Raw genomic sequence first — 57,138 nt, 5'->3', positions numbered from 1 at the left:
CTCGTGGTGCTGGGGCTGGGGTGCGAGGTCAACGCGGTGAGCGGGCTGATGCGCGACCTGGGCCTGGACGAGGCGCTGCCGCACGAGTCGTTCACCATCCAGGACGCGGGTGGCACCGCTGCCGCGATCGCCCAGGGGGAGAAGCTGGTCCGTGGGATGGCCGCTGACCTGCGCGGGACCCGGCGTGAGGAGGTGGGCGTCGAGCACCTCGTCCTCGGCCTCCAGTGCGGCGGCTCCGACGCCTGGTCGGGGCTGACCGCGAACCCGGCGCTCGGCGTCGCCAGCGACCTGATCGTCGCGGCCGGCGGGACGAGCGTGCTGGGGGAGACCCCGGAGGTCTACGGGGCCGAGCAGATGCTGGCCGAGCGTGCCGTCCGGCCCGAGGTGGGCCAGGCGCTCCTCGACCGGATCGCGTGGTGGGAGGACTACACCGCGTCGCAGGGCACGACGCTCGACGGCAACCCCTCGCCTGGCAACAAGGAGGGCGGCATCACCACCATCCTCGAGAAGTCGCTCGGTGCGGTGGCCAAGGGCGGCCACAGCCCGCTCCACGCGGTGTGCGGGTACGCCGAGCCGATCCCCACCCCCGGGTTCGTGTTCATGGACACCCCCGGCTACGACCCCGTCTCGGTGACCGGCATGGTCGCCGGCGGCGCCAACCTCATCTGCTTCACCACCGGGCGTGGCTCCGTGTTCGGCAGCAGGCCGGTGCCCACCGTCAAGCTCGCCACCAACTCCAGCCTGGCGATGCGGATGGCCGGCGACATCGACCTGGACTGCTCTGCCGTGGTCGAGCAGGGCGTCTCCCTCGAGCAGATGGGCCGGCAGGTCTACGACCTGCTCCTCGACACCGCCTCCGGGCGGCGCTCCTTCAGCGAGGAGCTGGCGCTGGGCGGCGAGGAGTTCGTGCCGTGGCAGCTCGGGGCGGTGTTGTGAGCCGCCTGTCGCGGGCCTCGCTGCCACAGGTGCCCTCCGGCCCCCGGGTGGCGGGGCCGCCGCCCTCCGGCCTCGCAGAACGCGTCGGCATCCTGCACCTGGGGATCGGCGCCTTCCACCGGGCGCACCAGGCGGTGTTCACCGAGGACGCTGCCCTGGCCGCCGACGAGCCGGGCTGGGGCATCTGCGGCGTCACGCAGCGTTCCGCGTCGGTCGTCGAGCAGCTTCGGCCGCAGGACTGTCTGTATGCCGTGCTGGAGCGGGGGAGTGGGGAGCCGACCGCGCGCATCGTGGGGCAGGTGTCCGACGTGCTCTTCGCGGCCGAGGAGGGGGACCGGCTCACCCAGCGGTTCACCGACCCCGCGGTCCGCGTCGTGACGTTGACGGTCACCGAGAAGGGCTACCGGCGCGCGGCCACCGGACGGCTCGACCTCGACGACCCGGTCGTGCAGTCCGATCTCGCCGGTGGTGCCCGCAGCACGGTGGGCCAGATCGTCCGTGGCCTTCAGGCGCGGGCCGAGGCCGACGCGGGCGGCATCTCGGTCCTCTCGTGCGACAACCTCATCGACAACGGTCGCGTGCTGCACCGTCTCGTCATGGACTTCTGTGCCGCCCTGCCCTCAGCGGAGGGCGGCGCCATCGGCGCGTGGGTCGAGCAGCACGTTTCCTTTCCGAGCTCCATGGTGGACCGGATCGTGCCCGCCACGACGGAGGCCGACCGGGCGGACGCCGCCGCCCTGCTCGGGTGCATCGACGAGGCGCTCGTCGTCGCAGAGCCGTTCCGCCAGTGGGTGATCGAGGACGCGTTCTCCGCCGGTCGTCCCGCGTGGGAGCGCGCTGGCGCCGACCTCGTCGCGGACGTGGCGCCCTTCGAGCAGCTGAAGCTGCGCATGCTCAACGGCACGCACTCCCTGCTCGCCTACCTCGGAGCCCTGCGCGGCTACGACACCATCGCGCAGGCCGTCTCGGACGACGAGCTGGCAGACGCAGCACGGAACCTCATGCGCCAGGACGTCATCCCGACCCTCGTGCAGCCTCAGGGGCTGGACGTCGCGGCCTACGGGGAGCAGGTGCTCGAGCGGTTCGCGAACCCCGCTCTGCGGCACCGCACCACCCAGGTGGCGATGGACGGTTCACAGAAGCTGCCCCTCCGGCTGCTCGGCACGGTCCGCGACCGGCTGGCCGCGGGGGAGACGCCTGAGTGGGCCGCGCTCGCCGTGGCGGCCTGGATGGCGTATGTCGCCACCGCGCGGGATCGGCGTGGCCAGGAGCTCCCGCTGGACGACCCGCTGGCCCAGCGACTGCGCCAGGCCGCCGGCACGGGCGGTGACGCCACAGCGGTCGTGAACGGCCTCCTCTGCGTGCGGGAGGTGTTCGGAGAGGACCTGCCTGAGTCGGCGGCCTTCAAGGACTGCCTGACCGGCCACCTGAAGGGGCTGCTGTGAAGATCGTCGCCGCCGAGGTCATCGTCACGAGCCCCGACCGCAACTTCGTCACCCTGAAGATCACGACCGAGGACGGCATCGTCGGCCTCGGGGACGGCACACTCAACGGGCGCGAGCTCTCCGTGGCGTCGTACCTGGCCGACCACGTCGTCCCGCTCCTCCTCGGCCGCGACGCGCACCAGATCGAGGACACCTGGCAGTTCCTCTACCGCTCCGCCTACTGGCGCCGCGGTCCGGTCACGATGACGGCGATCGCGGCAGTGGACGTGGCCCTGTGGGATATCAAGGCCAAAGCCGCCGGTATGCCGCTCTACCAGCTGCTCGGCGGCGCTTCCCGCACCGGCGTGATGGCGTACGGGCACGCCTCCGGCCGCGACACCGAGGAGCTCTTCGACTCCGTCCGCCACCACCTCGAGGAGGGGTTCCGCTCCATCCGCGTGCAGACCTCGGTGCCCGGCATCGACGCGGTGTACGGCGTGCCGGCCACCCGGTCCGCCGGACGGGCGCACCACTACGAGCCCGCGCAGCGCGCCCCCCTGCCGGCTGAGGAGGACTGGGACACCGGGGCCTACCTCAGGCACGTCCCGACCGTGTTCGAGGCGGTACGCGGCGAGTTCGGCGCCGACCTGCCCCTGCTACACGACGCGCACCACCGGCTGACCCCCATCCAGGCCGCGCGGCTCGGCCGGGATCTCGAGCCCTACGACCTGTTCTGGCTCGAGGACTGCACGCCGGCGGAGAACCAGGACGCCCTGCGGCTGGTCCGCCAGCACACGACCACCCCGCTGGCCATCGGCGAGGTGCTGAACACGGTGTGGGACTACCAGACGCTGGTCCGCGAGCAGCTCATCGACTACGTGCGCTCCTCCGTCACGCACACCGGCGGCGTCACGGCGCTGCGCAGGCTGCTCGACTTCGCCGCCCAGTACCAGGTCAAGTCGGGGATCCACGGACCCACGGACATCTCGCCCGTCGGCTTCGCCGCGGGGCTCCACCTCGACCTGGCGATCCACAACTTCGGCATCCAGGAGTACATGCCGCACGGAGCACTCACCAACGAGGTGTTCCGACAGACGTTCACGTTCGGGGACGGCTACCTACACCCGGGGACCGCACCCGGTCTCGGGGTCGAGCTCGACGAGGAGGCGGCCGGCCGGTTCCCGTACCAGCCGGCATACCTGCCCTTCAACCGGCTCAAGGACGGCACGGTCCACGACTGGTGAGCGCTCACGGGCCCCGACCCGTGGGCAGAGGCTGCGGCTGAGCGCCGCCGCTTCCATGACAAGAAGTTGTTGCCATCAAAGGAGATTGCAGTGGTTCAGCGGCATACACGACGGGACTTCCTGAGGTTCACGGCCATCGGCGCCGGCACCGTCGGGTTCGCCCTCGGCGCGCAGGGGACGGCCCTTGCGGCTGGGAACGGTGAAGGCCCGGGCCCGTTCCCGCCGGGGAACCCATGGGGGCGGGCCGAGTACATCAAGGCGACGGTGCGCGCACCGCACTTCCCCGACCGGTACTTCGACATCACCGACCACGGGGCAGTCGCCGGGGGCACCGTCGACTGCACGGAGGCCTTCAGGGACGCGATCGCGACCTGCCACGCCGCAGGAGGTGGACACGTCGTCGTCCCGGCGGGCGACTACCTGACTGGACCGATCCACCTGAAGAGCAACGTGGACCTCCACGTCACCGAGAACGCGCGCATCCGGTTCAGCCAGAACCCCGCCGACTACCTGCCCGCGGTGCTGACGCGGTTCGAGGGCATCGAGCTCTACAACTACTCCCCGCTGATCTACGCGTTCGAGCAGGAGAACATCGCGGTCACGGGCTCGGGCACGCTCGACGGCCAGGCGGACAACGCGCACTGGTGGCCTTGGAAGGGGAAGACCGACTTCGGCTGGAAGAAGGGCGACCCGTGGCAGGGCCCGGCGCGCGACCGGCTGAGCGCCATGGCGGATGCCGGTGTGCCCGTAGAGCAGCGGCAGTTCGGCGAGGGCGACTACCTGCGCTCGGCGTTCATCGAGCCGTACCGCTGCAGCAACGTCCTCATCGGGGGCGTCACGATCGTGAACTCGCCGATGTGGGAGATCCACCCGACCCTCTCGGACCACGTGCTCGTGCAGAACGTCACTGTCAGCTCGCACGGACCGAACAACGACGGCTGCGACCCCGAGTCGAGCCGGATGGTCGTCATCAGCGACTGCCTCTTCGACACCGGTGACGACTGCATCGCCATCAAGTCGGGGAAGAACACCGACGGGCGGCGGGTCGACGTCCCCAGCCAGGACATCCTCGTCGAGGGATGCCAGATGCGCGACGGGCACGGCGGCGTGACGATCGGCAGCGAGATGTCCGGGGGAGTGCGGAACGTCTTCGTGCGTGACTGCCAGATGTCGAGCCCGAACCTCGACATCGCCCTGCGGTTCAAGACCAACTCCCTGCGTGGTGGGTTCATCACGGGCTTCCACGCCCGCGACATCACCGTCGGGCAGGTCGGTCAGGCCGTCATCGACATCAACTTCTACTACGAGGACGGGCCTGGCCAGGGCTTCAACCCCCTGGTGTCCGACATCAACGTCGAGAGGATGACGGTCCAGTCCGCCAAGCAGTCGCTGAACCTGCGCGGCTACAGCGACGACCACATCCGCGGGGTGCGCCTCACCGATGTCGACTTCGGCACCACGTCCAAGGCCCCGACCGTGGAGTACGTCGACAACCTGGTGCTGAGCAACGTCACCGAGAACGGCAAGCCGCTGGTCGTGGCCGGGGCCACCGCGGCCTGACGACCTGGTCACGGCGGTGCCGGGTCCGGTGCGACGAACAGCTCCACGAGCGTTCCGGCACCTGGCCCGGCACCGGTGTGCGGCTCGCGCCGCAGGAGTGGGCGCCGGCCCGCGCAGTCAGCGAGCGGCCCGGCGGCCGTCCCGTCGGCCAGCCCCGGACTGCAGGCGCTTCGGGTGCGGAGCTGTCGACTGGCGGACCACCAGTGCCGAGGGGAGCCACTGCTCCGACGCCACCTCACCGTCCTGCATCTGCTGTCGCAGCATGGCCCACGCTGCGCGGCCCAGGTCCTCCTTCGGCACGCTGACCGTCGTGAGCGGCGGGCCGAGGAACGCGGCGACCGGGATGTCGTCGAAGCCGACCACCGACAGGTCGCCCGGGACAGCCACCTCGAGCTCTCGCAGCCGGGCAAGCGCTCCCACGGCGACGAGGTCGTTGAACGCGAGCACCCCCGTCACGCCTTCGCGCAGCAGGTCGGGCAGACGGGTGAACCCGGCGTCGCTCGCCGAACCCGCCACGGTGACGGAGACCTCCATGCCGCAGGCCGCTGCGGCGGAGGTGAGGCCCTCCCGGCGGCGCGCGTCCGACCACGACGACTGCGGGCCGGCGAGATAGCCGACGTGACGGTGGCCCAGCTCGTAGAGGTGGGTCACCGCCTGCGCCATACCGACGGCCGAGTCGACACCGATCGTGCCGAGGGGAAGGCCTGCGACGGAACGGTTGGTGCAGATCACGGGGATGTCGAGTCCGGCGACCGCCTGAAGGTGCGCGCGGGACATGCGCGGCGAGCACAGCACCATGCCGTCACAGCGTTCGGCCAGCTGCTCCACGAGCTGGATCTCCTCCTCCGGGTCCTCCCCGGAGTCGACCACCAGCAGCCGGTGCTCACCGGCGCGCACGTCGTTGGCCAGGCCCTTGAGCACATGGGTGAAGAACGGGTTTGCAAGGTCCGGGACGACCACGCCGATGCTGGTCGTGCGTCCGCGCCGGAAGTCCCGCGCCACCGCGTTCGGCCGGTACCCCAGCTCGTCGGCCGCCGCGCGGACGCGCACCACCAGCTCCTGGTCGGCCACGGGCCGCTCGTTGAGCACTCGCGACACGGTCGAGATCGACACTCGCGCCTGACGAGCCACGTCGATGATGGTGGCTCGCTTTGCTGCCCCGCTCACATTCCTCCCCACGACGTCGGTCCACCCCGAGGCTACAGGCGCCCCGGGACCTGCCTCGCATGGCTCGACCTTGGACCCTCGGAAAGTCTTGACAGCGGCCCACCGCTCGGTTCAGGCTGTCAGATAACGTTTTCTGAGCGGAAATCCAGACTACAACCATTGGGGCGTTGCTCGTGTTCACACCGTTCTCCTCACCTCATCCCGTCCGCAGCGCCCGAAGCCGAGATCGCCGTCGGGCCGTCCGCAGCCTGCTGGCCGCCGGCGCCGTCTCGGCGCTGGCCCTGTCGGCCTACGCCGCGCCCAGCTTCGCCAGCGACGGCTCCCAGCCCGTCGCCGGAGCCACCGGCGCCGATGGCACTGGCGCCGATGGCACTGGCGCGGGTGCCTCCGTGCGGCTCGACCCCCGCCACGAGGAGGGTGGCGCAGTCCCGCAGAACTTCGTGGGCCTGAGCCTCGAGTGGTCGCTGGTCGAGCGCTACATGGGACCGAACGCCCGTCCTGCTTTCGCCAACCTGCTGAAGAACCTCGGCACAGGCGTGCTTCGCATCGGCGGCTCGTCGCAGGACCTCATGCCGTTCGTGCCCGACGCGACGAACACGAACGAGGTCGTCACCCCGGACGACCTCGCCCTCATCCGCTCCACCCTGGACGCGACCAACGCCGGGGACGCCGACACCGCGCGCCCCGCGTGGGGGGTCGTCCTGGGGACGGCGATGTCACCGCCCAGTGACCGCAGACCGTTCGTCAGCCCGGACCACGCCCACACCTTCGTGACCCAGGGAGTGGCCCCTGCCTTCTCGGGCAAGGCCGCCCGGTACGTCGCCGGCATCGAGCTGGGCAACGAGACGGACCTGTCCTACGGAGCGAGCCGGTATGGCGCCTACCTGGACGACCTGCGTACGTACTCCGCGCGCGGAGTAACGGGCCCCTTCCCGGTCATCGCACCGAACACCAGCGAGGACATCCTGCCGTGGCAGACCATCGCCGCAGGGCCGACCCGGTACTTCTGGAACTGGCCGCAGATCCTCGACGTCTTCGCGCCTGGGGCCAAGACTCGGGCGGGAGCGTTCGGCGCCTACGCCAGCGACCACTTCTACCCGCTCGCCCGGACCTGCAACGGGAAGCCATACCGCTGCGCGACGATTCCCGCCCTGCTCTCCGACGAGCATATGCAGAGCCTCGACTACCAGGTCTACGAGCACGCTGAGGAGGCTGCCCGCCACGGCCTCGGCTACCGCCTCGAGGAGACGAACACCGCGGCGGGACGCGGCGCGGACGGCGTGAGCAACGTCGCCGCGAGCGCGACGTACGCCCTCGACATGATGTTCAACGCAGCCTGCCCGCAGCCACCACAGGCCCCGTCGGCGAACACCGCGTGCGGCACCGGCGCGATCGGCGTCAACCTGCACAACGCCGAGGTCCGCGCGTTCTTCTCCCCTGAGGAGGGGAACGGCTACTACAACGCCGTCGACTATGACCCGTCGCCGGCGATGGGAGCCCCGACAGCGGCCCCGGAGTACTACGCCCTGTTGCTGTTCTCCAAGTTCGCGCAGGGCACGTCGGGCCTGCGGCCGGTGGCTGTCTCGACCGACGACCCCACCGCCGGCAACCAGGTCAAGGCCTGGCGGGTGGAGGGCAGCGCCGCGGAGCGCCGGCTGTTCCTGATCAACAAGTCCGACCGCCCGGTGACCCTGACCGTCGACGCGCCCGGCTCGTCCGCTCTCGTGGACCGCATGACGCCCTACGACCCCACCGGCGCCGGCAAGACCCTGGACGCCGCGCAGGTGCGCATCGACGGCCGCCAGGTGGCGGCCGACGGCACGTGGCCGGGCTTCGACGCAACCCAGGAGCAGATCAAGGGCGACCGGCTGACGATGACCCTGGGAGCAGGGGAGGCGTCGGTCATCGCGATCCACCAGCACGACGACTGACGAGCTGTGCAGCCGCCCGCCGGGGCGCGACAACCACCATGACAAAGGAGTCAGTCAGATGAGCGACACGTCCACGACGGTGACCCGTCGAGGGAGAAGCCGGCGAGGCCTCCGACGGTCGGTGCTGGCAACAGCAGCGGTCGCCGGGATCGCCCTCGCCGCAGGGACCGGTGCCGTCGGTAGCACAACCACTGGCGCAGGCGCGAGCACGGCCTTCACGCTGACCGCGACCAAGAACGACCAGAACCCCCGGATCACCGGGGACAACCAGGGCTTCTCCGTCGAGTCCGCCGACTTCGCCCACGGCTTTCTCACCAAGGCCCTGCTGTCCCAGCGGTTGAAGACCTTGGGACGCCACGGCGTGGTTCGGCTGGGTGGGTACTCGATGGACCTGGTGTGGCCGGCGTTCGGACGGTACAGCAGCACAGCCGCTCCGCCGGAGGCAATCGGAGGCACCGTCGACCAGGCCGACCTGGACGGCCTGAAGGCACTTCTGGACGACTCCGGGTGGAAGGTCACGCTCGGCGTCCCGCTGAAGAAGCTCCTCGACCCCTCACAGGTGAAGAGCCCCACCAAGGACCCGTCGCCGGCCGTGACGATCGACCAGGTCGTCGCGGAGGTCAAGGCCGCACACGACACGCTCGGCGACGACCTGCTGTCCGTCGAGCTGGGCAACGAGTTCGACAACGTCAGCACCCTCACCGGTGCCGAGTACTACACCAAGCTCAAGGAGGTCGCTGCGGAGCTCCGCGCCGGGGTCCCCGGAGTCGACCTGAAGCTGACGGGCCCCTCCGCCAACACCTCGACAGCCAACACCAGACTCGACCAGTTCGTCACCGCGGTGGCGGCCGACACCTCCAGCGACCCCCGACGGCTGCTGTCCGAGATCACGTCCCACTGGTACCCCGGAAGCCACTGCGGCTCCTCGAACGTCAGCATCCCGACGCTCATGTCGGCCAGCACGTGGACCAAGACCCAGACGAAGCTGGACGGCGTCATGGCGCTCCAGGACCGGCTGTCCCACCCGGTCCCGATGGTCGTGAACGAGTCGAACAGCGCCTCGTGCAGCGGCCAGCCGGGGGTCAGTGACAGCTATGCCACCTCCCTGTGGTCGCTCGACTACCTGCTCCAGGCGGCCAAGGCGGGCATCGGCCGGGTTGCCCTGCATACGAACACCAAGGCGATCTGCGGCGACTTCAAGGAGCGGAGCTCGGCCGACTACCCGGTCTCCTACCGGTACTACGGCGCCTTCTGCGCCAAGGACCAGGCTGAGCTTGACCAGGACAAGGTGTCCCCGACACCGCTGTACTACGGCCTCTGGGCCTTCCGTCAGGTTCCGGAAGGCGGCCGGTTCCTCGACCTCGACCTTCCTACGAGCGCCCTGCCCCAGCTGCGCGCGTACGCGGTGGAGGGTCCGCAAGGCACAGTGACCGCGGTGCTGGTCAACGTCCAAGACCCCACTTCACTCACGAGCACCGCTGACGCCGTCACCCTCACCCTGCCCTCGACCTTCCAGAAGGCCGAGCAGGTCACCTTGAAGAGCGACGCTCCGGGCGGGCTGAGCTCGACCGACGCCTCGGCCATCAGCCTGGGAGGACGGCAGGTGCTGGCCAACGGTGCGGCCGACGGTGTGCCGACCTCGGTCCCGGCCGACGTGCAGCAGAAGTCCGCGACGGTCACGGTCCCGGCCGGCACTGCGTCGATCGTGACGTTCTCCCACGACGAGTGACCATGGCCCTGCCCACCCGTCACCCGGTCGGGACGGTGCCGAGGGCTGTCAGGCTGGGGTTGGGCTCCCGGGTGGAACAACGCCCGGCACGATGCCCGCCGCTGCGGCCGCCACAGCGGCCTCGTCCAGTACCTGCCGTACGGGAAGCGCGCAGGCACGCGCCGCACTCAGCGCGTCCTCGAACTCCGGGGTGGCGTGCAGGACCTCGCCCTGGACATCCGTCGAGATCTTGACCCGCACGGTGTGCCCCCGAACGGACACCGGGCGCCAGTCCCTGCGCAGCGTGGTCCGTGCGACCGGATGCTCACGGATGCCGAACGTCGTCGTCTGCCTGAACACCAGCTCCCGCAGACCTTCTCGGCTCCCGGCGTGGCACAGCACCGACAAGGTGTGCGCGGGGCGACCCTTCTTCATCAGGATGGGCGTCAACCACGCGTCGGCGGCACCGGCGTCCAGGAGCAGCGCCAGGACCTCCGGCCACACACGCGGGTCGAGGTCGTCGACGTTGGCCTCCAGCACCAACAGCCGCTCCTGGTCCAGCCCGGAGCCGTGCCCCGCGGCCGCGACACCGGCTGGTGCACCGGTCCGCGCACCAGCCGGCTCCGCCACGGCCAGCGGGCCGCGCACCACCCGCACGACGTTGGGCCGCCCGGGGGTGTCCTTGCTGCCGGCACCGACCCCGACGGCGTCGACCTGCAGAGGCGGTAGGTCGCCGCTGGCTGACGCCAGGCCGCGAACGAGGGCCATGCCCGTGGGTGTCGCCAGCTCGCCCTCGCCACCGGAGAGCACCGGCCACCCTGTGCTCAGCTGAAGCGTCGCGGGTGCCGGGACCGGTACGTCACCGTGCGCTGTACGCGTCCGGCCGGATCCCAGGGCCACCGCGCTCGCCGTGACATCCGTGACGCCGAGCAGGTCCACGGCGGCGACGACGCCCAGGACGTCCGCGATCGAGTCCCACGCCCCGACCTCGTGGAAGTGGACCTCGTCGACCTGCACCCCGTGCACGCGCGCCTCCGCCTCGGCGAGTAGACCGAAGACTGTGAGGGAGGCCTGCCGTACCTGCTCCGGCAGGGCTGCCTCGGTCAGCAGCGACCTGATCTCGCGCCACGTCCGATGAGGCTGGTCCTCGACCAGCAGCCGCACGTCGACCTTGAGGGCCCGCAGCCCCGCGCGGGTGACGGTGGCCGTCTCGAGCAGAACAGTGCCGGGCAGGACCGTGTCGACGGCAGCTTGGACCCCGGCCAGGTCGGCGCCCGCGTCGACGAGTGCGCCGAGCAGCATGTCTCCGGCGACGCCGGCACTGGCGTCGACCCACAGGTGGTGAGCCGGACCGGGGTCCGGTGACGTGGTCATGGAGCTCATGGAGAAGCACGGTAGCCGGGCAGCCCCGTTCCGTTGGCAGGGAACCGGCGACGCAGGTGCTCCGGGGCGTGTCCGGCCTCAACCGACGCCCACGTCACCTCGCCTCGGTCCAGCGACGGCGCAGCGCGAACGCGGCGGACTTCGGGCGGCGGTCGCGCGTGAACACGCCCTTCTTGTTGCCGTCGACCCGCACGATGCCGGACGTCGTCGCGAAGTCGGCGAAGTTCCAGACCTGCTCTCCGACGACGGCCTCGACGGAGTCGAACACCCGATGGTTCATCTCCAGGTACTCGACCTGGTACTCCTCGCTCCAGGGCTGCGGGATGAGGGAGTGGTTGCCGCTGAGCGTGTCGGCGCCGTACTCGGTGATGACGATCGGCTTGCCGTCCGATGCCCAGCTCTGCAGCTCGCGGCGCCACGCGTCCTCCGCGGCAGCCAGGTCACCGGTGTGCACGTACCAGCCGTAGTAGCGGTTGAGCATGAGCACGTCGGCGAACTGCGACACGCGGCACTCACCGTGCGGGGCCAGCATGACGTTGACGAAGCCCACGGGCCGGGTGGGGTCCGCCTGTCGCGCCACGTCGAACAGCGGCCGGAAGTAGCTCTCGGCGGCCTCCGTCTGTGACTCCGGCTCGTTGGCGACCGACCAGAGCACCACGCTGGGATGGTTCTTGTCGCGGGCGACGAGCTCGCGGATCGCCTGCGCATGGACCTCTCGCGTGGTGTCGTTGATGGTCTCGGGGGAGAAGGTGGTGTAGCCCTGGCCGCCGAGGATCCCGCCGCCGAGGCCCATGTTGAGCCCGACCGCCGCGGTCTCGTCGATCACGACGATCCCATGCCTGTCCGCGTAGTCGAGCACGTCCTCGCTGTACGGGTAGTGCGACGTGCGGAACGAGTTCGCGCCGATCCAGTGCAGCAGCTCGAAGTCGTGGACGAGGTGCGCGTTGTTGTGTCCCTTGCCGAGCACCGCGTGGTCCTCATGCATGCCGAACCCCCTGAAGTAGAAGGGCTCTCCGTTGACGAGGAACTCAGTGCCGCGGACCTCGACGGTGCGGACGCCGACGTGCTGGTGGATGGAGTCGCGGACCGTCCCACCGTGGTCGACGAGCTGGACCTCGAGGTCGTACAGGTAGGGGCTCCCCGGAGCCCACAGCCTGACGTCGGGCACCTCGAGTGAGCCGTACTCGCCGATGCCGGTGGCGACCTCGTCGCCCTGTGCGTTCCTGAGCACCACGTGTACCTCGAGCTCCTCGCGGTCGACGGCCTGGACGGTCCAGCCCACCGAGCCGGTGCTCCCGAGGAAACCTGTCGTGACGGTGAGGTCCTCGATGCGAGCCCCTGGCGTGGCGGACAGCCACACCGAGCGGTGCAGTCCTGCGTAGTTGAAGAAGTCGTGCCAGTACCTCTGACGGGGGCCGGCCGCAGTCTGCTCCACGACTCCGGGAGGGATGGACTGGAAGCTCAGCGAGGTGTTCACCAGGGCGGTGACCCGGATCACTTCGCCCGGCGTGACGAGGTCGGTGATGTCGGCCTCGAACGGGGTGTAGCCACCCTCATGGCGGACGACCTCGAGGTCGTCGACCCAGACGGTGGCGCGGTGCGTGGCCGACTCGAAGTGCAGGACCACCCTGTGTCCGTCCCAGCCCCGGGGCACCCGCACGGTCCGCTGGTACCAGGCGTCGCCGACGTGGTCGCGAACCGCCGCGTCAGCCGTGAGGTCGTTGAAGCTTGCCGGCACCGCCATGTCGCGCGCCTCGGTGAGCGAGCCGGCATACCAGCGGTTCTGCACGCCCACCGCGTCGGCATCCAGCCGGAACGCCCAGATGCCGTCCAGCGTCTTCCGCTCGCGGGTGGAGGTGTCCTGGGGGCGCAGCATGATGGGCCTCTCGCATTCGCAGTGTCTATCGGGTGGTTGCCAGGTCGGGGTGGTTGTCACCATTGACCCAGGAGTTGGGCAGGAGGTCCAAGCGGTTGCCGGCAATTGCCACGGACGCCCGGGAGATCACGGTGCAGCCACCGCCGTGATCGCGTACGACGACGGCTCAACGCAGCCGGAAGAGGACCTCGCCCGCATTGGGCACCACGAAGGTCTCGCCGTCGGCCTCGGCTGCCGCAAGATCGATCGAGGCGAGGTCGACGTAGCCCAGGTTCGCCTGCCGGCACTGCTCCTCTGGGATGCGGGTGGCAAGGGTGACCTTGACCCGAAGCCGCTCCTGCCCGGTCTCCGGGTCGTACGTGCCGGCCCCCCGCAGGTGGGTGGAGTGAGCCAGGGTGCCCCAGTGGATGTGCTTGAAGCGGTCCCACTGCTTCACGAAGTAGTCGCGGCAGTGGTAGCCGATCTCGAGGATCTCCGGGTGGCTCGTGGAGATCGAGGTGATGTGGGGCGCGTAGAGGATCACCTCACCTCCGTCGGCGACCACGGGCTCGAGCTTGTAGAAGCCCTTGGCGCCGGTCCAGATGTCCTCGTACATCGGTGGGATCACCGAGATGACCCGCGCGACGGGGGCGTCGAGGTAGTGGACGTGAGTGGCTGCGCAGACCTCTGCCGCGCTCGCCCAGGACGCGATGGTGTCGCCGAACGAGATGGAGTGCAGGTCGGTGGTCCCGGCCTCGCCGACGACGCAGAAGGCCAGCTTCTCGGCGGGGACGAGGGCGGCGCCCTCGTTGATGAGGGCCCGGACCGGAGTGACGGACGTCGTGCCGATGATCTCGGCGGACGTGATCAGCGCCCCGATCCAGTGCGAGACGTCGATGATGTCCTGGCCCGCGACACCGGGGAAGAAGTACTTGTTGCCGCCGGAGATGCCGACGACCTCATGCGGCAGCACCGGCCCCACCACGAGGGCGATGTCGTGCTCCACCACCGCCTTGTTGAGCAGCACCGGGACGTCCATCGTGAGCCGACCCTCCGAGAGCTCTGCGAGGCGTGACGCGGGGATGGTGCCGAGGTCAGCGAACGTGTCCGGGTCCCACCACTCGTGGTTGACGACCGTCATCCCCGGATACGTCTCCTCGAGCCGGCCGGGCTCGTACCCCAGGTGCCGCGCCAGCGCCTGCTCACTCATCGGCTGGTGCGTGCCGAGCGCGATCAGGGTGGTCATCCGCGTCGCGCGACCGTGCAGCGCAGCGTGGACCGCCCCGACCAGCAGGGGTAGGGGACAGGTGCGGGTCCCGTCGGGGACGACGATGCAGACGCTCTTGCCGTCGACGTCGGTCGCCGCGAGCTGTTCGGCGATGAAGCCCTTCACCTGCTCGGCGGTGAGTACGCCGTGCTCGTCGCCAAGGCGTGCGGCGCGCCCGGCCGCCTGCGCGGGGCTCTCCTCGGTGGTCGTCGTCATGGCCTCACTCTTGCCTCGGGTCCGGGGTCTGGCAAGACGCCCGGACAGCTGGTGGCAACCTGTGGACGCCGGTGCCCGCGGGTGCCCAACATGGCGCGCTGCGCATGCAGAGGACACAGGTGAGAAGGTGAGGAGCATGCACCACGACGTCACGTTCGGCTCGGACCAGCAGGCTGTCGACCACGTCCTCGAAAGCCTCTCCGGCTATCGACGCGTCGGCGTCGCGTACTCGGGCGGGGTCGACTCCGCCACGCTGCTCGCCCTCGCCGTTCGCGCGCTCGGGCCCCAGCGGGTCGTCGCGGTCCTGGGGGTGTCTGCGAGCCTCGCCCGTGACGAGCGCTCGGGCGCCCACGAGGTGGCCTCCTTCATCGGCGCCCCCGTCGTCGAGGTCCCCACCCATGAAGCTGACAACCCGGCATACCAGCGCAATGGTCCCGACCGGTGCTTCCACTGCAAGGACGAGCTGTTCACCCGCATCGCCGACTCCGTCGTCGAGCAGTACGGGCTCGATGCCGTCGCCTACGGCGAGAACGCCGACGACGCCCGCCGCCTCGACCGCCCGGGATCACGCGCCGCGACCGACCACCACGTGCTGCGGCCGCTGGCCGACGCCGGTCTGGACAAGGCGGCCGTACGCCGCATCGCCCGGGCGCTGGAGCTGCCCTGTGCCGACAAGCCGGCCGCCCCCTGCCTCGCCTCACGGATCCCACACTTCGAGGAGGTGTCGCCCGAGAAGCTCGCCCAGGTGGAGGCTGCGGAGGCGGGCCTGCGCTCCCTGGGGTTCGTCGACTGCCGCGTGCGGCACCACGGAGAGGTCGCCCGCGTCGAGCTGCCGACTGAGGACCTGACGAGGGCCCTAGAGCCTGCGATGCGTGACCGGGTGAGAGCGGCCGTCAGAACGGCCGGCTTCCGTTTCGTCACAGTGGATCTCGCGGGTCTCCAGTCAGGCGCGTTCACCCTTCCGCTGGTGGCGGTCGGACGTGGCTGACCCGGCGTGGCAGCCGGGGGACCAGCTGCGGGGCATTGCCGAGCTGGACCTCGACCGCGCCGCTCGACGGGGTTATCCCGAAGCCGTCTACTGCGAAGGCAAGACGGCCGTGCACGTGGGTGCGATCGCTGCGGAGGTCGGGCGCCGCGGGGCCCGCACGCTGTTCACGCGGGCACAGCCGCAGCATGCCGCGGCGGTGCTGGCGCGGCTGCCGGATGCCGCGTACGACGAGACGGCGAGGCTGCTCGCCTGGCCGGCGGAGCCTCCTGTCCCGACCGGTGGACCCGTGCTCGTGGTCGCCGCTGGAACGTCGGATCTCCCGGTGGCCGCCGAGGCGCTGCTCACAGCTCGACACCTGGGCAGGTCCGCCGAGCTCGTGGTGGACGTGGGTGTGGCAGGCCTGCATCGGGTGCTGGGGCGGCTCGAGCAGCTCCGGTCCGCGCGCTGCATCGTCGTGGTGGCAGGGATGGACGGTGCCCTGCCGACCGTCGTGGCGGGGTTGGTCTCGGCTCCGGTCGTGGCAGTGCCGACGTCCGTGGGGTACGGGGCTGCCTTCGAGGGGCTGGCTCCCCTCCTGACGATGCTCAACAGCTGTGCGCCCGGGGTGGCGGTGGTCAACATCGACAACGGGTACGGCGCAGGGCACTTCGCAGCCCAGGTCGCCGCGTCGGTACCGCAGGCGGATGGCTCCTGACTGCCGGATGGCTCCTGACCGCCGGTCCTGACCGCTGGCACGCCAACCGTTCGCACTGGGCGCGGGCTGTGGTCGTACCTAGCCTGTTCGGCCCAACATTCTCCGAGTATCGCCCACGGCCTTGACCAATCCTTGAAGGGATCTTTACCTCCCCTTTACTATCGGCTCACAGCGCACGTCCGTCTTGAGAGTGAAGGCCGATGACAGTGACCACCCGGTTGTCCCGCGGGCACTTCCGCATCTTCGACGAGCTTGGCGCGGCGCTGGGCAACGTCGACGGTGACTTCGGCGTGGGTTTCGAGGCGCGTGACCTCGCAGGGCGGCTGCAGGGCCGGTTCGAGACTTTGGAGGAAGCCGTCAAGTCGCTGCAGCCGGAGTACCTGGACACGGCATCCCAGGCGACCTGACCGACGAAGCACGCGCCGTGCGCCGGCGAGCGCCCGACCTGGGCTCCGAGGCGGCATTCTGGGTGCATGAGTGACCGTGAAGAGTTCCTGGCGTGGGTCAGGACCACGCTGTACCAGGCAGAGCTCGCCCTCCATAACGGCGACCCGGCACCCCGACGGGCCCTGTGGTCCCGCCATGAACCAGTCAGTGTCCTGGGGGCCTGGCGCAACGCCCAAGGCCAGCGCGAGCTCGACGAGCTGTTCGGCGCTCTGGGGCACAGCTTCTCCGACTGCATCTCGTACCGCTGTGAGGTCCTGGCGTACGACGTCGTGGGCGACCTGGCGTACACCGCGGGCCTCGAGCACACCTCGGCGTCCGTGGACGGTCAGCCGCGCTCCTACACGTTGCGGGCCACTCAGGTGTACCGCCGCGAGGGTGGTGAATGGCGCGTGGCCCATCGCCATGCCGACACGATCACTGAGTGACGGTGCGGCTCGGCGGTGTTCGAGAGGTACCACGCTGCCGGGAACGAGTCAGGGAAGGGGGCGGCTCTGGTCGGCCGCGACCTCGGCGGCGCTCAGCGCACGGTTGTAGACCCGGACCTCGTCGATGGCTCCGCTGAACCACTCGCCGGCGATGGTGTTGCCGCCGATGCGCAAAGGCTTGGCCGACGTGCCGATCTTGCCGCTGCGGGGAACCGCCGCGACCTGCAGCCCGTTGACGTACAACCGGTGCGTCACACCGTCATACGTGCTGGCAACATGGGACCAGGTGCCGACGGGCAACACCGCCGGACCCGCGACGGCCACGTCGGACTTGAGCCGTAGGACGGACGACGGGTGGCTGCTGGCGTCACTCGAGTACAACGAGTAGGCCCTGCCGCCGGGGCGCTCCTTGACGAGCACGGAGCGCCAGCCGCTGGTGGTGGTGGGGCGCACCCAAGCCTCCAGGGTCATCCCCGAGGTCAGCCCCAGGCTCGTGCTGTCGGCGATATCGACCCGGTCGTTGACTCCGTCGAAGACCAGTGCGCCACCCAGGCGGCCGCTGGAGGTCCACGACGGCCCGTTCAGAGTGCCGGTGTTGCCCTGGCCGGAAGAGTCAGTAGCCGTGGTGCCGGAGCCCGCGTCGAAGGACCAGGCCCCCACCAGGCCGGGCGGCGGTGGTGTCGCATTCGACACTGTCACCGTGACGGCCGTGGAGGAGCCCACATTGCCCGCGGCGTCCGTCGCCGTGGCGCTGACCGTGTGGAAGCCGTTGGTGCTCGAGGTGGTGTTCCAGATGGCCTGGTAGGGAGGCGACGTGTCCGGGCCTCCCAGTGGGGTCCCGTCCAGGCGCAGCTGCACCGAGGAGACCCCCGTGTCGTCACCCGCCGTTGCCGTGACCGAAACGGTGCCGGAGACGGAGGAGCCGGCCGTTGGGGAGGTGACGGAGACCGTGGGCGCCGTCGTGTCAGCCGTCACGAGAGCCGTTGCCTCCTGTGAGGGTGCGCTCGTGTTGCCCGCCAGGTCGTGGGCGGTGACCTGGTAGTAGTACCGGCCGGCCGCAAGAGGGCTGTCGGTGTACGACGTCCCGGTCACCGTTGCCACCAGAGTCTGGGAAGTGGGGGTGAACCCGGAGGCTGTGCCGCGGTGTACGGCATACCCGGTGACTCCCACATCGTCCGAGGATGCACTCCAGGAGAGTTCCGTGCGGCTCAGGCCGCCTGTCGCGGTGAGTCCCGTCGGCGCGGTCGGGGCCTGGGTGTCACCGTCGTACGGCTGGACGCGGATGGCGCTGATGGCGTTGTCGAAGCCGGTCGGCAGCGACGTCGCCGGACCCGGCAGCATCGTGGTGCAGGTCGTCATGGCGTCGTCGACGCAGATGGTCGCTGCCCACCCGGCGGCAAGGTCAAGCGAGCTCGTCTGGTCGTTCCCCACGGTGGCGAGGTTGCCGCGCGAGGCCCGCCACGTCCCTGGTTCGAGCGGCTGCGCGACGCCGGTCGCCCCCGTGCCCGCGTAGGCGATGGCGGCGGGACCTCCCGAGCGTGTGGCACCGCCTTGGAAGGTGCCTGGTGCGGCGGACCTCACCTGGACGATGGGCGCCACGGAGGGGACCCCGTCGACGTCCACGACGAAGAGCATGTAGTAGCCGGGAGGCGCCTCGGCGGCGTTCGGAGGTGCAGTGATGGTCACCTGCTGACCGGAGGTCGTGAAGCTGAGGGGTAGGTAGCGCTGGCCCTGGTCCTGGGAGTGCGTCGGTGCCCCAAGCCGGATCAGGGCAGCCTTGGCGATCCGGGCGGCCTCCGGCGAGCTCACCGTGAAGGGCCGGTCCAGGGTGACCTGCGAGGGAGCCTGCGCGACCGTCGGTCGAGGCGCCAGGCTGCCGCTGCCGTCGCGCGCGAACAGGTACGGGGGCGAGTAGACCTCGATGTCCTTGCGGAGGTAGCCCTGCTGTTGGCAGGAGCCACAGATGCCGCCGCCACCGGTGAGCACGCGGCCGTCCGGCAGGAGCATGGCGGTCGAGTGGTACTGGCGCACCACGGAGGCGCTGGCCAGGGTGCTCCACGAGTCAGCTGCCGGGTCCCAGCGCTCCGCGGCGTAGACGGCGTTCGCCAGGCTGATGAGGCCGTCACCGGTGACCGACATGCCGCCGGTCGCCAGAAGCGTGCCGTCCGGCAGCAGCGTGAGGTTGTGCTGGCGTCGCCGGTTCGCCATCGGTGCGGCGGCCCTGGTCGCGAGGGTTCCCGAGCGGGTGTCGATGATCGAGGTGGAGCTGTAGGGGACTGCGACGCCGTTGACGGTCGACGAGCCGCCCCCTGTGACGAGGGTGAGTCCCGGCGCGTACGTGGCATAGCTGCCGTAGCTGCGGTCCACGCCGTCCCGGCCGATGCTGGCCTCGAGGGAGCCGGTGCCCCACCAGTTCAGCCGGCGCACCGCGTTGTCGGAGCCTGAGTTGAGGACCCGGCCGTCCGGTGCGCTCTGGAGGAACGGGTAGGCCCGGCCAGACGGTGCGGTGATCCCGGGCAGCTGTCGCACGGAGCCGTCGACGCCCCTGATCTCGGCGATGGTGGGGCCGCCGGCGACGATCAGCGCCTGCCCGTCCATGAGGGCCGCCACAGACGGGTACCAGCGTTCGCCGGCCATGTCGGGGCCTCGTGTCCAGGTCAGGGTCTCCCAGTCGAAGATGTGCGTCAGCCGTATGCCGTTGAGCGCCTGGTCCTTGTTCCCGCCCGCGACGAAGACGCGGCCGTCCGAGAGCTGGACGAAACCGGCGCAGAATATGTTGGCCCCGACCACGTCGATCCTGGTGGAGACCCCCGTGGCCGGGTCCCAGACGGCCGCCCGGGTGAACGTCTGGTCGGGGTAGGACTCCGTGGCGTTGTCCCCGACGGAGTCCCACATGAGGACCTTGCCGTTGGGAAGGAGCGCCGTGAAGGCCGGCACCACGGCGGCGGGCACGACGGGGCCCCACGAGCCCGACACCTCCGGGCCGGCCGCGACGGCGGCGGCTGCCTGCCTCGCGGCGGCACCGGTCGTGGGCCGCCGTCCCACGGCCGGGTTGGCAGTCCGCTCCAGCTGCTCCATGGAGACGCCGACCAGGTCGGTGTGGGCGTGCTCCTCGTCCGTCTGCGTGGCGAGACCGCGCGCTGGGTCGACGTCCTCGACGGAGGCCATACCGGTACCGCTGTGTGCCAGGGCGGCCGAGGCCGCCACAAGGGCGACCAGTGCGCCGCGGGCGAACCGAGAGCCTCGCCGGTGTAGGTCACGGGTGCGCATGGCAGGCCTCTCAGCAAGGGGACTCGGTGCAGCTACCCGCTCCACGCTAGGGGCCGAATCGCTTGTCCAGCAGATGAACCCGCAGCTCTAGCGACGGCCGGACCAAAGATCACCCCTGTGCCCGAGGGCGGTCTCCAGCACGCGGATGACAGGCCTACGACATCGATCGGACGAGCCCCGTCGTCTTCAGGTCCACGCGCCGCTCACCCCCGGGACGACACACACCGGCTGCAGCGCTGACGCGAGTCACTCGCGCACCGGCCGACGCTACATGGGCGCCCTCCTCTCGCCGGGGAGCGGTGCCAGAGGGCCCCGCAACTGAGAGGAGTGGCCTTCGATGTCGACCTTCGGCTGGGTGGTCATGGGATGCTTCGCGGGCATGCACGCCGCGACCTGGGGCGCGTACAAGGACTCGCCGTTCGAAGGGTTCCACTGGGCGAGGTGCCTGCGCAGCATCGTCCTGGCGGTGGCGCTCGCCGTCGCCCTGGTCCGGGTATGGCCGTTCCCCACCGGCCGGGATGTCGTCGTCGTGGCGTTCACGGTCTATGCACTGGAGCGCCTGGCGACGGAGGGCTGGAAGTCCATCCTGCGGGAGAACGACCAGAGCTCCTTCACCATCCCCATGCGTCTGGCGTTCCGCGGTCGCCCGGTCGACCACCGCACCATCCGGTATGCGGCGGGTCTCCTTCTGCTTGCCGCTCTCGGCGGCGCAGCATTGGCGTTGCGCTGGGCCGACGTCTCGTCGTCCCTGTCGAGCTGGCTCGTCGTCGTCGTGGTGGGGGGAGGGTCGGGATGGGCCACGGCGGTCGGTGGCGCCTGGAAGGATGCACCCATCGAGGGCTTCAGCAGCTGGAAGTTCCTCCGAAGCCCGGCGGTGGCGACGGCGTGGGCGGTGCCGCTGTCCATGCGCACCGAGGACTGGCTCCTCCTGAGCCTGGCATCCGCCGGTGCGGCGATCGCCACGATCGAGACCTACAAGACCTTCTTCACCGGGGACCGGCCGCCGGGAAAGTTCGACGGACGACCGACGGCGGCAGGGTCGACCGCCGTACGCAAGGTCGCGGGCTGCGTCCATGCCGTGACGTGGCTGGCCCTCGCGGCGGCCCTGCTGCCAGGCGTGCCGAGCGCGGTGTCCACCGAGCCGGTGAAAGAGCTGGACACCGCCCTCGGCGCCCTGTCGACGCAGCTTCTCATCGTCATTCTTGTCATGGGCATCCTGCGACACACGCTGCGCCTCAAGGGCGATGCCCCTGAGCTGCGACGTCCCGAGACACCGTTGGCGGGTGTCTCGGGACATCGTCGGTCGTGAGGATGGCCTTGGCGAGGCCTGCGAGGCCTGGCAGGAGGCAGGACCGGTGGGGTCAGCTGACGGGCGTCGCCGCGCTCACGAACTCGTTGGTGTAGGTCTTGGTGAGGTCGATCGACTTCCCCTGCACCTTGGGGTTGAACTCGCCCAGCACGGCCAGGCACGTCTTGGGGCCGTCCTCCGGCATGAGGCCGGTCGGGTTGAAGATGCCCTTCTCACTGGTCAGCGCATGGATGTAGGCCGGCTTCCCGACGCCCTTGTAGTAGTCGGCCGGCATCTTGTCGGCGATCTCCGCGGGGGTGTGGCCCTGGATCCAGGTCAGCGTGGAGACGTACGCGTTGACCAGCTTCTGCACGGTGTCCTTGTGGCTGTTGACCCACTCGGTCTGCATGTACAGCGACGTGGCGGGGTAGGTGCCGCCGAGCGCCGCCTTCGAGCCGGCTGCGGTGCGCATGTCGAGAAGGATGAAGGCGGTCTTGTCCGAGAGGGCCTGCGACACCGTGGGCTCCGTCGTCATGCCGCACGCGATGGCCTTCTGCTTCATGGCGGCGATGAAGGTCTGGCCGGCGCCGACGCCTCTGCGCGTCGTGGCGGCCGGGTCGACGCCCGCCTTCTTGGTGAGGTACTGCGTGAGGAAGTCGGTGGAGGAACCAGTGTCCGTGATCCCGAGGGAGAGTCCCTTGAAGTCGGCGGGGCTGGTGACCTTTCCCTTGAGGTCGCTGCGGCAGAGCTCCACCTCACCGGGGATCTGAAGCATCGACACCACCGCTTCGGACGACTTCCCCTGTGCCTGCAGGGCGATGTTGTGGTCGTAGAAGCCGCCGACTCCCTGGACCTGGCCCGCCAGCATGTTCTGGGTGGCGTCCCCACCGGCCGGCTCATCGATGAGGTTGACGTTCACTCCGGCCTTCTCGTAGTACCCCAGCTCCTTGGCGAGCATGAACGGCAGGTAGATCTGCTTGCTCATGCCGCCCACCATGATGGTGACGGTGGGTGCGTTGGCGGCGGGTTTCGACGAGGACGACTGGACGCCTGCGGCGTTGTTGGCGCAGGCCGCCATGGTGGTGGATGCAAGCAATGCGGCGCCGGCGGCGCAGAGACGTGTGATGTTCATTGAGCTCTCCTACTGAGTACGGGTTTGGCTGTGTGCCGGGGAAATGCGGGTATGCCGTCCTGGCGGCCGTGGCTCACTCGACGGCTGCCCCTCCGTGGGTCTGGGGAGGCCGCCAGCGCAGGAGGCGGCGCTCCAGGAGGGTGATGAGGGCTTCGGCGGTCAGGGCGATGACGGCGACGAGCACCATCCCGGCCAGGACCCCGTTCATGTCGAAGTTGTTCTGCGACGAGCGGATCAGCAGCCCCAAGCCACGGTTGGCTCCGAGGATCTCGCCGACCAGCGCACCGATGAGCGCGAAGCCGAAGCTGATGTGCAGACTCGCCAGGATCCAGGTGAACGCGGAGGGGAGGACGACGTCCCGCGTGACGCGCCAGCGGGAGGCGCCGAGGAGCCTGGCGTTGGCGATGAGGTTCCGGTCGACCTCACGAGCGCCCTGGAAGGCGTTGAAGAAGACGCCGAAGAACACCAGGACGACTGCGAGGATCACCTTGGACTGGATGCCGAAGCCGAACGCCACGGTGAAGATCGAGCCCAGGATGATGCGCGGGATCGAGTTGGCCGCCTTGAGGAACGGGCCGAACAGCTCTGCCAACAGGCGGACGCGCCCCAACGCGATGCCGCAGACGACACCCAGGACCGAGCCCACGGCGAACCCGAGCACCGCCTCCTCGAGGGTGACGAGGATCTGGTCCCCGAGCGACCCCTGCGGGGTGCCGATGGTCACCCAGTCCCGCAGCGACGCCCAGACGCCGGAGGGCTCGCCCCAGAAGAAGGGGTCCACCAGCTTGGCGTTGACGCACAGCTGCCAGGTCACCAGCAGTACGGCGACGATGCCCACGCGCAGGCCGGCCATCACGACCCGCCGCCGCCGGGCGGCGGCCATACCGGACTTGGCTTCTGCGGGCTGTACCTCGTCGGGCGGAGTGCCGAGAGGTGCGGGGTGGGCACTCGGCGTCACGGGCGTGTGCAGGTCCGTCATGACGCCAGCTCCGCCACGCGGGTCGTGCGGGCGTACGCCTCGGCAACCTCGGCCCGAAGGGCCTCCCACACCTGTTCGTAGATGCGCGTGAACGCCGGCTGGAAACGGATCTCCTGGACCACTCGCGGTCTCGGCAGGTCGATCTCGAACTCGGCCTTCACCGTCCCAGGCCCGGCAGTGATCACGACCACCTTGTCGGCGAGGGCGATGGCCTCCTCGAGGTCGTGGGTGACGAACACCACCGCGGGCTTCGTCTGGTCCCACAGCTGCAACAGCTCGGTCGACATGATCGCGCGGGTCTGGACGTCGAGGGCGCTGAACGGCTCGTCCATGAGCAGCACGCGGGGCTGGTTGATGAGCGACTGCGCCAGGGCGACCCGCTTGCGCATGCCGCCCGACAGCTGGTGCGGGTAGCGGTCCTCGAAGCCCGAGAGCCCCACCCGGCGCAGCCAGTCCCGTGCGAGCCGGGTCGCCTCGGAGCGGCCGGCACCGCGGTAGACAGGCCCGGCGGCGACGTTGTCCAGCACCGAGCGCCACGGGAAGACGGCATCCTGCTGGAACACGAAGCCGGTCTCGATGTCGATGCCCCGCACGGGCTCACCGTGGACGAGCGCCTCTCCACGCGACGGGCGCTCCAGACCGGAGACCAGCGTCAGGGTGGTGGACTTGCCGCAGCCGGTGGGACCGACGACGGCGCAGAACTGGCCCTCCTCGACCGTCAGCGACAGGTCCTTGATCGCGGTGTAGGTCCCGCCGTCCGCTGTGGCGAACTTCTTGGTCACGTTTCTCAGCTCGATGGCCGCCATTGGCCCGACCTCTCTCCTCGTTGAGTTGCGTCACCGTAAGGAGCGGCGGGCCACGCCCGGAACCGTTGTGCTCGTTCGGAGAGATAGCCGCGATAGAGATGGTTTTGTGCGATCTGCTCAGTCATGCTGGGAGCGGCGCCACCGTGGTCGCCGGCCGGTGCCCCGGCCTGGGGTGTGGTCGAAGGAGAGGTATGCCGCGGCTCGCCAGGACGCTCGCGTCGCGCATCCTGGTGGCAGTACTCGGAATCGTCGTGGTTACCCTGGCGGTCGGGTTCGCACTCTTCACGCGCCTGACCACCCGGATGGCGGACGTCCATGCCACCGAGCAGGCGGCCTCGATCGCCACCACGCTGGGCCGTGACCCGGCAGTCGCCCGCGCGCTCACCGACGGCGACCCAGGCAAGACGCTCAACCGGCTGGCCGAGAGCGTCCGGGCCGGCACCGGTGCGTCATACGTCGTGATCATCGACCGCGCCGGGATCCGCCACTCGCACCCGAACCCGGCGCTCGTCGGCCGTCGCATCGAGGAGCCGGTTGCGGCGCTCGACGGCAAGGTCCACACCGGCATCGACGAGGGCAGCCTCGGCAGGTCGGCCAACGCACGAGCGCCGGTCCTCGACGGCTCGGGCCGCGCAGTGGGGGAGGTCTCCGTGGGCCTGCTGGAGTCCGAGGTCAGCGTGCGGCTCAAGGCGGAGGTCCTCGACATCGTCGCGTACAGCTCCATCGCGCTCGCCTTCGGGGTGGCGGCCTCGTTGCTCCTCGCGAGAGCCATCAAGCGGGTGACGTTCGGGGTGGAGCCGGCGGAGATCGCCGCGCTCATGCAGGAGCGCGAAGCCATGCTGCACGGCGTCCGCGAGGGCGTACTCGGGGTCGATGCCAAGGGCGCGATCAACGTGCTCAACGACGAGGCCCGACGGCTCCTAGGGCTTGAGTCCGCTGCGCTGGGTCAGCGCGTCGAGGAGGTCCTGGCGCCTGGTCGCCTGCAGCGCATCGTCACCGGAGAGGTCACCGGGTCGGACCTCGTCGCCGTCACGGACGAGCATCTGCTCGTCCTGAACCGCATGCCTGTCGCGGTCGGAGGCAGGAGCACGGGCTGGGTCGTGACGATCCGCGACCGGACGGAGCTGGAGGCGCTGCTGCGCCAGCTGGACTCGATGGAGGGGCTGTCGACCGCCCTGCGCGCCCAGGAGCACGAGTTCTCCAACCGTCTTCACGTCCTTGCGGTTCTGCTCGAGCTCGGCGAGGTGGAGGAGGCCACGCGCTACAGCACCCAGCTTCAGTCCGAGACCGCGATGGCGAGCGAGGAGATCCGGGCGCGGGTCGGATCCCCTGTGGTGGCAGCGCTACTGGTGGCCAAGACGACCGTGGCTGCCGAGCGGGACGTCGTGCTCTCGCTCGACCCCAGCAGCCGCCTTGCCGCAGACCAGGTCGGGGACCTGCCGATCGTGACAGTCCTCGGCAACCTCGTGGACAACGCGGTGGATGCGGTGGCAGACGACCCCGCGACCAGCGGACGGAGCCCGCGGGGGACCGTCACGGTCTGCCTCGGCGTCAGCGGCTCAACGGTTCGGCTGTCTGTCATGGACAGCGGTCCCGGCATACCCGCGGACCGTCTCCAGGACGTGTTCGTCGACGGCTACTCCACCAAGGAGCCGCGTGGCGCCATGCGGCGTGGGCTGGGCCTTGCCCTGGTCCACCGCCTCGTCTCTCGCGCCGGCGGGACGATCACCGCCAGCTCGCCGGGGGGCGCCCGGTTCGACGTCGTGCTGCCGATGCGGGTGCGGGAGGTCGCGTCATGATGGCGGCGTCATGATCCGGGTCCTGGTGGTGGACGACGACTACCACGTCGCACATGCCCACGCCCTGAGCGTGCGGCGCCTCCCAGGGTTCGAGGTTGTCGGTGAGGCGCACTCCGGTGGCGAGGCCAGGGAGCTCGTGGCGTCGACTCGCCCGCAGCTGCTGCTGCTCGACATGTACCTGCCTGACTTCTCGGGGCTCGACCTCATGCGCGGGATCGCCGCGTCCGGCGAGCCGGTGCCCGACTTCCTCCCCGTGACCGCGGCCCGCGACATCGACTCGGTCCGGACGGCGATGCAGCTCGGGGCGTTCTACTACCTGGTGAAGCCGTTCAGCTTCGCCGCCCTCCGGGAGCAGCTCGAGTCGTACCGCACGTGGGCCGAGCGCGTGGACCGGGCACCGGAGGCGGACCAGCCCACCATCGACACGCTGTTCAGCCTTCGCGGGACGCCCTCCCGGCGCGCCTCCGCAACGCAGTCGCTGCAGCCCACCATGGCTCGGGTGCTGGAGATCGTGACGACGGCGGACGGGTCGGTCGGTGCTGCGGAGGTGGCCGAGATCCTGGGTGCCAGCAGGCCGACCGCGCAGCGGTACCTCGCGACGCTGGTGAAGAAGCAGCTGCTCGACCTGGACCTCGCGTACGGTGCCACCGGTCGCCCCGAACACCGCTACCTGCGTCGACGCGGTTGACCGGGGAGCGCCCTCCCAGCCCTGCGCCGGCCAGGCGAGCGCCTCAGTGGTCGTGACCTTGGCGGCCGAGCGTCTCGACGGGGGCCGCCCCGGGGCGGGTCCACTGGGGGACGGGGCGGCTTGTCGGGCCCCAGGTGGCCACCCCGTCGGCGTCCGAGCGCCAGTACCAGCAGGCCTGGCCCCCGTCGGCGGGATGTCCCTCCCGCACACTGCCGATCACGGGCCAGCCCTCCGGGTTGTCCTCCCACGCCTCGCCGCGACCGTAGGGCGTCATGTCGAGCAGGGCGAGGGAGCCGTTGACCACCTCGTTGCCTCGGCCCGTCGTGGAGTAGGTGAGGAACACGCGCTCGCCGTCGCGCAGGAAGCTGACGATGCAGCCCATCTCTTCGCCGACGGGCGCTTCCACGTCGCGCACCGAGTACCAGGGCTGGGTGTAGCCCATGAACTCGACGTAGGCAGCCACCTCGTCCCAGGAGCCTGAAGTCAGGACGGCGAAGGAGACGCCGCGAGCGTTGAGATAGACGGCGTCCTTCAGGTGCCAGGCCGTCGTGGTGCAGCCCTCACACTGCCCCTGGTGCGGCGCGCCGTCGTACCACATGTGCTTGTAGACGATGAGCTCGTCGCGGCCCTGGAACAGGTCGAGGAACGGGACAGGGCCGTCGGGTCCGGTCACCTCGACGGTCCCGTCGAGCTCCACCATTGGCAGCCGTCGGCGGGCTGCGGCGAGCGCGTCGCCCGCGCGAGTGTGGGCCTTCTCGCGGACCAGAAGCTCGTCTCTGGCCGTCTGCCACGTTGCGCGGTCGACGATCGGCGGTCGGCCGGGGAGCACGCTGCTCCGGTGGTCCGAGGTGGTCGGGTCGTCCGAGGTGGTGCTCATGCTGTCCTCCGAGTGTCTCGTGTCCGCGCCGTCGCCCGGATCCCTGCGACGGTCACCACAACAGACCTGCGAGCGGGCCGGAAGTCATCGGAGCCGCAGGTCGGCGGCGGCATCACAGCGCGGAATACGCCGAAAACCGACTCTCGCACCATCAGCCACGCCCAAACGTCAAGGAATGACAAATAACGCACGCATCCGTGCCCAGCGAGACATTCTGAAGGCCTTGTCGACAGATCGCGCGACTACCACCCGCGATCCCCTTCTGAGCAGAGCATTCCAGGCTCGAGCTCGCACTCCTGCGTCTTTCATGCACCCCCTCTGAGAGGACCGCTATGCGCATCACGAAGAAGACAGCCACGCTTGCCGCGGCCGGGGTCGTCGCCCTCGGCATCTCCGGCGGGACGGCGTACGCCGCGGGCCTGATCCCGGGGTCGGACGGCACCATCCACGCCTGTTACAACACCACGAACGGGAACGTCCGCGTTGTAGCGGCGGGTCAGGCCTGCCGCGTCCACGAGAAGACCCTCGTATGGAGCCAGACCGGACCGCAGGGCCCTCAGGGCCCTCAGGGCCCTCAGGGCCCCCAAGGTGCGCAGGGCGAGCCTGGTCCGGCTGGGGCTCAGGGACCCCAAGGCCCACAGGGTGCGACGGGTCCGGCCGGACCTCAGGGCCCGGCGGGTGTGAATGCTCCCAAGACCTTCGCCGGGGAGTTCCAAGGTTCGACCCTCGCCATCTGGTCCGGAACGGCTGCCTTCACGGTGACTCATGTGGCCACCGGGCAGTGGCAGATCCACATCCCTGCCGGGACCTTCCCATCAGGCGCGGGGGTCGGCAACCGGTGCCCCATCCCGATGGTCCAGGCGCTCGTCCCGGGCGGCGCGATGATCATCGACGAGAACCGCTGTGGGCCGCTGACCGGTGACGGAAGCGTCCAGCTGACCGTTCGCAGCGCAGATGGAAGCGACAACCACTTCGTCAGCTTCGTCGTGACTGCGGTCGGCTGAGCAGCGTCCACAGCGGCTCCTGGGTCCCCCACCCCAGGAGCCGCTGTGGGGCAGGTGGGGGAGCGGGACCACGGACGAGATCAGTCAGCCCCGGTGCGGAGTGACAAGCCCAGCTCACGCATCCGCGTGGTGACCAACCTGTGGACCAGATCGTCCGTAAGTGGCGCGTCGGCGGTGAAGTGCAACGAGCCCTTGGTGACCACATACTGCCTGAGGTCCTCGGCAAGGGTGTGAAGGACAGTGCCGCTGTGGGGCAGATAGCTGAGGTGGTTCCTGAAGGCAGCGAACCCGGCCACTGTCCTGCCCTGGACCTTGAACGCCGGCAGACCGTAGGAGAGGCACTGTTCGGCGTCGGGCACCAGGGCCAGGATCCTGTGGCGGAGTCTGCCGAGCGCGTCGCGGCTGGGCTCCTCGACAGTGGCGAGGTAACCGTCAACGTCAGATGCCGCCATGGCTCGAGTGTGGCAGGGTCCTCCGCCCGGCCAAGCATCACGACGCTGATCGCGACGATGAGCAGGAGGAGCGCGACAGGGGCGGCGAGCTCGAGCAGCGCCCCTGGGTGGGGTGGGTCAGGGCTCCAGGTAGCGCTCGTGCCAGCCAGCCGTGAGGGTCTCCGCGACCTCCTCCATCGCCGGAGCCTGCCGCCAGGGGCGGCCGTGGGCACGCAGGATGGACTGACACTCGTCCAGGCGGACCTGGCAGCGCAGGACCGCCTCGCGGCGCCGCTCCTCGGGGCCGCCGACGGCGCCCGTCCAGATGGCCCGGCCCGCCATGAACCCGCAGGCTCCGGCCTCCGCCACGATGGCCAGCTGGCGCCGGAACACCTCGTACGTGCCGGAACCCGACAGCATGACCCACGGCCTTCCTGCGCACGCCGCGTCGATGGCGCGCGCCGCCTGGGCGGACGCCTCCTCGCCGGTCGTGTCGCCGGGAGCGTCCACGAGGTCGCCGGGGAACTCGGACTTCAGGACGTCGATGCCCAGCTCGACGAACTCCTTCGCGGCACCGACGACCACGTCGACCCGTTCCTCGCGCGCACCCTGACCGGTCGGGTCCTGGCCGTCGCGGGGGTACCACAGGGGTTCGACGACCAACGGGATCTGGTGGTGCTCGCAGTCGCCGACAACGCTGGAGACCATCCGCCGGATCTCGTCCGCATCGTCCGCGTCCGGACGCCACCAGACGACCAGCTTCACGGCATCGGCCCCGAGCGTCTTGATCTTCTCGACGGTCCATCGATCCCGAAGCTGCGTCGTGGTCCCGAAGCCGCCGCCGGCCTGGTAGCTCAGCGCCTCGATGCCCGTGATGATCCCGGTGTCCCTGGGGATCACGCCCGTCACGATGCCCTGCGCCAGCGACCACAACGGGTCGACGAGAAACGCGCTCGCATGGGGGGCAAGGGCGGCGACCAGCTCGAGCTTGCTCCGGGTCACCTCGGCCGAGGTGACCCGCCGCCAGTCGGGGTCGATCATCGCGAGGTAGTTCTCGGGATGGTCGATGGCAAGCGTCGCGATGAACCCGTCCTGTGTGGCGATCCTTGTCAGCGACCGCAGCTTCCCCAGGCTCCGGGGACCGCTCAGCCAGTCACTCATGACAGGCAGCGTAGGACAACGAACGTCGACAACCGAGCATCCTTCGGGGACGATGAGGCACTCTGGTCGGTCGTCGTCGTCGGGGAGGTGCATTGGCCCGGGTCGCCGTCACCGGACATCTGTGTGTCGACCTCATTGCCGGGCTCAGTGGCCACGAGCGGATCGACCCCGGACAGCTCTTCGAGGTCGGTCCCCTCTCGGTCCGTCTCGGAGGCAGCGCAGGCAACACCGGGGGTGACCTCGTCGAGCTGGGTGTCCCCGTGGACGTCGTCGCTACGGTGGGGGACGACGACCTCGGAATCCTGCTTCAGCGGCTGATCGCCACGCGCACCGGGATGACACCCCGGCTCAGGCGGGTCGGGGGAAGCGCCACCTCGTACAGCCTCGTCTTCGAGACCCCGCACTCGGACCGCACGTTCTGGCATCACGTCGGAAGCAATGCCCACTTCGACGGCAGCGAAGTGGAGCCCACGCCGGACCTGGCCCTGGTCCACGTCGGCTACCCCAACCTGCTTCCGGCGCTCGTGGCGGACGACGCCGCGCCGTGGCGAGGGATGCTCGGCCGGCTGCGCACGGCCGGGGTGACGACGTCGGTCGACCTGGCGGTCCTCGACCCAGGGTCGCTGGCGGGCCAGCTCGACTGGGCAAGCATCCTCCGCGCCACCCTGAGCGAGGTGGACGTCATCACTCCGAGCGTCGACGACCTGATCTCTGCGCTGCCCGGCCACACTGGGCCAGCGCGTCAGGACGACGCCAGCGTGGAGCGAGCGGCCGAGATGCTGCTCGACTGGGGCGCCGGCGTGGTCCTGCTGTCAGCGGGGCCACGCGGAGCGTTCCTGCGCACGGCCGGCCGCACCCGCCTGCGAACGGCCGGACGGGGGTTCGTCGCGCCGGACGCCTGGGCCGATGTGCGGGAGTGGGTGGCGCCCTACCCGGTGACTCGCGTGGCGACGACCACCGGAGCCGGGGATGCGGCCACCGCCGGACTGCTCCGCGGCCTGCTCGCCGGACTCTCGCCACGACGTTCCGGCGCGCTGGCCATGGCCTGCGCCGCGTCAGTGGTGTCTGGGCGCCGCCCGACGCCGGAGGTCCTCGCGACGATCGACGAGCCGCTCGCATCGGCGTGCCGGCAGCACCCCGGCTGGTAGGCGCCCAGCGGCCGGGGCCAGCGGCTCACGCCTCGGCGACAGGCCACGCGTCGGCGGCCTTGGAGTCGAAGGCGTCGGCGTCAGGGAGCTGGCGAGCCATCTGCTCGGCGACCTCGGAAGCGCCGACGTACGGCTCCTCGCGAAGACCGTCGACGACTCCGTGACGGTCGGCAGGCGACCGGTTCTGGCTGAGCTTGGCCTTGGCCTGCACCTGCTCCACGGTGACCTCGACGCCGACGATCGCCCGAAGCTGCCCGTCGATGTACTTCGCCGGCGCCTGAAGGGTGCTCCAGGGATCGGGGCGATGGGCCTCATGTCGTGCCACGAGGTCGTCGACCGCGTGCCGGAGCCAGCCTGTGTCCTCATGGACCCTGGCCCGTCCGGTGAGCTGGACCACGGAGTAGTTCCAGGTCGGTACGACCCGACCGTGCTCGGCCTTGCTGGGGTACCAGGTGGGCGAGACGTACGACTGGGGCCCCGTGATGACGAGAAGGCATGGTTCGCCGTCTGCGATGTGCGTCCAGTGCTCGTTGGCCCGGGCCATGTGCGTGATGACGGTGTCGCCCTCCCACAGCACCGGCAGCAGCGTCGCGAGCGGGTAGCCGTCGGCTCCGACGCTCACCAGCTGGGCAGAGCCGATCTCCCTGACCATGCGCCGGATCTCCGGCTCGTCCTCTAGGGCGTTGAAGTGGGGGACGTACATGGCAACCATTCTGGCCTGTCACTAGGGGGAGGGTCGCCTTTGCCACCGGGTGTCAGCGGCCTCGGAGTACGGCGAGCTGCCGAGCGAGTGTCTCCGCATCGATCTGCCCACGCGCGTACCGCAGCTGTACCTCCACCTCCGCCGGCGTCTGGAGCGGTGACTGCGGCACTGACTGTGGCACTGACTGTGGCACTGTCCGTGGCAATGTGTGCGGCGAAGGTTCCTGCGGACTGGCTCCCGACCGCACGCAGCCGGCGCCCCGGTCGAGCACCGTGACGAGCGCCCAGGCACCGAGGAGCAGGCCCGCGAGCACGAACAACCACCCCAGCACCATGACGAACCACCCGGCCGGACCCATGTATCCCCAGCCCATCATCGCGACCACCTCTCTCCATCGCCTTCACCCTCCTCGCTGGGGCCTTTGCGCGTCAGAGGAGAAAGTCCCGGCCCGCACGGTGCAGCGGTGGGACCTTCGACCCTGCCGCCAGCGGACGTCTGGCGAGAACCTGGCACGGTAAGCACCCAAGCGGTAAGGAGGAGGGCTGCCATGCTGGTTCGTGAGCTGTTGACCCGGGAGGTGGCCGTCGTCCGCGAAGGCTCCGCTCTCGACGCCGCCGTCCGGATACTCGCGGAGCGAGGAGTTTCCGCACTGCCGGTCGTGGACGCAGCCGGCCATGTCGTCGGAATCCTCTCCGAGGCAGACGTCCTGCGCCTGTACCTGTCCGCGGACCCGCGAGCACACCTGCGTACGACTGTCGGCCAGGAGCTCGCCGAGGCGCCCTGGCCGGCTCTGGTGTCCGACGTCATGACGCCGGACCCTGTCACGGCCCAGGAGGGCACCGACGCCTCGGACGTGGCTCAGCTTCTCGCTGACACCGGCTGGAAGAGCGTGCCCGTCGTCGACGACCACGGCGTGCTCGTAGGGATGGTGAGTCGCAGTGACGTCATCCGAGCCTTGTCCACCAACGACGCCCAGATCTGGTTGCACGTCGTGCGCGACTTCGCCGACCTCGAGCGCACCCGCTGGTCAGCCAGCGTGGTGAGGGGCGTGATCACGGTTCGCGGCGTGGAGGCCGGACGGGAGGCGCGACTGGCCGCCGCGATCGCGGCTACCGCTCCGGGAGCCCGTGGAGTCGTCATCGAGGACGCGGTGGCCGGTGCCCCTCTCGAACGCGCGGCTGACGCGTGAGGCGAGCCACCCTCGACCAGCTGCAGCGGCTGCTCTCCAGCCTTCCCGACGCTCCTCGTGTCGTGGTCGCCGGAAACGCCGCGACACCCTGGGAGGCGGTCGCCGCGCTGGACCGCGCGCTCCCGGCCTACCGGGTCTGGATGCTGAACGCCGGCCCAGGTGTCCCGGACCGCCCAGGCGTGGTCGCCGAGACTCCCTTCGTCGGTGTGGGAATGCGCCGGCACAGCGGGCTGGAGTACCTGCCCTGCCGCCTGTCGATGGTGCCGTTGCTCTTCACGGCCCTGCGACCTCCGGATGTCGTGATGGTGCAGTGTGCTCCGGCGCGGGACGGGATGCTCAGTCTCGGCATCGAGGTCAACGTGCTGCCTGCAGCGATCGAGGCGTGTCGCACCCGCGGCGGGCTCGTCGTGGCGGTGGTGAACGAGCGCATGCCGTACACCTTCGGTGACGCCCTGCTGGACCCGTCCCTCGTCGACGTGGCTGTCGAGGTCGATGAGGCGCTGCCGTCCCCTCCAGCGGCGTCAGTCGCGGACGACGCCAGCCACGTGGTGGGGGAGCAGGTCGCAGGTCTGGTCCAGGACGGCGCCACGCTCCAGATGGGCATCGGCGCGGTGCCGGACGCGGCCATCGGACGGCTCACGTCCCGTCGCGGGCTGCGGATCTGGACGGAGATGTTCTCGGACGGGTTGCTCACCCTGGAGCGCGCCGGCTCGCTCGACGCCGACCATCCGGTCACGGCATCGTTCTGCTTCGGTTCCGCGGAGCTCTACGACCATGTGGACCGCAACCCCCGGATCCGTATGTTGCGCACCGAGAAGACGAACAGCCCCGCGCTGATCGCCGCCAACCCTGCGATGACGAGCATCAACACAGCCCTCGAGGTGGACCTCTACGGCCAGGCCAACGCCTCTCGTGTCAATGGCCGGATCCACTCGGGCTACGGCGGGCAGACGGACTTCATCGTCGGCGCCCTCCACGCCGGCGGCGGCCAGGCTCTGCTGGCACTGCGCAGCTGGCACCCCAAAGCCGACGTGTCCACGATCGTGCCGCTGCTCGACGAGCCGGTCACCTCCTTCCAACCCAGCGCCGTCGTCACGGAACACGGCATCGCGCCGTTGTTCGGCAACGACCAGGAGGCCCAGGCCCGCGCCCTCATCGACAGGGCCGCGCACCCCCGGGTGCGCGACGAGCTGTGGGAGGAGGCCGGCATCCTGGGACTGGGCCGTCCTTGAGCAGCGCGACAACAGCGGCCGGGACGGACCCTTGCTTGTCCCGATCCCGCCCGTCGATCCCGCCCGTCGATCTCGCGTCGCCCCAGCGTCTCCAACCGTGCCCGCCACCAGCACCGTCCCCGCCGCGAGCGCCTCGTCATGGCGGGACCTCAGGCCCTGGTCAGCCTCCGTTGCATCTGTTGGGATGGGGCGCATGACGCAGACCGCGGCGGTGTCGTACGACACGGAAGCACTCGAGCTGGACCTTCGCTGGTGGGCGGCCGCCAACTACCTCACCGTGGGACAGATCTACCTGCGAGAGAACCCGTTGCTGCGTGAGCCGTTACGCCTCGAACACGTCAAACCGCGCCTGCTGGGCCACTGGGGCACCAGCCCCGGCCTCTCCATGGTCTACACCCTGGTGAACAGGGTGATCCGCGAGACCGACAGTGACTGGCTCTACATCACCGGTCCGGGGCACGGCGGACCCGCGCTCGTGGCGGCCGGCTGGCTCGACGGCACCTACTCCGAGATCTATCCGCACATCGGTGAGGACGAGGACGGCCTCCGTGCGCTCTTCAGGCAGTTCTCCTCCCCGGGCGGCGTCCCGAGCCATGTGAGCGTGCAGACCCCCGGCAGCATCCACGAGGGAGGCGAGCTGGGGTATGCGCTGGTCCACGCGGCCGGGGCGGCTTTCGACAACCCGGACCTCGTCGTGGCGTGCGTCATCGGTGACGGTGAGGCTGAGACCGGTCCCCTCGCGGCCTCCTGGCGACTGCCCAGCTTCCTGAACCCGCGGCGCGATGGTGCGGTACTGCCGATCCTCCACGTGAACGGCTACAAGATCTCCGGGCCTACGGTCCTCGGGCGCACGGACGACGAGGACGTCGAGGCGTACCTGCGCAGCCAGGGATGGGACCCGGTGACCGTAGCCGGTGACGACCCCGTGGCCGTCTTCCCTGGCCTGCATCGGGCCCTGTCGGAGGCACATCAACGGATTCGCCACCTTCAGGACGACGCCCGTGGAAGGCCTGGACCCAGCGAACCCGTCCGCCACGCGTGGCCGGCCATCATCCTTCGCACGCCCAAGGGCTGGACCGGTCCGCACACCGTGGACGGGGTACAGGTCGAGGGGACGAACCTGAGCCACCAGGTCCCGCTCGCGGGACTCGCGGACAACCCTCAGCACCTCTCGATGCTCGAGGACTGGATGCGCTCCTACCGCCCCGGCGAGCTGTTCGACGAGCAGGGCCGTCTGGTCCGGGAGCTTCGGGCCTTGGCGCCGGAGGGCGACAAGCGCCTGTCGGCGACCCCGCATGCGAACGGTGGACGGCTGCGCGTGGAGCTAGCACTTCCGGAGGTCGCCGACTACCAGGTGGACGTGCCGGCGCCTGGGCGGGTCTGGGTCGAGAACACGAAGCCCACCGGGGAGCTGATCCGCGACGTGTATTCGGCGACCACCCGCGAGGACGGCGGCGGCAGCTTCAGGCTGTTCTGTCCCGACGAGACGGCCAGCAACCGGCTCCAGTCGGTCTTCGAGGTCACCGACCGCTGCTTCATGGGGCCTCTGGAGCCCACTGACCGACAGCTCGGACCCGACGGCAGGGTCATGGAGGTGTTGAGCGAGCACCTGTGCCAGGGCTGGCTCGAGGGATACCTCCTCAGCGGTCGGCACGGCGTCTTCGCCACGTACGAGGCGTTCGCCATGGTGTCGGCGTCCATGGCCGTCCAGCACGTGAAGTGGCTCCAGCACGCCCAGGAGCTGCCGTGGCGAGCGTCGGTCTCGTCGCTCAACGTCCTGCTCACCTCGACCTGCTGGCGCAACGACCACAACGGCTTCTCGCACCAGGGTCCAGGCCTCATCGACTGCCTGCTCCCCCTCGCGCCCGGAGTGGTCCGGGTATGGCTTCCCCCGGACGCCAACACCACCTTGTCCATCACCGACCACTGCCTGCGCAGCACCGACCACGTCAACCTCATCGTCGTCGACAAGCAGCAGCACCTGCAGTACCTGACGTACGAGGCCGCGGCCCGGCACTGCGCCGACGGCGCCGGGATCTGGGACTGGGCCAGCACCTGCCCATCCGAGGTGACCCCGGACGTCGTGCTGGCCTGCGCCGGTGACGTGCCGACCCAAGAGGCGCTGGCGGCTGTCGAGCTGCTGCACCTGCATGTCCCCGAGCTCGCCGTACGGTTCGTCAACGTCGTCGACCTCATGGCGCTGCTGCCTGAGAACGACCATCCGCACGGGTTCACGGACAGCAGGTTCGACGACCTCTTCACCGCCGACCGCCACGTCGTTTTCGCCTTCCACGGGTACCCGAGGGCCGTCCACCAGCTGATCCACGGGCGAAGCAACCCAGGACGGTTCCACGTGCGCGGCTTCAGCGAGCAAGGCACGACGACGACACCGTTCGACATGGTCGTGCTCAACCGGATGAGCCGCTTCCACCTCGCCAAGGAGGTCCTGCGCCGCGCTCACCGGCGGGTGGCTGGCTGGGACGACCTCGGCCGGCTGTGTGACGAGCGCCTGGCGGCGCACCAGTCCTACATCCGCCAGGAGCTGGCCGACCTCCCGGAGATCGCCGGCTGGACGTGGCAGGGTCTGGAGCCGTGACGGGGACGTTTCTCGTCCTCAACGTCGGCTCGTCGTCGGTGCGTTACCGCCTGGGCGCGGCCTTGGACGACGGCCAGGACGTGCACGGACACCTCGAGGACATCGGTGGCGAAGGCCCCGCCGACCATGACTCGGCACTGCGTGAGGCTTTCCGCGACCTGGCTGAGCGCTGGCCGAGCCTGCGGCATCGAGCCCCGACAGCGGTGGGACACCGCTTCGTCCACGGCGGGAACCGGTTCCACGCACCGGTTGCCGTCGACGAGTCGGTGATGGCGGACCTCAGGGCGCTGGCGCCGCTGGCCCCCTTGCACACCCAGGTCGGACTTGCCGGGATCACGGCCGCGAGAGACGCGTTCCCCGGAACACCCCAGGTCGCCGTGTTCGACACCGCGTTCCACGCCGACCTGCCGCCGAGGGCGTTCACGTACGCGGTGCCGACCGCCTGGCGTGATGAGCACGCGGTGCGCCGCTACGGCTTCCACGGCTCGTCCTTCGCGCACGTCGCTCGTCGGGCTGCGCTACTGCTGGGGCTGGCCGGAACGGAGGCGAACCTGATCCTGCTGCACCTCGGGAACGGGGCGAGCGCGTGCGCGGTCCGCGGCGGACGCAGCATCGACACCTCGATGGGGCTCTCCCCGTTGGAGGGGCTCGTCATGGGCAGCCGGTCCGGGGACGTCGACCCGTCGCTCGGCGCGTTCATGGCTCGTGTCGCGGGCCTTGGTCCCGCTGCGTACGAGGACGCCCTGAACCACGACAGTGGGCTTGCTGCTCTGGCTGGCACCACCGACTTCCGCGAGGTGGTGCGACGTCGCGCCACCGGCGACGCTCATGCGGCGCTCGCCTTCGACGTCATGGCCTACCGGATCCGCAAGTACATCGGGGCGTATGCCGTCGCCTTGGGCCGCGTGGATGCCATCGTCTTCACCGGGGGGATCGGTGAGCACAGTCCCGAGCTGCGGGCCGAGGTGCTGGGTGGGCTGGAGCCGCTGGGAGTGGAGCTGGATGCAGACGCCAACGAGCGCGCGTCCGAGCCTGAGCGACGCCTCACCGTCGTGGACAGCCGACTGGCGGCCTTCGTCATCCCTGCGGACGAGGAGCTGGAGATCGCGCGCGCCTGCGCGGACCTGCTGGCAACGTCGGCCTTGTGAGTCGCGCTGCCCGGCAACCTGTGCCACTTCTCCACCGACCACGAGACCGCCGAGGCGGCGTCTGAAACGCCCGGCATTTGAGAGCGGTTGTCGATCACCACCTGTGCGCGGTCCGGGCCTTCTCCACGGGAACGGCACCCTGGGGGTGATGCGGCCCGGTCGCTGGGTAAGAGAGCGGCATGGAGAACCGCCAGGACGCGACCCCCGTACTCGACACCATCCAGCAGATCCGCGACGAAGGCCTGTACTCGTTCTCCCTACCGGGTCACCGGTTCGGTCGCGGCATCGACTCCCACACTGCGCGGGTGCTGTCGCGGTCCACCTTCGAGGCCGATGTCATCATGGCGAAGTCGTCGGTGGGAGAGGCCGAGGATCTCTACGCCGAAGCCGTCGGCGCCCGTCAGGCCATCTTCACCACGTGCGGTTCCAGTATCTCCATCCATGTAGGGCTGCTGACGATCGCGGGGCCCGGCAGCACCGTGCTCGTGGACCGCAACGTCCACAAGTCGGTCGTCGCCTCACTCATCCTCGCGGGGGCCAACCCGGTCTGGCTGCGGCCGGCCTGGGACCATGAGCGTGAGGTGGCGCACCCGGCGTCCGCAGAGACAGTGGCCCGAGCCCTGGAGGACCACCCCGAGATCGACGCCGTGCTGCTCATCACGCCGACCGAGTACGGCACTGGCGCCGACGTGAAGAAGGTCGCTGACCTGTGCCACGCACGGGGCGTGCCCCTCATGGTCGACGAAGCCTGGGGTGGCCACTTCGGCTTCCATCCCGACCCTCCTACCGCTGCCGTTCAGGCCGGCGCCGATATCGCGGTGCAGAGCCTCCACAAGGCGGACGGTGGCCTGTGCCAGGCGTCGATGATCCTCGTCGGCGGCGACCTCGTCGACCCTGTCGACCTGCGACTGCGGCTCGATCTCATCACTACGACGAGCCCGTCGGCCCTGGTGTACGGGTCGATCGACGGCTGGCGTCGTCACCTGGCTCTCAACGGGAAGGAGCTCATCGACGGGGCCCTGCAGCGCGCGGGCGAGCTTCGGGACCAGCTGAGGTCGGTGGAGGGCCTCGTGGTCGACGACGAGTCGATCCTGGGGTGCGAGGGCGTCACCGAGTGGGACCCTCTCAAGCTGTGCGTCGATGTCTCTGCGCTGGGGATCACCGGATACCAGGCGAAGGAGTGGCTCTCTTCGGAGCGACAGATCGCGGCCCAGCTCGGCGATGCCCGCAGGGTCGTCTTCTCCTTGACGTATGCCGACGAGGAGGCCGCGATCACGGACCTCTTCCAGGCGCTGAAGGCGCTGGCCGCGGAGCCTCCCCGCGAGAGGCGTCCCGCGCCCGCAGTGCCTGCGCTGGAGGAGCTCAACCTCGAGCAGGTCATGGGGCCACGAGAGGCGTTCTTCGCTGCGACGGAGCAGGTCGAGGACCCGGTGGGGAGGGTGAGTGCCGAGATGGTGAGCCCCTACCCGCCCGGAGTGCCGGCGATCCTGCCCGGGGAGCGCTTCAACCGGGCCGTCGTGGAGTACCTGCGGGCCGGCCTGGCGGCAGGGATGACGATCCCGGACGCCTCCGACCCGGAGCTGGCGACGTTCCGGGTCGTGAAGGACTGACCGAACGTCTTCCCCGGTGCATGAGCGCAGCCACCCCCGGGTAGGGGCCCGCGTGAACCGACCTGGTCGCCCGACCCACCTCATCCGACCCCACCGAGAGGAACGCCATGACACAGCCGTCGCCCGAGCCACATCCCACCCTGGACGACGTCGTGGAGGACGACAACGACGCCCTCCCCACACCCATCCGCCAAGGGCACGCCGGCATGCCGGAGCGTCTGGATGACGATGCCCTGGCCAGGGTGGTCGACCGCGAGCGCGTCGAGGCAGGGCTCATCGACTACGCGCCGGACGACGTACCCCCGGCGACGGATCCACTGCCGGAAGGATCGTCGGAGGCTGCGGACCGTGCCCAGCGGGGCCTGACGGAAGAGCCCTAGGACACGGCGTCTCGGGTCGGTGCGGCGGGCTCTGTCCCGCTGCCTACCCGGTACGCCACAAGGGGGATGTGTCACCAGCCTGGCGGGTGTTGTCTTCGAAAGTTGGGTCTCCCGGGCTGCCCCGGGGGGCATGGATCCCGTCGGAGGCATCATGAGAAGGACCCGCACCGCAGGCTGCCTTCAAGGGGTTCGAGGCCATCGCCGTCTCGCGGGTCGACGACGTCGCGGCGGCCGCGGCGGGCGACGCCACAGCTTGGAGCATCCCGACGGTCATCTCCAAGCACTCGTCGACGACGTTCTCCGACAAGGAACAGATCTGGGCGGACAACGCGTCCTCGAGCCGGTTCTTCGGCAACGTCTACGTGTGCTGGGCGTCGTTCCGCAGCAACTCCCGCGGGCAGGCGCTGCCCACACCCCTCACCCTGGCGCGCTCCGGTGACGGCGGCGTGACGTGGACCGTGCGGCAGGTGGGTCCGGCCAGCGACAACCGTAACAACGCCCAAGCCGACGGCTGCTCGGTGCGCACGGACAGCGCCGGCACCGTCTACGTGTTCGGCGTCGGCACGCGGGCCGGCCGGACGGTGCAGATGATGTACCGCTCCACCGACGGCGGTGCGCACTTCGCGGGGCCGACCACCGTCGCCCCCGCCGTTTCGCCGGGCGTCTTCGACCCCGTGCAGGGCCGCCCCGTCATGGACGGTCTCGGCGGCGCCCGGACCGACCTTGCAGTAGGCCCCAGCACGGACATCGCCAACGGTGCGCCCAGCGGCACCGCCGCCACGAACGAGATCTTCATGACGTGGTCCGACGGACGCGCGGGCCTCAACCACGAGCAGCTGCTGATCACCCGGTCCCGCGACAGCGGTGCCACGTGGTCTGCGCCGGAGGCCGTCCCGACCACGCCTGGCGACCGACCCGTGTACACGGCGCCGGCCGTGTCACCGGACGGCAGGGACCTGTACGTCGTGCACAACTCGTTCACGACGCCGTACCGGAACGACACGACCAGCCCCCGTGGCCTGGTCGGGGAGGTCCTCCACGCGGACGTCATCGACGGAGTGCCGTCCGGCTGGAGCACGGTGAACCGCGGGACGGTAGGGGACCCGCGGGGGAGCAGCGCCAACGCCCTCACCGACGAGTTCCTCGGTGACTACGTGTATGCCGCAGCCACGGACAACGGGGTCGTGGGGGTGTGGAACGACGTCCGGCAGGCGGCTGACTGTCCTGCTATCGACGCGTACCGCGCATCGCTGTACACGGCCTCGCCGCTGCACGCACCTGACGTCCTCGCGTCCTGTCCTGCGACGTTCGGCAACAGCGACATCTTCGGCGGGCACTACGCCGACCCGACGTCGCCGTAGACCGGCCACCCCTACCGACGTATGCCGCCCCCTCGCTCGAGCGGGCGGCATACGGCTGCGCCGACCCGGATCGGGGGCCTCCGTGAGGGCCCAGGAGTCAGGCGACGTCCGAAAGGAAGACCCGGTACCCGCTGTACAGGGTCGCGACCGTCTCGTCACGGTGAGCCGTGGCAAGCCGGTCGGCGTCGCGCTGCGCGACGAAGCCGGAGTCCAGACCACAGTCGTGGCACACCGCGACCGCTCGCCGGCCAAGGTGCACGACCTCGATGAGGTGAGGGTGGCACGCTTCCTCGCCACCGTGATGGTGGTCGCGTCGGTGGACCGCGTCGACGGTGCACGCCGCCACCGGGTCACTGGACTGCTCGTGCGTGTGGTCGGACATCGGGCTTCCCTTCTGAAGATCGTGGTGATGCCTCCATGGAACGCCTTCGCGGGCGCTCCCGTTAATCGGGCGATGAGCCGGACCGTCCCGACGAACGGCGGAGGGTGGGTCGGCTGATCGCGTCATCGGGAGGAGAGCCGTCGACGCGGCCTGATACCCCAATGCGCCGAAAGGACCGCGTCTCGGGAGCCCGCCGGCCGTACGGTGCTGCGTACGCCGGTATGGCGGCGACTCGAGACCGAAAGGACCCTCCGTGTCACCCACCGACGGCACCTGCGACCCGGCCTTCCGTAGCGTCGGCGAGGCTTTCGCGGAGATCCAGGGACGGGACCCGGCCGGGGCCGCGGTCGCGGTCTGGCACCAGAGCAGGCTGGTCGTCGACCTCTGGGGCGGGGCTGCCGCCGGTACGCGGTCCTGGGACCGCGACACTCTCGTCATGCCGTACTCCGTGTCCAAGCCCTTGACGGCGGTGTGCGTGCTGCTCCTCGTGGCCCGTGGCCGCCTGGGCCTCGACGCGCGGGCCTCCACCTACTGGCCGGAGCTGCGCTGCGAGGCCACCGTGCGCCAGCTCCTCGACCACTCGGCCGGGCTCGTCGCCCTGGAGCGGCCAGCCCCCGCATCGGCGTTCCTGGACTGGGAGGAGCTGTGCGGCCGTCTGGCGGAGCAGGAGCCCGCGTGGGCGGCAGGCTCCGCCGTCGGGGAGTCCCCCCTGTTCTACGGGCACCTGCTCGGCGAGCTCGTGCGCCGGGTCGATGGGCGAAGCCTCGGACAGTTCCTGCGCGACGAGGTGTGCCTGCCCCGCCGCCTGGACCTTCACGTCGGGGTGCGACCAGAGGACCAGTCACGGGTGGCAGACCTCGTCCCGGCACCCGGCTTTCCCGGCGATGGGGGCGGACCACTGCGCGCCGCAGCTCTCGGCAACCCGCCCGGCGTGGCCGACCCCGGGCTGGTCAACTCCCGAGCGTGGCGGGCCGCAGAGGTGCCCGCCGTCAACGCCCACGTGACTGCCCGGGCGGTAGCGCAGCTGTACTGGGGGCTGGCCCGTGGCGACATACTGCCGCGCGGACTCGTCGACGAGCTGTCCACCGTCCAAGCCTCCGGCGTGGACGCCGTGACGGGCTCGCCGGCGCAGTGGGGCCTCGGGGTGGCGATCGAGCCCGACGGGTGGGGTATGGGCGGTCTCGGCGGCAGCCTTGGCTGGTGGAGCGAGGAGGGGGGCTACGCCCTGGCGTTCGTCACGGCGTACCTCGACTCCCACGACCGGTCGGCACAGCTGGAGAACGCTGTCCGCGGCTCCATCGGGCTGCCGCCGCTCTGAAGCCTGGCATGGCTCGAGGCCGGCGTGCACCCTAGACGACGGTGTGCTGCGGGACCGGCATCGTGTGCTCGGCCGGCATGAGGACCCACAGGATGGGGTAGACGAGGATCTGCGTGCCCGGCACGACCATGAGCAGCAGCACGAACAGGATCCGTGCCGGCCACGGTGCGATGCCGAAGCGCCGGCCGAGTCCGGCGCACACGCCACCCAGGACCCTTCCGTCACTCGGCCGGACGAGGCCCTCCTGGGCGAAGGTCTGGTGGATGGTGTTCATGGTTCTGCGCACTTCCTCGCTGTCGTTGTCCGGGGCGTTTCCCCGGTACCTCCACTGTGCGCCGTGCCGGCCACAGGGAGTATCGGGCGTCGCCCTGGTCCGACCCTGAAGGACGGCGTCTGCGGCCAGGGTCACCCCTGCGCCGATGGTCAGGGTGCGTGGCGGTCAGGGTGCGTGGCGGTCACGGGCGCACGGCCGCCAGGTGGCGGCGTCCGGTCAGCAGCGCCAGGCCGTACAGCGCGGCCACGATCACGAGCAGCGCGTTGAAGCCGAGGACCAGTGCGAGGTACTCCAGCGCCCCTCCCACCATCGCGCCGAGCAGGTTGGCTGCAAAGGCCGTCGTGGAACCGGCGCTGGCGAACCGGATCGCGAAGATGAGGTTCGCCATGAAGATCGGCAGGAATGCGATGGTGACCCCGGCGAGGAACCTCGGCAGCAGCGAGAGCTCGAGCAACGCGGCCGGGGGGACGACCCAGGAGACGGCCAGCGCGGCGAGGAGCCCGGCATACAGCAGCAGCGGCCGCCGGACGGTGACTCGCCGCGCGACCTCGACCGCCGCGAGGACGCTCAGCAGCACGCCTGCGAAGACCGCGGCATTGACCACCCACGTCGTACCGAAGAGCAGCGCGAACTGCACGACGTTCTTGGTCTCGAGCAAGAGGAACGCAGCCCCCATGAAGAAGAGGTCGACGTACGGCGTCATGGTGCGCAGCGGCCCACCGGCGCTGCGCACGAGCAGCACCGACGCCAGCAGGACGAGGGCCAGCATCCACAGGTAGAAGGACGGCACAGTCCGGGAGCCCAGGTAGGGAAACGGCCGGTCGTCCATCGACGGCTCGAGTGCCGCAGCCTTGGGGGACCAGGTCGCCCGGCAGCCGCCCGTGCTGGCGTCCTTGCGCAGCGTGAGCACCGCCTGTTGCCGGGCGCCGTAGCTCGGTCCGAGCTGGACGCAGGGCGGGGTGCCGTAGACCGTACGCAGCGTGTTGGCGTATCGGTCGAGCAGCCAGGGCTCGTAGTAGTTGTACATCGCGAACGTGCCGCCGGGCTTCAGCAGCGACCGCGCCTGTTGGAGTGCCTGCGTGGTGAACAGGTAGTTCTCCAGGCGTAGCGCGGACTGCCCGGTGACGATGGTGGCCGAGTCCGGCAGGGCGAGCAGGATGAGGTCATACCGGCGCTCGGTCCGTTCGACGAACGCGCGGCCGTCGTCGACATGCGTCGTGACCTTGGGGTCCGAGTAGGGGTGGTCAGGATGACGGTCCCTACCGATCTGTAGGAGCGCGGGGTCGATCTCCACTGCGTCGACCCGCTGCGCCCCCTGGGCCAGCGCGACGGCGACGTCGTTGCCCGTCCCGGCGCCGATCACGAGTACGTCGTCGCGGGACCCGGCGTAGGTGTACGGGTAGAGGTAGAACGGCGAGGTCGCGCGGATCTCCTTGACCGACAGCGCGGTCTGCAAGGGCGTGTTGTTGACCTCGATACGGACCAGGCCGCCGGCGAGGTCCTGGGTGTGGATCTTGTAGTAGGGCGACCACTGGAAGCTGCCCAGCACCGACTCGGCTCCCAGCAGAAGGACGACGCAGGCGAGAGCCACCAGGGGCAGACGGCTCAGTCGACGCGCGAGGAGCGCAGCGAGGGTTACCGCGGCGACCAGGCCCCAACCCAGGGGCGGCAGGCGCAGGAACGAGAGCGCGGCGAAGGCGATGATCCCGCTGAGGCTGCCGAGGATGTCAAGGCGGTAGGCCTCGAGCGGGGGGAAAGAGGCGAACGTCCTCGCGACCTCCTGCGCCAGACAGGCGAGCGTGCCGACAGTGAGGAGGAAGACGACGGCGAGGCTCGCAGGCCGGGGGAGCGGCGGGAGGTCGAAGAGCCCGACGAGCTCCCAGCCGCCACCGGGTGCCGTGCCGGTCCGCACCGGGAACCCGAGCACGAAGGCCACGAGGAGTGCCAGCAGGACTGGCGCGAAGGGGAAGAGGTCAGGGGCCGCCCGCGCCCGCAGGAAGCCGAGCCCGATGCCGAGGAAGCTGGCCAGCAGGATGAAGTTGGTGAGGTGCACGAGGTAGAGGTTGTTGGAGGACGTCCACCGGATCAGCGCGAGCTCGACGAAGAGCATGAGGAAGCTGGCCAAGACCAGCCGGGACCGACTGTTCGACCGAGGCGACCACCGAGGAAGCAGTGCCGCGGAGCCGCCGGCCTGCGCCGCGAGGTCGACGTCGTCCTGGCGCATCGCGGCCCCTTCGCCGGCGAGTGGGGTGGTCAGAAGCGAACCGTAGCAAGGGGCCTGGGGCGGCGCCCACTGATCTTGTGCCGGGCTCGGGGCGGTGGCACGCTGTCGTGGTCCGTCCCACGCGGGGCGGGTATGCCGGATTGTCAGGATCCGGCATACCCGCTTCTTCTCGTGCCTGGAGGGCGCGTCCTCAGCGGGCGACCCGGCGGAGGGTTACGTCGTCGAGCCGGCCGTCCTGCGCCCTCGCCGTCATGAAGGTGCAGAACGGCTGACGGCGACGGTCGGTCGGGGAGCCGGGGTTGAGCAGGCGCAGCCCGGTGGACGTCGTCGTGTCCCACGGGATGTGGCTGTGCCCGAACACCAGCACGTCGAGGTCGGGGAACTGCGCGCTGCACCGCTCCTCCCGGCCCTTGGCCTGACCGGTCTCGTGCACGACGCCGAGGCGGACGCCCTCCAGCTCGACCCGGGCGACCTCCGGAAGGCGCTCGGTCAGGACGCCATGGTCGTTGTTGCCGTACACCCCGACGAGGCGCCGCGACCGTTCGACCAGCGAGTCGAGGAGGGGGACCTCCACCCAGTCACCGGCATGGATGACGACGTCCGCGTCGTCCACCTCCCGCCAGACGGCGGCGGGAAGGTCTCGTGCCCTTTTCGGCACGTGCGTGTCGGCGAGGAGCAGCAGCCGTGCGGTCATGGCGTCAGGGCTGCCAGACGGCGGAGTCGTGAGCGAAGACCACGCGCCTGGGGTCGAACTCGAGAACGCGCCGCATCCAAGGGCTCGGGCTGGGCAGGGGCGCCTCGTGACCCAGCTCCGGCGCACGGGCCGCCAGGACATCGCCGGACCAGGCGGAGGCCGTGTCGTGTGCCTGTCCGGCCAGCACGACCGACCCGTCGTCGCACTCGACGACGAGCGACTGGTGCCCGTCCACATGCCCGGGCGTGGGAATGACGTGAACGCCGCGGGCGATCTCTGCCTCGCCGTCGAGGAGCTCGTACCGGGCGCCGGGGAAGTCGACCAGCTCCGGGACGGTGTACTCCCCGCCTCGTGCCGTGTCCAGCTCGCGCCGCTGGCAGTGGATCGGCGTGCCGGCGAACCGGGGGTTGGCACCGATGTGGTCGAAGTGGAGGTGGCAGTTCACCACGAGGGCGATGCCCTCCACGGCCACCCCCACGGCGGCCAGCGCGACCTCCACCGGCACGCGCCGGGGCCGGTACCACGCCTCGGTCTCCTCGTCCGCCGCGCCGAGCCCCGTGTCGAGCAGGAGGAGCCCGGCGCTGGTCCGCACGAGATACCCGTAGACGGCCTCGACGCGTGGGCTGCCCGTCCCGGTCTCCTCCGCCGGCCGCACGAAGGTGCCGAGGTCGACCCGTGCAACGTCCTCGATCCGCATGGGGTCACCCTATGAGCCGGCGCCGGGCTTGAGGCTGTCGTCGGTTCTCAGCTGGTGATGTCCTTGGCTGAGAACCTCGCCCATGCCGCCAGGCAGAACACCGCTGCGTACCCTCCGTCGACGAGCAGCCCCTGGACGACGTTGCCCCACGCCATCGGGTTGCGGAGCAGGTCGCCGAAGGCCAGCCAGTGGTCCACGACAAGCCAAGGGTGGAGCCATCCGAGCTGCGGCACGCTGTCGGCGATCCAGGACACGATGGTGAAGATCATGAGCGCGATGGCGGCGGCGATGGGCTGTTCGGTCAGCGTGGAGATGAACAGCCCCACCGCGCCGAGCGCGGCCAGCCCCGCACTGAGGTACAGCATGACGAGGACCACGCGCCAGAGGGCAGACGCGAACCCGATCTGGTCACCGGAGAGCGTGACCATGGGACCGGTGCCGAAGAGTGCCACCCCGACGACAGCCCCCGGGATGGCGACCGCGCACACGCCCCAGATGGCGCCGAGGCATAGGGAGAAGTACTTGACGGCCAGGAGCCGGGTCCGGTGGACGGGGACCGTGAGCAGGTAACGCAGGGTGCCGATGTTCGCCTCGCCCGCGATGGAGTCGCCGGCCAGCATCGACATGGCCAGCGGGAGGAACATCGCGATCTCCACGCTGAGGGCGGCGAGCGGCACGAAGAGTCCGTTGGCGGTGATGGAGGAGAAGAAGTCCGGCCCGTCGCCCGCGGGCGTGGGGTCGGAGAGCTTGACGGCCACCGCCATGATGACGGGCACGACGGCGAGGACCGCGAGACCGGCCTGATTACGGCGACGGCCACCGATGAGCCGCAGCTCCGAGCGCAGGAGGCGCGTGGAGGGCAGGGCTCGGCGGGGGCGCGGGACCCCGTCACGGCGGCTGGGGGTCGTCACGTCAGCGGCTGACATCGAAACCCTCCCCGGTCAGCGACACGAACAGGTCCTCGAGGCTGGGCGAGTCCACCGAGAAGCCTTTGACGCCGACCTCGGCCCGCACGAGGGTCGCCACGATCCGCTCGGCCTCCAAGGACCCTGGTAGGCCACGGACGAGGTCACCGTGCGCGGTGACCTCGCTGACCCCGAGACCCTCCAGCACGCGCACCGCCTCCTGCGGTTGCGCCGTCCGCAGCGTCAGCGTCGCGGCGCCGGTGCCACGGACCTCCTTGACGCTGCCCTGTGCGACCAGCCTGCCCTCTCGCATGACACCGAGATGGCTGCAGATCTGCTCGACCTCGGTGAGGAGGTGGCTGGAGACGAACACCGTGGTGCCGTCCGAGGCGAGCGACCCGATGAGACTGCGTACCTCCCGCGTGCCCTGGGGGTCCAGGCCGTTCGTCGGCTCGTCGAGGACGAGGAGGTCGCGCGGCGCCAGGAGCGAGGCTGCGATGGCGAGGCGCTGGCGCATGCCCAACGAGTACGCGCGGTACTTCTTGCCGGCGGCGGCGAGCAGCCCGACCCGGTCCAGCGCAGCGTCGACCCGGCTCGGCGCGGAACGGGCGTCCGAGAGCAGGTCCGCGGCGTCCAGGCGCCTGAGGTTGGCCCGTCCGGAGAGGTAGGGGTGGAACGCTGGACCCTCGACCAGCGCGCCCACGCGGTGCAGGACCTCCGTGGCGCGGTCGGGCATCGGCAGGCCGAGGAGCGTCCGGCTACCGGAAGTCGGGGTGACGAGCCCGAGCACCATCCGGATGGTCGTCGTCTTGCCGGAGCCGTTCGGCCCCAGGAACCCGTAGACCGCGCCGCGCGGTACGGCGAGGTCCAAGGAGTCGACGGCGAACTGGTCGCCGAACCGCTTGCTCAGCCCCTGGGTCTGCAGAGCCAGAGCGGGGTGCGCCTGGCGGTCCGGAACGGCGTGCGCCGCGTCGGCGGCCTGGGCGGCGCCGGCACCGTCCGGCGTACGCGCACCGCGGGCCGCGACCTGGGTCACCTCGCCGCCAGGGCGGCGTACAGGGCCTGCGGCCGTACGGCACCGATGGCCACGTGGCCGTCGTCGGTCACCACCGCTGAGAACAGCGTTCCCTTGAGGACGTGGCCCGACCCCCAGCTGCCGCTGGCACGGGGAAGGGCGCGCAGGACGCCTTGGAGGCTGCTGGCCGGACCGGCCGAGGACCCGCCGGCTCCTCCGGCGGTGGCCTGCGCGGGCAGGGACGCGAGCACGACGGTGGACCAGCCCGACCCCACGGTCCTCACCCCTTGCGCCGCCTTCTGGGCCTCCTTGCTGTCCTTCGGGCTGGGCGTGTGGTCGCCAAGCTGGGACTGGGTGACCTTGGTCCCCGGTGGCGGGTTGAAGGTGAACCGGCTGGCGTCGGGCTTGGCGAACGAGACCTGGCTGAAGCCCACCTGGAAGGCGGGGTTGGCGGCCTTGGTCGAGAACACCTGCACCCGGAGCGGCACGTGGCGGCGCGCGTCGACGGAGATGCGCACCTGCGCGACGAGGGTGTCCTTGTCCTTTGGACGAAGGACCAGCTCGTAGGCGCTGCGTCCGGCGACGACGGCGGTCCCCGAGGTGGTCACCGACGTGGTCCGCGACAGTGCCGACAGCGCTTGGTCGGCCGCCTCCTGAGGCGTGCGAGGGACGTCGGTGGGCCGTGGCGCCGACCGCGTCTTCGGGGCCTCGTCTGCGGGCAGGGTCAGGTGGGTTGCGGTCTTGTCCTTGCTCGACCAGACCCACACGTCCTTGCCGTTGCGGACCACGTCCGACTCGCCCAGGCTGCCGATGAGGGCCAGCCGGGTCTGCTGGGGACCTGCGCTCCACAGGCGCCACGTGTGCGTCCCGCTCACCATCGAGGTCAGCGAGGACGAACCGCCGCCGGGGCCTGCGCCGCCCCCGACTCCGGGGAGCTCCGGGAGCCCGAGGTTGGACGTCTGGACGACCGTTCCGGACAGTCCCGCCAGCCGCGCCTGCTGGACGTCCACCAGCAGCTGCGCCGCCGTACGGTGGGGGAGGCTGGGGTCGGCACTGGCGCTGTGGTTCGCGACTGCCGCCCCCGTCCCCAGGAGAGCCACGGCCAGGGTGGGCACAGCCCAGCGGGCTACAGGGTGCTCGGTGAAGACGTTCATAGGGCAATCATGGCAATCCGCCGGTGAGACTCTGATGAGAACCGTCCCGGAGCCGGACGGGGGCATGCGAGGGTGTTGCCGTGAGGCTCCTGGTGGTCGAGGACGAGAAGGGGATGGCGGCAGCTCTGGCCAAGGGCCTCGTCGCGGAGGGCTTCGTCGTCGACGTGGCGCACGACGGGCCAGGCGGCCTCGAGGCCGCGCGGTACGGGCGGTACGACGCCATGATCCTCGACCTCATGCTGCCGGGGCTCTCGGGCTACACGGTGGTCCGGACCCTGAGGCAGGAGCAGAACTGGGTTCCGGTGCTGATCCTGTCCGCCAAGGACGGCGAGTACGACCAGGCGGACGGCCTCGACTACGGGGCCGACGACTACCTCACCAAACCGTTCTCCTTCGTCGTCCTGCTCGCCAGGCTCAGGGCGTTGCTCCGTCGCGACCCCGGACCGCGTGCGCCGGTGCTGGAAGCGGCCGGCGTCCGCCTGGACCCGGCCTCGAGGCGGGTCGAGGCGGACGGCTCCGTGGTGGCGTTGTCCCAGCGGGAGTTCCTCGTCCTCGAGCACCTCCTGCGCGCACACCCCGCCGCCGTGAGCCGCGAGTCCCTGCTGGACGACGTCTGGGGGGTACCAGACGAAGCCGCCACCAACGTCGTGGACGTGTACGTCGGGTACCTGCGTCGCAAGCTCGGCCGCGAGCGCATCGAGACGGTACGCGGTCTCGGCTACCGCATGCGCGCGTGACAGGCCGATTCGCTCGGCTGAGCCTGCGTTGGCGGCTGATGGCGCTGGGGCTGGCGGGTGTGACAGGGGCTCTGCTGGTCGGCGGCCTCCTCCTGTACGCCGCCATGAGCGAGACCCTGGAGCGAGGGACCGTGACCGCGGCCCGCGCCAGTGCCTCCGACGTGGCGGCCCTGGTCAACGACGGCAGGCTGCCGGCTCCTGTGCCGGTCGGCGGCGCGCTGGTCGTCCAGGTGCTCGACCCGCAGAACCGGGTCACCGGGGGGTCGGTCACAGCGGACCGGCTGACCTCCCTGGTGAGTCCCCAGGAGCGACGCGAGCTGGCGGAGGGGCAGAGCCTGACGGTGCCGGGCGCTCGGGCGGGCGTGGACGGCTCGCTTCGCGTGGTGGGAGTCGAGGCCGGCCCGGCGTCCGCACGGGTCCTCGTGGTCGCCGGCGTGCCCACGGCGGACCTCGAGACGAGCAGGCGACTGTTGAGGAGCCTGCTCATCGTCCTGCTGCCGCTGTTCCTGCTGGTGCTCGCCCTCATCGCCTGGCGCGTCATCGGGATGGCCCTGGCGCCGGTCGAGCAGCTGAGGAGGGGCGCTGCCAGGATCGGCCGGGAGGAGGACCCCACCGAGCGTCTGCCGGTCCTGCCGGCCCGCGACGAGATCAGCGCGCTGGCGCAGACCCTCAACGAGATGCTGGAACGGCTGTGGTCGGCGGACGCGAAGCAGCGAGCGTTCGTCGCCGACGCGGCGCACGAGCTGCGCAGTCCCTTGGCGACGATGCGCACCCAGCTCGAGGTCGCCCAGCGGATGGGTCAAGGAGAAGGGCTGCCCGCCGAGCTCCTGCCGGAGGTGCGAAGGCTCGCGGCCATCGTGGAGGACCTGCTGGAGCTGGCCAGGAGCGAGACAGGGCAACGGGGTGCGGCCCGGGAGGTCGACCTCGTCCAGCTCGCCGGACGGGTCGTGCGACGGTATGGCGACGCGCGGGTTCCCGTGCGGCTGGAGGCCCGGCCGTGCGAGGGGAACCGCCTGTCGCCGGAAACCGAGGCGATCACCGTCCTGGCCGCCGAGGTGGACCTCGACCGTGCGCTCGCCAACCTGCTGGACAACGCCGTTCGACATGCGCGTACGGAGGTCCTCGTCTCGGTCGCCAAGCGGTCCTCAGGCCCCGTTCTGGCGGTCCGGGACGACGGCCACGGCATACCTGCGCAGGAGGTGGAGCGGGTGTTCGACCGCTTCGCCCGGTTGGGCGAGGCTCGCGACCGTGACTCCGGAGGCAGCGGGCTCGGCCTGCCGATCACCCGGGAGCTCTTGCGGCGCAACGGTGCTCACATCCGTCTGGAGGACGCGCGTCCGGGCGTCGTGGCCGTGGTGGAGTTCGAGACCGCTGAGCGCCGACTGTCGCAGTAGCGTTCAGCCGTGAGCGGGTGGGAACGGGAGTGGTTCGCCGCGTCGCCGGTGGCCCGTCTGGCCACGGTCACCCCGGCTGGCCGCCCGCACGTCGTACCCGTCGTCTTCGCGGTGCAGAACGACGTCGTGTGGATGGCGGTGGACGGCAAGCCGAAGCGGTCTCGGGCCTTGCAGCGACTCCACAACATCGCGGCCAACCCCCAGGTGAGCTTGATCGTGGACCACTACGACGACGACTGGACGTCGCTGTGGTGGGTGCGAGCGGACGGCGGCGCACGGGTGGTCGAGCAGGGGAGCGCGGACGAGGAGGCCGGCTTGCGGCTGCTCGTGGACCGGTACCCGCAGTACGCCGACCAGCCGCCCGCGGGCCCCGTCGTCGCGGTCGGGGTCGACCGCTGGCACGGCTGGCGCGCCCGCGACTGGCTCGACTGAGAACCAGCCCAGCAGGACAGCCCAACGGCACCGCAGCCACAGTCACGTCCGGGCCCGGAGAGCGGGCTTCCGCGCCGACCTGCCGTCAGCCGACGTCGATGCCGGCGCGCAGGTCGATCAGATGCCTCGCATGGTCGTCCAGAGCCCTGTCCTCCGCACTGTGAGGCACCCAGGGCGGCGCCGGAACCGCCCGGTCGTCGGCATCGAGGGGCACGAACACGGTCAGGCAGTGCGTCGTCTCCTCGAGCTCTCCGACGGTCGGGTCGCCTGAGCGCACGTGCACGCTGATGTGCATGCTCGTCGTCCCGGTATGCAGGAGCCTGGCCTCCACCTCGACGAGATGGCCGATCTGCAGTGGCCGGTAGAACCGCACCCCGCCGACGAACACGGCGACGTTGGAGGCGCTACGGGTCCACTGGGTGGCGAGCACATGAGCAGCCTCGTCGACCCAGCGCATGACGATGCCCCCGTGGACCTTGCCGCCCCAGTTGACGTCGGTCGGCGCCGCAAGGAACCTCAGCGTGGCCCGAGGGGCTGTGCCGGCCGCGGAGTACGTCTGTGCCGCCATCGCCTCCTCGATGCGGGCCCGCAGGCCGATCCGGCGAACCGCGCTCGCCTGCCGCTCGCGGTCCGTGTCGTCGGCCGGCTGCCACGCCGGGACGGCCACCGGTCTACCGTCGGCGTCGACGGCCACGAAGACCATCAGGCACTCGGTCGCGGGGGCGCGCTCGCTGTGGCGCGGGTCGCCGGACCTGACCGAGACGAGGATGTGCATGCTGCTCCGGCCGGTGTGCACCAGCGAGGCCGTCGCCTCCACGAGGTGACCGACCACCACGGGGCGGGCGAACCGGACGTTGCCCACGTACGCCGTGACGCAGTAGGTGCCGCCCCAGCCGACGGCGGCGGCATACCCGGCCTTGTCGATCCACTCGAGGACGCGGCCCGCGCTCACGCTGCCGGAGTAGCCGGCGTCGGTCGGTGCAGCCAGGAAGCGCAGGGTCACGGAGCGGACGGGAGGCACGGGACCGTTCTACCGCGCCACCAGCGTGAACCCGAAGCCGAAGAGCCGCAGTCACCCTGCCCGGCGGCGTCCCTGCCGGGCAAGAAGGTAGTCGCTGACGACGTACTCGCCGAGCCGGTCGACGCTGGGGGTGAAGACCCGTCCACCGGCGCGCCGGGCCACACCGTCGACGAACCGGGCGAGGCCTGAGTCGTCGCCGAGCATGAAGATGTTGAGGGCGGCTCCAGACCGGCGCAGCTCGTCGACCTGCGCGACGGTCGCCCGCAGCGTCGCAGTCGTCGTGGGCCACTGGAAGACCGGGGTGCCGTCAGCGGTCAGGTGGGCGGTCGGCTCGCCGTCGGTCACCACGAGCACCACAGGCTGTGCCTGCGGGTGACGCCGCAGGTGCCTCGAGGCCAGCATCAGCGCGTGTTGCAGATTGGTGCCCTGCACCCACTCTGGCTCCGCCTCGGCGAGCTGGACCGGGGTGAGGCGCCGGGCGGCGATGGTGAACCCGATGATCTCCAGGGCGTCCTGACGGAAGCGGGTCTGCACGAGGTGCGACAGGGCCAGGGCGGTCTGCTTCATCGGACCCCAGCGCCCCTCGTTGACCATCGAGAACGACATGTCGACACAGAGGGCCACGGCGGCCGTCGTCCGCCGCTCGGTCTCCACGACCTCGAAGTCGCCGACCTCCAGCGCCACACCATGGCCGTCTGCCGCCCTGCGATGCAAGGCGTTCGAGACGGTGCGCACCACGTCGATCGGTTGCTCGTCGCCGAACTCCCACGCGCGCGTGAGACCGGTCGGCTCGTCGGCGTGCCCGGTCCGGTGCTCGTCGTGGTCGCCGCGTCCCTGCGAGGACAGGCCCTCGAACACCCGCTTCAGGGCGGTCTCGCCCAGCCTCCGGATCGCTCGCGGCGTCAGCCTGGGACCGTCGTCCCCCTGGCTCAGATAGCCCTGCCGCTCGAGCTCGCGCTCGAGTCTGCGCAGCTCCTCGAAGTCCCGGGCCGCGTCGCCGCCGAGGTACTGCTCCAGCCGCTCCACGTCGACGTCGTCGAGAGTCGAACCGGCGTACGACTGGCCGAGCTGGCGGCTGAGGTCCTCGAGGTCCGCGAGCTCGGCCACCGCCTCCACCGCCGCGCTGTAGCTCAGCGGATCACCCCCCTGCCGCATGCCCACCGGGCTACCCCGGTCCAGGCCCGGACGCAGGGCCCGCAGGTTGTCGGACAGCTGCGCCATCTCGGAGGCGAGGTCCGCGTCGGCGAGGGCGTCGCTCATCAGCTGCGCCAGCTGCTCCCGCTGCTCCGGAGTGAGCGAGGCCATCATCCGCGCGGCCGCGGCCTGGCGACGCGCCAGGGCGTCGACCAGCTCGTCCACCGTCTGCGGGTCCTCTGGGAAGAGCTCGCCGTGCTTGTCCATGAACTCGCGGAAGAGGTCGGAGGTGTCCTCGCCCCGAGCATGGGCGGCGAGCAGACGGTTGAGGTCGGCGAGCATGTCCCGGACAGCGGCCATCACCTCGGGGTCCTGACCGGACAGCGCGCGCGCCATCCCGGCGAACTGCGCGTCGAGCACCTCGCGCTGGAGCAGGCTGGCGATCTGGTCGTAGATCGCCTTGGCCTCGGCTGAGTGCCAGTCGTGGGAGGCGAGCGCCCGGACCTGACCGGCCACGTCGTCGGGAAGCGTGGCCAGGTCGAGCTCGGCGAGCCGCGCGGCGTCGCTCTCCTCCGCGGCCAGCGTGTCCCGTTCCGCCGCCAGCGCCTGGTCGAGGGCTGCGCGGATCTGGTCGAGGGTGCCCGACAGGTCGCCGCGGCGGCGAGCGGCCTCGCGGGCGCGGCGCAGCCGCTGTGCCAGGTCGTCCAGCCCCGCGTGCCCGTCCGGCCCGGTGCGCAGGAGGTCGCGGAGCGCCTCGCGGGCGGAGCCACCGGCCAGGACGTCACGGCCTATCCGGTCGAGGGCGCCGCGCACGTCGAAGGGCGGCGCGAGCGGGTCGGCTCCGCCGTGCCAGGGCCCGTAGCGGAACCGGTCGCCGTGCGAGGGGTGAGGTCGGGGTCCCCGGTCGGCGGCCATGGCTACGCCCCGTAGACGGTGCGACCGGCCACGGTGTCCTTGTCGAGCCGGCGGGTCAGGTGCAGCCCCTCCAGGACGAGCTCGACAGCGGCGGCGACGACACCCGGCGCCGCGTCGTCGCCGTGCCCCAGCCGGTCCAGGACCTTGGAGAGCCCGGGGGTCGGCCCCAGCTGGGCCAGCAGGTCCGCAGCCGGGACGAGCTCGCCCGTCTCGACGACCTCGCCGTTCGCGAACAGGTCGGTGAACCCCGACAGGTCCAGGCCGCCGAGCCTGGCGCGGAAGGTCTCGGCCGTGGCGACCCGGAGCAGGTGGTCCAGGACGTCGCGCTCACGACCCTCCTCTCCCATCTCGAACTCCACCTTGCCCAGCAGCGTAGGCACCACGGTGGGGACGTCACAGATCCTCGCCACGGCCTCCTGCTCGCCGACCCGGGCGGCGCGCCGCAGGGCGGAAGCGGCAACGCTCTCGGCGCCGGCGATGGAGAACCGGGCCGACACCCCAGAACGCTGGTCGACCGCGGAGGACTCACGAAGACCCCGGGTGAACCGGGCAACCACCTCGACCAGGTGCTCGGGTACCTGCGCCACCAGGTCGGCCTCCTGGGTGATGAGCCTGACCTCGTCCTCCACGTCCTGCTGGTAATGCGTGCGGATCTCCGCGCCGAAGCGGTCCTTGAGCGGGGTGATGATGCGGCCGCGGTTGGTGTAGTCCTCGGGGTTGGCGGTCGCCACGAGGAGCAGGTCCAGCGGCAGCCGCAGCGAGTAGCCGCGGATCTGGATGTCGCGCTCCTCCAGC

The 57,138-nt window shown here is 70.5% G+C and carries 50 protein-coding genes (2 of these 50 only partly in view); 26 read left to right on the top strand and 24 right to left on the bottom strand.

Features of this window, described 5'->3' with window-relative positions; genetic code table 11:
* The 4 genes from PHA84_RS11495 to PHA84_RS11480 form a co-directional block, all read left to right on the top strand.
* Positions 1-936 carry the 3' portion of a UxaA family hydrolase gene (locus PHA84_RS11495; RefSeq protein ID WP_270888240.1) on the top strand. 603 nt of this gene lie to the left of the window's left edge, so only the last 936 of its 1,539 coding nucleotides appear in the window; the start codon falls outside the window, past its left edge; it ends in the stop codon at positions 934-936.
* Positions 912-2,381: a mannitol dehydrogenase family protein gene (locus tag PHA84_RS11490; RefSeq protein WP_270888239.1), complete on the top strand. Its 1,470-nt coding sequence runs from the start codon at positions 912-914 to the stop codon at positions 2,379-2,381. Before PHA84_RS11495 ends, PHA84_RS11490 begins: the two co-directional genes overlap by 25 nt.
* Positions 2,378-3,604, top strand: coding sequence for a D-mannonate dehydratase ManD (gene manD, locus PHA84_RS11485; RefSeq protein ID WP_270888238.1), 1,227 nt, complete (start codon positions 2,378-2,380; stop codon positions 3,602-3,604). The genes PHA84_RS11490 and manD overlap by 4 nt, the downstream gene beginning before the upstream one ends.
* A gap of 90 nt (positions 3,605-3,694) precedes the next feature.
* Positions 3,695-5,164 (top strand): glycosyl hydrolase family 28 protein, encoded by a 1,470-nt coding sequence (locus tag PHA84_RS11480; RefSeq protein ID WP_270888237.1) that lies wholly within the window; start codon positions 3,695-3,697, stop codon positions 5,162-5,164.
* 117 nt (positions 5,165-5,281) lie between these two features.
* Here the strand turns inward: PHA84_RS11480 and PHA84_RS11475 are convergent, their stop codons facing one another.
* Complete coding sequence (locus PHA84_RS11475; RefSeq protein ID WP_270888236.1) at positions 5,282-6,331, bottom strand: LacI family DNA-binding transcriptional regulator; 1,050 nt, start codon at positions 6,329-6,331, stop codon at positions 5,282-5,284.
* 167 nt (positions 6,332-6,498) lie between these two features.
* Between PHA84_RS11475 and PHA84_RS11470 the strand changes: the two genes are divergently transcribed.
* Together PHA84_RS11470 and PHA84_RS11465 are read left to right on the top strand one after the other, a co-directional pair.
* A complete protein-coding gene (locus tag PHA84_RS11470; protein ID WP_270888235.1) occupies positions 6,499-8,262 on the top strand; it encodes a hypothetical protein in 1,764 nt (587 codons plus the stop codon).
* A 58-nt stretch (positions 8,263-8,320) separates the two neighbouring features.
* Positions 8,321-9,991, top strand: coding sequence for a glycosyl hydrolase family 79 C-terminal domain-containing protein (locus tag PHA84_RS11465; protein ID WP_270888234.1), 1,671 nt, complete (start codon positions 8,321-8,323; stop codon positions 9,989-9,991).
* A 48-nt stretch (positions 9,992-10,039) separates the two neighbouring features.
* Here PHA84_RS11465 and larC read toward each other — a convergent pair whose 3' ends face one another.
* The 3 genes from larC to PHA84_RS11450 form a co-directional block, all read right to left on the bottom strand.
* On the bottom strand, positions 10,040-11,353 hold the full coding sequence (gene larC, locus PHA84_RS11460; RefSeq protein ID WP_270888233.1) for a nickel pincer cofactor biosynthesis protein LarC: 1,314 nt from the start codon (positions 11,351-11,353) through the stop codon (positions 10,040-10,042).
* 94 nt (positions 11,354-11,447) lie between these two features.
* Positions 11,448-13,229 (bottom strand): beta-glucuronidase, encoded by a 1,782-nt coding sequence (gene uidA, locus PHA84_RS11455; protein ID WP_270888232.1) that lies wholly within the window; start codon positions 13,227-13,229, stop codon positions 11,448-11,450.
* A 166-nt stretch (positions 13,230-13,395) separates the two neighbouring features.
* Positions 13,396-14,691 (bottom strand): lactate racemase domain-containing protein, encoded by a 1,296-nt coding sequence (locus PHA84_RS11450; protein ID WP_270888231.1) that lies wholly within the window; start codon positions 14,689-14,691, stop codon positions 13,396-13,398.
* Positions 14,692-14,827: 136 nt separating this feature from the next.
* Between PHA84_RS11450 and larE the strand changes: the two genes are divergently transcribed.
* The 4 genes from larE (at position 14,828) to PHA84_RS11430 (ending at position 17,245) form a co-directional block, all read left to right on the top strand.
* Positions 14,828-15,679, top strand: a complete 852-nt coding sequence (gene larE, locus PHA84_RS11445; protein ID WP_270888230.1) for an ATP-dependent sacrificial sulfur transferase LarE — start codon at positions 14,828-14,830, stop codon at positions 15,677-15,679.
* Positions 15,672-16,373 (top strand): nickel pincer cofactor biosynthesis protein LarB, encoded by a 702-nt coding sequence (larB, locus tag PHA84_RS11440; RefSeq protein ID WP_270888229.1) that lies wholly within the window; start codon positions 15,672-15,674, stop codon positions 16,371-16,373. The genes larE and larB overlap by 8 nt, the downstream gene beginning before the upstream one ends.
* Before the next feature lie 200 nt (positions 16,374-16,573).
* On the top strand, positions 16,574-16,780 hold the full coding sequence (locus PHA84_RS11435; protein WP_270888228.1) for a hypothetical protein: 207 nt from the start codon (positions 16,574-16,576) through the stop codon (positions 16,778-16,780).
* A 66-nt stretch (positions 16,781-16,846) separates the two neighbouring features.
* Entirely contained in the window at positions 16,847-17,245 is a 399-nt protein-coding gene (locus PHA84_RS11430; protein WP_270888227.1) for a nuclear transport factor 2 family protein, read from the top strand.
* Between the two features lie 48 nt (positions 17,246-17,293).
* Here the strand turns inward: PHA84_RS11430 and PHA84_RS11425 are convergent, their stop codons facing one another.
* Positions 17,294-20,515, bottom strand: a complete 3,222-nt coding sequence (locus PHA84_RS11425; RefSeq protein WP_270888226.1) for a LamG-like jellyroll fold domain-containing protein — start codon at positions 20,513-20,515, stop codon at positions 17,294-17,296.
* Positions 20,516-20,852: 337 nt separating this feature from the next.
* Between PHA84_RS11425 and PHA84_RS11420 the strand changes: the two genes are divergently transcribed.
* Positions 20,853-21,824 (top strand): hypothetical protein, encoded by a 972-nt coding sequence (locus PHA84_RS11420; protein WP_270888225.1) that lies wholly within the window; start codon positions 20,853-20,855, stop codon positions 21,822-21,824.
* Between the two features lie 52 nt (positions 21,825-21,876).
* Here PHA84_RS11420 and PHA84_RS11415 read toward each other — a convergent pair whose 3' ends face one another.
* From PHA84_RS11415 to PHA84_RS11405, 3 genes are all read right to left on the bottom strand, one after another.
* Entirely contained in the window at positions 21,877-22,935 is a 1,059-nt protein-coding gene (locus PHA84_RS11415; protein ID WP_270888224.1) for an ABC transporter substrate-binding protein, read from the bottom strand.
* Positions 22,936-23,008: 73 nt separating this feature from the next.
* On the bottom strand, positions 23,009-23,914 hold the full coding sequence (locus PHA84_RS11410; RefSeq protein WP_270888223.1) for an ABC transporter permease: 906 nt from the start codon (positions 23,912-23,914) through the stop codon (positions 23,009-23,011).
* Positions 23,911-24,720, bottom strand: coding sequence for an ABC transporter ATP-binding protein (locus tag PHA84_RS11405; protein WP_270888222.1), 810 nt, complete (start codon positions 24,718-24,720; stop codon positions 23,911-23,913). Before PHA84_RS11405 ends, PHA84_RS11410 begins: the two co-directional genes overlap by 4 nt.
* Positions 24,721-24,911: 191 nt before the next feature.
* On the opposite strand from PHA84_RS11405, the gene PHA84_RS11400 reads away from it, so the two are divergent.
* Together PHA84_RS11400 and PHA84_RS11395 are read left to right on the top strand one after the other, a co-directional pair.
* Positions 24,912-26,519, top strand: a complete 1,608-nt coding sequence (locus PHA84_RS11400; RefSeq protein WP_270888221.1) for an ATP-binding protein — start codon at positions 24,912-24,914, stop codon at positions 26,517-26,519.
* 10 nt (positions 26,520-26,529) lie between these two features.
* Positions 26,530-27,207, top strand: a complete 678-nt coding sequence (locus PHA84_RS11395; RefSeq protein WP_270888220.1) for a response regulator — start codon at positions 26,530-26,532, stop codon at positions 27,205-27,207.
* 43 nt (positions 27,208-27,250) lie between these two features.
* Here PHA84_RS11395 and PHA84_RS11390 read toward each other — a convergent pair whose 3' ends face one another.
* A complete protein-coding gene (locus PHA84_RS11390; protein WP_270888219.1) occupies positions 27,251-28,084 on the bottom strand; it encodes a DUF899 domain-containing protein in 834 nt (277 codons plus the stop codon).
* 332 nt (positions 28,085-28,416) lie between these two features.
* Here PHA84_RS11390 and PHA84_RS11385 point away from each other — a divergent pair, with 332 nt between their 5' ends.
* Positions 28,417-29,088, top strand: a complete 672-nt coding sequence (locus tag PHA84_RS11385; RefSeq protein WP_270888218.1) for a hypothetical protein — start codon at positions 28,417-28,419, stop codon at positions 29,086-29,088.
* 80 nt (positions 29,089-29,168) lie between these two features.
* On the opposite strand, the gene PHA84_RS11380 is transcribed toward PHA84_RS11385, so the two are convergent.
* Positions 29,169-29,540, bottom strand: coding sequence for an iron chaperone (locus PHA84_RS11380; RefSeq protein WP_270888217.1), 372 nt, complete (start codon positions 29,538-29,540; stop codon positions 29,169-29,171).
* Positions 29,541-29,657: 117 nt separating this feature from the next.
* On the bottom strand, positions 29,658-30,680 hold the full coding sequence (locus PHA84_RS11375) for a tagatose 1,6-diphosphate aldolase (protein ID WP_270888216.1): 1,023 nt from the start codon (positions 30,678-30,680) through the stop codon (positions 29,658-29,660).
* A gap of 92 nt (positions 30,681-30,772) precedes the next feature.
* Here PHA84_RS11375 and PHA84_RS11370 point away from each other — a divergent pair, with 92 nt between their 5' ends.
* On the top strand, positions 30,773-31,828 hold the full coding sequence (locus tag PHA84_RS11370; protein WP_270888215.1) for a carbohydrate kinase family protein: 1,056 nt from the start codon (positions 30,773-30,775) through the stop codon (positions 31,826-31,828).
* A 25-nt stretch (positions 31,829-31,853) separates the two neighbouring features.
* Here PHA84_RS11370 and PHA84_RS11365 read toward each other — a convergent pair whose 3' ends face one another.
* Together PHA84_RS11365 and PHA84_RS11360 are read right to left on the bottom strand one after the other, a co-directional pair.
* The gene (locus tag PHA84_RS11365) at positions 31,854-32,531 is read right to left on the bottom strand and encodes an FMN-binding negative transcriptional regulator (RefSeq protein WP_270888214.1); all 678 of its coding nucleotides are present in this window, start codon (positions 32,529-32,531) and stop codon (positions 31,854-31,856) included.
* Positions 32,532-32,583: 52 nt separating this feature from the next.
* On the bottom strand, positions 32,584-32,907 hold the full coding sequence (locus PHA84_RS11360) for a hypothetical protein (protein ID WP_270888213.1): 324 nt from the start codon (positions 32,905-32,907) through the stop codon (positions 32,584-32,586).
* A 171-nt stretch (positions 32,908-33,078) separates the two neighbouring features.
* Here PHA84_RS11360 and PHA84_RS11355 point away from each other — a divergent pair, with 171 nt between their 5' ends.
* The 7 genes from PHA84_RS11355 (at position 33,079) to PHA84_RS11325 (ending at position 42,047) form a co-directional block, all read left to right on the top strand.
* Positions 33,079-33,720 (top strand): CBS domain-containing protein, encoded by a 642-nt coding sequence (locus PHA84_RS11355; protein ID WP_270888212.1) that lies wholly within the window; start codon positions 33,079-33,081, stop codon positions 33,718-33,720.
* Positions 33,717-34,952 carry an acetyl-CoA hydrolase/transferase family protein gene (locus PHA84_RS11350; RefSeq protein ID WP_270888211.1) on the top strand — a complete coding sequence of 412 codons (1,236 nt, stop codon included), beginning with the start codon at positions 33,717-33,719 and terminating at the stop codon, positions 34,950-34,952. Before PHA84_RS11355 ends, PHA84_RS11350 begins: the two co-directional genes overlap by 4 nt.
* 193 nt (positions 34,953-35,145) lie before the next feature.
* Positions 35,146-37,548 carry a phosphoketolase family protein gene (locus tag PHA84_RS11345; protein WP_270888210.1) on the top strand — a complete coding sequence of 801 codons (2,403 nt, stop codon included), beginning with the start codon at positions 35,146-35,148 and terminating at the stop codon, positions 37,546-37,548.
* The gene (locus PHA84_RS11340) at positions 37,545-38,696 is read left to right on the top strand and encodes an acetate/propionate family kinase (RefSeq protein WP_270888209.1); all 1,152 of its coding nucleotides are present in this window, start codon (positions 37,545-37,547) and stop codon (positions 38,694-38,696) included. The genes PHA84_RS11345 and PHA84_RS11340 overlap by 4 nt, the downstream gene beginning before the upstream one ends.
* A gap of 179 nt (positions 38,697-38,875) precedes the next feature.
* The gene (locus PHA84_RS11335) at positions 38,876-40,306 is read left to right on the top strand and encodes an aminotransferase class I/II-fold pyridoxal phosphate-dependent enzyme (protein WP_270888208.1); all 1,431 of its coding nucleotides are present in this window, start codon (positions 38,876-38,878) and stop codon (positions 40,304-40,306) included.
* A 107-nt stretch (positions 40,307-40,413) separates the two neighbouring features.
* Complete coding sequence (locus PHA84_RS11330; RefSeq protein ID WP_270888207.1) at positions 40,414-40,686, top strand: hypothetical protein; 273 nt, start codon at positions 40,414-40,416, stop codon at positions 40,684-40,686.
* Positions 40,687-41,048: 362 nt separating this feature from the next.
* Positions 41,049-42,047, top strand: a complete 999-nt coding sequence (locus PHA84_RS11325; protein ID WP_270888206.1) for a sialidase family protein — start codon at positions 41,049-41,051, stop codon at positions 42,045-42,047.
* 97 nt (positions 42,048-42,144) lie between these two features.
* On the opposite strand, the gene PHA84_RS11320 is transcribed toward PHA84_RS11325, so the two are convergent.
* On the bottom strand, positions 42,145-42,429 hold the full coding sequence (locus PHA84_RS11320; RefSeq protein WP_270888205.1) for a hypothetical protein: 285 nt from the start codon (positions 42,427-42,429) through the stop codon (positions 42,145-42,147).
* Between the two features lie 253 nt (positions 42,430-42,682).
* On the opposite strand from PHA84_RS11320, the gene PHA84_RS11315 reads away from it, so the two are divergent.
* Positions 42,683-43,747 (top strand): serine hydrolase domain-containing protein, encoded by a 1,065-nt coding sequence (locus PHA84_RS11315; RefSeq protein ID WP_270888204.1) that lies wholly within the window; start codon positions 42,683-42,685, stop codon positions 43,745-43,747.
* Between the two features lie 31 nt (positions 43,748-43,778).
* Here the strand turns inward: PHA84_RS11315 and PHA84_RS11310 are convergent, their stop codons facing one another.
* From PHA84_RS11310 to PHA84_RS11280, 7 genes are all read right to left on the bottom strand, one after another.
* Complete coding sequence (locus tag PHA84_RS11310; RefSeq protein WP_270888203.1) at positions 43,779-44,021, bottom strand: PspC domain-containing protein; 243 nt, start codon at positions 44,019-44,021, stop codon at positions 43,779-43,781.
* A gap of 181 nt (positions 44,022-44,202) precedes the next feature.
* On the bottom strand, positions 44,203-46,245 hold the full coding sequence (locus PHA84_RS11305; protein WP_270888202.1) for a spermidine synthase: 2,043 nt from the start codon (positions 46,243-46,245) through the stop codon (positions 44,203-44,205).
* A gap of 190 nt (positions 46,246-46,435) precedes the next feature.
* On the bottom strand, positions 46,436-46,939 hold the full coding sequence (locus tag PHA84_RS11300; RefSeq protein WP_270888201.1) for a metallophosphoesterase family protein: 504 nt from the start codon (positions 46,937-46,939) through the stop codon (positions 46,436-46,438).
* 4 nt (positions 46,940-46,943) lie between these two features.
* Positions 46,944-47,636 (bottom strand): MBL fold metallo-hydrolase, encoded by a 693-nt coding sequence (locus PHA84_RS11295; RefSeq protein ID WP_270888200.1) that lies wholly within the window; start codon positions 47,634-47,636, stop codon positions 46,944-46,946.
* 47 nt (positions 47,637-47,683) lie between these two features.
* Positions 47,684-48,562, bottom strand: a complete 879-nt coding sequence (locus tag PHA84_RS11290) for an ABC transporter permease (protein ID WP_270888199.1) — start codon at positions 48,560-48,562, stop codon at positions 47,684-47,686.
* Positions 48,549-49,472 carry an ABC transporter ATP-binding protein gene (locus PHA84_RS11285; protein ID WP_270888347.1) on the bottom strand — a complete coding sequence of 308 codons (924 nt, stop codon included), beginning with the start codon at positions 49,470-49,472 and terminating at the stop codon, positions 48,549-48,551. Before PHA84_RS11285 ends, PHA84_RS11290 begins: the two co-directional genes overlap by 14 nt.
* A 101-nt stretch (positions 49,473-49,573) precedes the next feature.
* Complete coding sequence (locus PHA84_RS11280) at positions 49,574-50,710, bottom strand: LolA family protein (RefSeq protein WP_270888198.1); 1,137 nt, start codon at positions 50,708-50,710, stop codon at positions 49,574-49,576.
* A gap of 80 nt (positions 50,711-50,790) precedes the next feature.
* On the opposite strand from PHA84_RS11280, the gene PHA84_RS11275 reads away from it, so the two are divergent.
* From PHA84_RS11275 to PHA84_RS11265, 3 genes are read left to right on the top strand one after another with little or no spacing between them, the layout of a single operon-like run.
* Positions 50,791-51,447 carry a response regulator transcription factor gene (locus PHA84_RS11275; RefSeq protein WP_270888197.1) on the top strand — a complete coding sequence of 219 codons (657 nt, stop codon included), beginning with the start codon at positions 50,791-50,793 and terminating at the stop codon, positions 51,445-51,447.
* Complete coding sequence (locus PHA84_RS11270; RefSeq protein ID WP_270888196.1) at positions 51,444-52,841, top strand: sensor histidine kinase; 1,398 nt, start codon at positions 51,444-51,446, stop codon at positions 52,839-52,841. Before PHA84_RS11275 ends, PHA84_RS11270 begins: the two co-directional genes overlap by 4 nt.
* A gap of 9 nt (positions 52,842-52,850) precedes the next feature.
* Entirely contained in the window at positions 52,851-53,273 is a 423-nt protein-coding gene (locus tag PHA84_RS11265) for a TIGR03668 family PPOX class F420-dependent oxidoreductase (protein WP_270888195.1), read from the top strand.
* Between the two features lie 85 nt (positions 53,274-53,358).
* Here PHA84_RS11265 and PHA84_RS11260 read toward each other — a convergent pair whose 3' ends face one another.
* The 3 genes in view from PHA84_RS11260 to PHA84_RS11250 are tightly spaced (at most 51 nt apart) and all read right to left on the bottom strand, a layout consistent with a single transcriptional unit that may run on beyond the window.
* Positions 53,359-54,294, bottom strand: coding sequence for an acyl-CoA thioesterase (locus PHA84_RS11260; protein ID WP_270888194.1), 936 nt, complete (start codon positions 54,292-54,294; stop codon positions 53,359-53,361).
* A gap of 51 nt (positions 54,295-54,345) precedes the next feature.
* Entirely contained in the window at positions 54,346-56,343 is a 1,998-nt protein-coding gene (locus PHA84_RS11255; protein ID WP_270888193.1) for a vWA domain-containing protein, read from the bottom strand.
* A gap of 2 nt (positions 56,344-56,345) precedes the next feature.
* Positions 56,346-57,138 carry the 3' portion of a sigma 54-interacting transcriptional regulator gene (locus PHA84_RS11250; protein WP_270888192.1) on the bottom strand. The gene runs 599 nt beyond the window's last position, so the window shows 793 of its 1,392 coding nt (coding positions 600-1,392); its start codon lies beyond the right edge, outside the window; it ends in the stop codon at positions 56,346-56,348.

The sequence above is a fragment of the Pedococcus sp. 5OH_020 genome, from assembly GCF_027812955.1.
Lineage (GTDB): Bacteria > Actinomycetota > Actinomycetes > Actinomycetales > Dermatophilaceae > Pedococcus.
This window is presented reverse-complemented; position numbering and strand designations above follow the sequence as displayed.

Excerpts from the sequence above, each read along its gene's own strand:
- PHA84_RS11465 (WP_270888234.1), top strand. The coding sequence starts at position 8,321 with ATGAGCGACACGTCCACGACGGTGACCCGTCGAGGGAGAAGCCGGCGA.
- larC (WP_270888233.1), bottom strand. The coding sequence starts at position 11,353 with ATGAGCTCCATGACCACGTCACCGGACCCCGGTCCGGCTCACCACCTG.
- uidA (WP_270888232.1), bottom strand. The coding sequence starts at position 13,229 with ATGCTGCGCCCCCAGGACACCTCCACCCGCGAGCGGAAGACGCTGGAC.
- PHA84_RS11450 (WP_270888231.1), bottom strand. The coding sequence starts at position 14,691 with ATGACGACGACCACCGAGGAGAGCCCCGCGCAGGCGGCCGGGCGCGCC.
- larE (WP_270888230.1), top strand. The coding sequence starts at position 14,828 with ATGCACCACGACGTCACGTTCGGCTCGGACCAGCAGGCTGTCGACCAC.
- PHA84_RS11435 (WP_270888228.1), top strand. The coding sequence starts at position 16,574 with ATGACAGTGACCACCCGGTTGTCCCGCGGGCACTTCCGCATCTTCGAC.
- PHA84_RS11430 (WP_270888227.1), top strand. The coding sequence starts at position 16,847 with ATGAGTGACCGTGAAGAGTTCCTGGCGTGGGTCAGGACCACGCTGTAC.
- PHA84_RS11425 (WP_270888226.1), bottom strand. The coding sequence starts at position 20,515 with ATGCGCACCCGTGACCTACACCGGCGAGGCTCTCGGTTCGCCCGCGGC.
- PHA84_RS11420 (WP_270888225.1), top strand. The coding sequence starts at position 20,853 with ATGTCGACCTTCGGCTGGGTGGTCATGGGATGCTTCGCGGGCATGCAC.
- PHA84_RS11415 (WP_270888224.1), bottom strand. The coding sequence starts at position 22,935 with ATGAACATCACACGTCTCTGCGCCGCCGGCGCCGCATTGCTTGCATCC.
- PHA84_RS11410 (WP_270888223.1), bottom strand. The coding sequence starts at position 23,914 with ATGACGGACCTGCACACGCCCGTGACGCCGAGTGCCCACCCCGCACCT.
- PHA84_RS11405 (WP_270888222.1), bottom strand. The coding sequence starts at position 24,720 with ATGGCGGCCATCGAGCTGAGAAACGTGACCAAGAAGTTCGCCACAGCG.
- PHA84_RS11400 (WP_270888221.1), top strand. The coding sequence starts at position 24,912 with ATGCCGCGGCTCGCCAGGACGCTCGCGTCGCGCATCCTGGTGGCAGTA.
- PHA84_RS11395 (WP_270888220.1), top strand. The coding sequence starts at position 26,530 with ATGATCCGGGTCCTGGTGGTGGACGACGACTACCACGTCGCACATGCC.
- PHA84_RS11390 (WP_270888219.1), bottom strand. The coding sequence starts at position 28,084 with ATGAGCACCACCTCGGACGACCCGACCACCTCGGACCACCGGAGCAGC.
- PHA84_RS11385 (WP_270888218.1), top strand. The coding sequence starts at position 28,417 with ATGCGCATCACGAAGAAGACAGCCACGCTTGCCGCGGCCGGGGTCGTC.
- PHA84_RS11380 (WP_270888217.1), bottom strand. The coding sequence starts at position 29,540 with ATGGCGGCATCTGACGTTGACGGTTACCTCGCCACTGTCGAGGAGCCC.
- PHA84_RS11375 (WP_270888216.1), bottom strand. The coding sequence starts at position 30,680 with ATGAGTGACTGGCTGAGCGGTCCCCGGAGCCTGGGGAAGCTGCGGTCG.
- PHA84_RS11365 (WP_270888214.1), bottom strand. The coding sequence starts at position 32,531 with ATGTACGTCCCCCACTTCAACGCCCTAGAGGACGAGCCGGAGATCCGG.
- PHA84_RS11360 (WP_270888213.1), bottom strand. The coding sequence starts at position 32,907 with ATGATGGGCTGGGGATACATGGGTCCGGCCGGGTGGTTCGTCATGGTG.
- PHA84_RS11355 (WP_270888212.1), top strand. The coding sequence starts at position 33,079 with ATGCTGGTTCGTGAGCTGTTGACCCGGGAGGTGGCCGTCGTCCGCGAA.
- PHA84_RS11345 (WP_270888210.1), top strand. The coding sequence starts at position 35,146 with ATGACGCAGACCGCGGCGGTGTCGTACGACACGGAAGCACTCGAGCTG.
- PHA84_RS11335 (WP_270888208.1), top strand. The coding sequence starts at position 38,876 with ATGGAGAACCGCCAGGACGCGACCCCCGTACTCGACACCATCCAGCAG.
- PHA84_RS11330 (WP_270888207.1), top strand. The coding sequence starts at position 40,414 with ATGACACAGCCGTCGCCCGAGCCACATCCCACCCTGGACGACGTCGTG.
- PHA84_RS11320 (WP_270888205.1), bottom strand. The coding sequence starts at position 42,429 with ATGTCCGACCACACGCACGAGCAGTCCAGTGACCCGGTGGCGGCGTGC.
- PHA84_RS11310 (WP_270888203.1), bottom strand. The coding sequence starts at position 44,021 with ATGAACACCATCCACCAGACCTTCGCCCAGGAGGGCCTCGTCCGGCCG.
- PHA84_RS11305 (WP_270888202.1), bottom strand. The coding sequence starts at position 46,245 with ATGCGCCAGGACGACGTCGACCTCGCGGCGCAGGCCGGCGGCTCCGCG.
- PHA84_RS11300 (WP_270888201.1), bottom strand. The coding sequence starts at position 46,939 with ATGACCGCACGGCTGCTGCTCCTCGCCGACACGCACGTGCCGAAAAGG.
- PHA84_RS11295 (WP_270888200.1), bottom strand. The coding sequence starts at position 47,636 with ATGCGGATCGAGGACGTTGCACGGGTCGACCTCGGCACCTTCGTGCGG.
- PHA84_RS11290 (WP_270888199.1), bottom strand. The coding sequence starts at position 48,562 with ATGTCAGCCGCTGACGTGACGACCCCCAGCCGCCGTGACGGGGTCCCG.
- PHA84_RS11280 (WP_270888198.1), bottom strand. The coding sequence starts at position 50,710 with ATGAACGTCTTCACCGAGCACCCTGTAGCCCGCTGGGCTGTGCCCACC.
- PHA84_RS11255 (WP_270888193.1), bottom strand. The coding sequence starts at position 56,343 with ATGGCCGCCGACCGGGGACCCCGACCTCACCCCTCGCACGGCGACCGG.